General features: G+C 72.9%; 49 protein-coding genes (1 of these 49 cut by a window edge). 24 read left to right on the top strand and 25 right to left on the bottom strand.

What is annotated here, in order from left to right; all coding sequences use genetic code 11:
* The first annotated feature begins 148 nt into the window (after window positions 1-148).
* The 3 genes from ACIBO1_RS15130 to ACIBO1_RS15140 all read left to right on the top strand — a co-directional run bounded on the left by ACIBO1_RS15130 (window position 149) and on the right by ACIBO1_RS15140 (window position 5,121).
* Window positions 149-3,340 (top strand): family 43 glycosylhydrolase, encoded by a 3,192-nt coding sequence (locus ACIBO1_RS15130; RefSeq protein ID WP_396746180.1) that lies wholly within the window; start codon window positions 149-151, stop codon window positions 3,338-3,340.
* 24 nt (window positions 3,341-3,364) lie between these two features.
* The gene (locus tag ACIBO1_RS15135; RefSeq protein WP_396746183.1) at window positions 3,365-3,997 is read left to right on the top strand and encodes a hypothetical protein; all 633 of its coding nucleotides are present in this window, start codon (window positions 3,365-3,367) and stop codon (window positions 3,995-3,997) included.
* A gap of 68 nt (window positions 3,998-4,065) precedes the next feature.
* The gene (locus ACIBO1_RS15140) at window positions 4,066-5,121 is read left to right on the top strand and encodes a hypothetical protein (RefSeq protein ID WP_396746185.1); all 1,056 of its coding nucleotides are present in this window, start codon (window positions 4,066-4,068) and stop codon (window positions 5,119-5,121) included.
* Between the two features lie 153 nt (window positions 5,122-5,274).
* On the opposite strand, the gene ACIBO1_RS15145 is transcribed toward ACIBO1_RS15140, so the two are convergent.
* A complete protein-coding gene (locus ACIBO1_RS15145; protein WP_396746188.1) occupies window positions 5,275-6,465 on the bottom strand; it encodes a cytochrome P450 in 1,191 nt (396 codons plus the stop codon).
* A gap of 327 nt (window positions 6,466-6,792) precedes the next feature.
* Here ACIBO1_RS15145 and ACIBO1_RS15150 point away from each other — a divergent pair, with 327 nt between their 5' ends.
* A complete protein-coding gene (locus ACIBO1_RS15150; RefSeq protein WP_350695379.1) occupies window positions 6,793-7,821 on the top strand; it encodes a LacI family DNA-binding transcriptional regulator in 1,029 nt (342 codons plus the stop codon).
* Between the two features lie 51 nt (window positions 7,822-7,872).
* Here the strand turns inward: ACIBO1_RS15150 and ACIBO1_RS15155 are convergent, their stop codons facing one another.
* On the bottom strand, window positions 7,873-9,210 hold the full coding sequence (locus ACIBO1_RS15155) for a glycoside hydrolase family 18 protein (RefSeq protein WP_396746191.1): 1,338 nt from the start codon (window positions 9,208-9,210) through the stop codon (window positions 7,873-7,875).
* A gap of 76 nt (window positions 9,211-9,286) precedes the next feature.
* Window positions 9,287-9,802, bottom strand: a complete 516-nt coding sequence (locus ACIBO1_RS15160) for an SRPBCC family protein (protein WP_396746194.1) — start codon at window positions 9,800-9,802, stop codon at window positions 9,287-9,289.
* Window positions 9,803-10,054: 252 nt separating this feature from the next.
* Between ACIBO1_RS15160 and ACIBO1_RS15165 the strand changes: the two genes are divergently transcribed.
* From ACIBO1_RS15165 to ACIBO1_RS15195, 7 genes are all read left to right on the top strand, one after another.
* On the top strand, window positions 10,055-10,813 hold the full coding sequence (locus ACIBO1_RS15165) for a cellulose binding domain-containing protein (protein WP_396746197.1): 759 nt from the start codon (window positions 10,055-10,057) through the stop codon (window positions 10,811-10,813).
* Between the two features lie 68 nt (window positions 10,814-10,881).
* Window positions 10,882-11,778 carry a bile acid:sodium symporter family protein gene (locus ACIBO1_RS15170; protein WP_396746199.1) on the top strand — a complete coding sequence of 299 codons (897 nt, stop codon included), beginning with the start codon at window positions 10,882-10,884 and terminating at the stop codon, window positions 11,776-11,778.
* A 225-nt stretch (window positions 11,779-12,003) separates the two neighbouring features.
* Window positions 12,004-13,380 carry an FAD-dependent oxidoreductase gene (locus tag ACIBO1_RS15175; RefSeq protein ID WP_396746201.1) on the top strand — a complete coding sequence of 459 codons (1,377 nt, stop codon included), beginning with the start codon at window positions 12,004-12,006 and terminating at the stop codon, window positions 13,378-13,380.
* A gap of 109 nt (window positions 13,381-13,489) precedes the next feature.
* Window positions 13,490-14,404, top strand: a complete 915-nt coding sequence (locus ACIBO1_RS15180) for a cation diffusion facilitator family transporter (protein WP_396746203.1) — start codon at window positions 13,490-13,492, stop codon at window positions 14,402-14,404.
* A 131-nt stretch (window positions 14,405-14,535) separates the two neighbouring features.
* Entirely contained in the window at window positions 14,536-16,500 is a 1,965-nt protein-coding gene (locus ACIBO1_RS15185; protein WP_396746725.1) for a cytochrome c oxidase assembly protein, read from the top strand.
* 82 nt (window positions 16,501-16,582) lie between these two features.
* On the top strand, window positions 16,583-17,236 hold the full coding sequence (locus ACIBO1_RS15190; RefSeq protein ID WP_396746206.1) for a DsbA family protein: 654 nt from the start codon (window positions 16,583-16,585) through the stop codon (window positions 17,234-17,236).
* Window positions 17,233-17,862: a vitamin K epoxide reductase family protein gene (locus ACIBO1_RS15195; RefSeq protein ID WP_396746209.1), complete on the top strand. Its 630-nt coding sequence runs from the start codon at window positions 17,233-17,235 to the stop codon at window positions 17,860-17,862. Before ACIBO1_RS15190 ends, ACIBO1_RS15195 begins: the two co-directional genes overlap by 4 nt.
* Here the strand turns inward: ACIBO1_RS15195 and ACIBO1_RS15200 are convergent.
* Genes ACIBO1_RS15200 through ACIBO1_RS15210 form a run of 3 tightly spaced genes read right to left on the bottom strand, consistent with a single transcriptional unit; the run spans window position 17,841 to window position 21,042 of the window.
* Window positions 17,841-18,455 carry a DedA family protein gene (locus ACIBO1_RS15200; RefSeq protein ID WP_396746212.1) on the bottom strand — a complete coding sequence of 205 codons (615 nt, stop codon included), beginning with the start codon at window positions 18,453-18,455 and terminating at the stop codon, window positions 17,841-17,843. The two genes, ACIBO1_RS15195 and ACIBO1_RS15200, sit on opposite strands and share 22 nt — an antisense overlap.
* A 44-nt stretch (window positions 18,456-18,499) precedes the next feature.
* The gene (locus tag ACIBO1_RS15205) at window positions 18,500-18,880 is read right to left on the bottom strand and encodes a YccF domain-containing protein (RefSeq protein WP_350695369.1); all 381 of its coding nucleotides are present in this window, start codon (window positions 18,878-18,880) and stop codon (window positions 18,500-18,502) included.
* Between the two features lie 59 nt (window positions 18,881-18,939).
* The gene (locus tag ACIBO1_RS15210; RefSeq protein ID WP_396746215.1) at window positions 18,940-21,042 is read right to left on the bottom strand and encodes a cellulase family glycosylhydrolase; all 2,103 of its coding nucleotides are present in this window, start codon (window positions 21,040-21,042) and stop codon (window positions 18,940-18,942) included.
* A 250-nt stretch (window positions 21,043-21,292) separates the two neighbouring features.
* Between ACIBO1_RS15210 and ACIBO1_RS15215 the strand changes: the two genes are divergently transcribed.
* Window positions 21,293-22,507 carry an aromatic acid exporter family protein gene (locus ACIBO1_RS15215; protein ID WP_396746218.1) on the top strand — a complete coding sequence of 405 codons (1,215 nt, stop codon included), beginning with the start codon at window positions 21,293-21,295 and terminating at the stop codon, window positions 22,505-22,507.
* A gap of 17 nt (window positions 22,508-22,524) precedes the next feature.
* On the opposite strand, the gene ACIBO1_RS15220 is transcribed toward ACIBO1_RS15215, so the two are convergent.
* From ACIBO1_RS15220 to ACIBO1_RS15230, 3 genes are all read right to left on the bottom strand, one after another.
* On the bottom strand, window positions 22,525-23,058 hold the full coding sequence (locus ACIBO1_RS15220) for a DUF3558 family protein (RefSeq protein WP_396746221.1): 534 nt from the start codon (window positions 23,056-23,058) through the stop codon (window positions 22,525-22,527).
* A gap of 17 nt (window positions 23,059-23,075) precedes the next feature.
* Window positions 23,076-23,603, bottom strand: coding sequence for a hypothetical protein (locus ACIBO1_RS15225; RefSeq protein WP_396746223.1), 528 nt, complete (start codon window positions 23,601-23,603; stop codon window positions 23,076-23,078).
* 87 nt (window positions 23,604-23,690) lie between these two features.
* Window positions 23,691-26,459: an AAA family ATPase gene (locus ACIBO1_RS15230; protein WP_396746226.1), complete on the bottom strand. Its 2,769-nt coding sequence runs from the start codon at window positions 26,457-26,459 to the stop codon at window positions 23,691-23,693.
* 477 nt (window positions 26,460-26,936) lie between these two features.
* Between ACIBO1_RS15230 and ACIBO1_RS15235 the strand changes: the two genes are divergently transcribed.
* On the top strand, window positions 26,937-27,506 hold the full coding sequence (locus ACIBO1_RS15235; protein WP_396746229.1) for a hypothetical protein: 570 nt from the start codon (window positions 26,937-26,939) through the stop codon (window positions 27,504-27,506).
* 49 nt (window positions 27,507-27,555) lie between these two features.
* On the opposite strand, the gene ACIBO1_RS15240 is transcribed toward ACIBO1_RS15235, so the two are convergent.
* Window positions 27,556-29,439 (bottom strand): hypothetical protein, encoded by a 1,884-nt coding sequence (locus ACIBO1_RS15240; protein WP_396746232.1) that lies wholly within the window; start codon window positions 29,437-29,439, stop codon window positions 27,556-27,558.
* 290 nt (window positions 29,440-29,729) lie between these two features.
* Here ACIBO1_RS15240 and ACIBO1_RS15245 point away from each other — a divergent pair, with 290 nt between their 5' ends.
* The 4 genes from ACIBO1_RS15245 to ACIBO1_RS15260 are packed head-to-tail and all read left to right on the top strand — an operon-like array spanning window position 29,730 to window position 34,670.
* On the top strand, window positions 29,730-30,563 hold the full coding sequence (locus ACIBO1_RS15245; protein WP_396746235.1) for an ABC transporter ATP-binding protein: 834 nt from the start codon (window positions 29,730-29,732) through the stop codon (window positions 30,561-30,563).
* A gap of 41 nt (window positions 30,564-30,604) precedes the next feature.
* Window positions 30,605-31,588, top strand: coding sequence for an ABC transporter substrate-binding protein (locus ACIBO1_RS15250; protein ID WP_396746238.1), 984 nt, complete (start codon window positions 30,605-30,607; stop codon window positions 31,586-31,588).
* Window positions 31,585-33,693, top strand: coding sequence for an iron ABC transporter permease (locus tag ACIBO1_RS15255; RefSeq protein WP_396746241.1), 2,109 nt, complete (start codon window positions 31,585-31,587; stop codon window positions 33,691-33,693). The genes ACIBO1_RS15250 and ACIBO1_RS15255 overlap by 4 nt, the downstream gene beginning before the upstream one ends.
* A 38-nt stretch (window positions 33,694-33,731) precedes the next feature.
* Window positions 33,732-34,670: a siderophore-interacting protein gene (locus ACIBO1_RS15260; protein ID WP_396746244.1), complete on the top strand. Its 939-nt coding sequence runs from the start codon at window positions 33,732-33,734 to the stop codon at window positions 34,668-34,670.
* Window positions 34,671-34,688: 18 nt separating this feature from the next.
* Here the strand turns inward: ACIBO1_RS15260 and ACIBO1_RS15265 are convergent, their stop codons facing one another.
* Entirely contained in the window at window positions 34,689-35,204 is a 516-nt protein-coding gene (locus ACIBO1_RS15265) for a 2'-5' RNA ligase family protein (protein WP_396746247.1), read from the bottom strand.
* Window positions 35,205-35,229: 25 nt separating this feature from the next.
* Entirely contained in the window at window positions 35,230-36,276 is a 1,047-nt protein-coding gene (locus ACIBO1_RS15270; protein ID WP_396746250.1) for an NAD(P)-dependent alcohol dehydrogenase, read from the bottom strand.
* Between the two features lie 113 nt (window positions 36,277-36,389).
* Here ACIBO1_RS15270 and ACIBO1_RS15275 point away from each other — a divergent pair, with 113 nt between their 5' ends.
* On the top strand, window positions 36,390-37,283 hold the full coding sequence (locus ACIBO1_RS15275; RefSeq protein ID WP_396746253.1) for a DUF72 domain-containing protein: 894 nt from the start codon (window positions 36,390-36,392) through the stop codon (window positions 37,281-37,283).
* Between the two features lie 56 nt (window positions 37,284-37,339).
* Here the strand turns inward: ACIBO1_RS15275 and ACIBO1_RS15280 are convergent, their stop codons facing one another.
* From ACIBO1_RS15280 to ACIBO1_RS15295, 4 genes are all read right to left on the bottom strand, one after another.
* The gene (locus ACIBO1_RS15280) at window positions 37,340-37,714 is read right to left on the bottom strand and encodes a hypothetical protein (RefSeq protein WP_396746256.1); all 375 of its coding nucleotides are present in this window, start codon (window positions 37,712-37,714) and stop codon (window positions 37,340-37,342) included.
* 62 nt (window positions 37,715-37,776) lie between these two features.
* Window positions 37,777-38,418, bottom strand: a complete 642-nt coding sequence (locus ACIBO1_RS15285; protein ID WP_396746259.1) for a hypothetical protein — start codon at window positions 38,416-38,418, stop codon at window positions 37,777-37,779.
* Between the two features lie 141 nt (window positions 38,419-38,559).
* Window positions 38,560-39,408, bottom strand: a complete 849-nt coding sequence (locus tag ACIBO1_RS15290; RefSeq protein WP_396746728.1) for an alpha/beta fold hydrolase — start codon at window positions 39,406-39,408, stop codon at window positions 38,560-38,562.
* Between the two features lie 97 nt (window positions 39,409-39,505).
* Complete coding sequence (locus tag ACIBO1_RS15295; RefSeq protein ID WP_396746262.1) at window positions 39,506-40,762, bottom strand: hypothetical protein; 1,257 nt, start codon at window positions 40,760-40,762, stop codon at window positions 39,506-39,508.
* Window positions 40,763-41,106: 344 nt separating this feature from the next.
* On the opposite strand from ACIBO1_RS15295, the gene ACIBO1_RS15300 reads away from it, so the two are divergent.
* Complete coding sequence (locus ACIBO1_RS15300) at window positions 41,107-43,164, top strand: type IIA DNA topoisomerase subunit B (protein WP_396746731.1); 2,058 nt, start codon at window positions 41,107-41,109, stop codon at window positions 43,162-43,164.
* Window positions 43,165-43,193: 29 nt separating this feature from the next.
* The gene (locus tag ACIBO1_RS15305) at window positions 43,194-45,677 is read left to right on the top strand and encodes a DNA topoisomerase (ATP-hydrolyzing) subunit A (protein WP_396746265.1); all 2,484 of its coding nucleotides are present in this window, start codon (window positions 43,194-43,196) and stop codon (window positions 45,675-45,677) included.
* Window positions 45,678-45,704: 27 nt separating this feature from the next.
* On the opposite strand, the gene ACIBO1_RS15310 is transcribed toward ACIBO1_RS15305, so the two are convergent.
* The 8 genes from ACIBO1_RS15310 to ACIBO1_RS15345 form a co-directional block, all read right to left on the bottom strand.
* Window positions 45,705-46,340 carry an alpha-ketoglutarate-dependent dioxygenase AlkB gene (locus ACIBO1_RS15310; protein ID WP_396746268.1) on the bottom strand — a complete coding sequence of 212 codons (636 nt, stop codon included), beginning with the start codon at window positions 46,338-46,340 and terminating at the stop codon, window positions 45,705-45,707.
* A gap of 20 nt (window positions 46,341-46,360) precedes the next feature.
* A complete protein-coding gene (locus ACIBO1_RS15315) occupies window positions 46,361-47,410 on the bottom strand; it encodes a PseG/SpsG family protein (RefSeq protein ID WP_396746734.1) in 1,050 nt (349 codons plus the stop codon).
* Window positions 47,407-48,141, bottom strand: a complete 735-nt coding sequence (locus ACIBO1_RS15320) for a cytidylyltransferase domain-containing protein (RefSeq protein ID WP_396746271.1) — start codon at window positions 48,139-48,141, stop codon at window positions 47,407-47,409. The genes ACIBO1_RS15315 and ACIBO1_RS15320 overlap by 4 nt, the downstream gene beginning before the upstream one ends.
* Window positions 48,138-49,940: a class I SAM-dependent methyltransferase gene (locus ACIBO1_RS15325; RefSeq protein WP_396746274.1), complete on the bottom strand. Its 1,803-nt coding sequence runs from the start codon at window positions 49,938-49,940 to the stop codon at window positions 48,138-48,140. The genes ACIBO1_RS15320 and ACIBO1_RS15325 overlap by 4 nt, the downstream gene beginning before the upstream one ends.
* Window positions 49,937-50,770 carry a hypothetical protein gene (locus ACIBO1_RS15330; protein WP_396746277.1) on the bottom strand — a complete coding sequence of 278 codons (834 nt, stop codon included), beginning with the start codon at window positions 50,768-50,770 and terminating at the stop codon, window positions 49,937-49,939. The genes ACIBO1_RS15325 and ACIBO1_RS15330 overlap by 4 nt, the downstream gene beginning before the upstream one ends.
* 9 nt (window positions 50,771-50,779) lie before the next feature.
* Window positions 50,780-51,928 (bottom strand): DegT/DnrJ/EryC1/StrS family aminotransferase, encoded by a 1,149-nt coding sequence (locus ACIBO1_RS15335; RefSeq protein WP_396746736.1) that lies wholly within the window; start codon window positions 51,926-51,928, stop codon window positions 50,780-50,782.
* Between the two features lie 2 nt (window positions 51,929-51,930).
* Entirely contained in the window at window positions 51,931-52,923 is a 993-nt protein-coding gene (gene pseB, locus ACIBO1_RS15340; protein ID WP_396746280.1) for a UDP-N-acetylglucosamine 4,6-dehydratase (inverting), read from the bottom strand.
* Window positions 52,924-53,129: 206 nt separating this feature from the next.
* Complete coding sequence (locus ACIBO1_RS15345) at window positions 53,130-53,639, bottom strand: GNAT family N-acetyltransferase (protein ID WP_396746283.1); 510 nt, start codon at window positions 53,637-53,639, stop codon at window positions 53,130-53,132.
* Between the two features lie 79 nt (window positions 53,640-53,718).
* Here ACIBO1_RS15345 and ACIBO1_RS15350 point away from each other — a divergent pair, with 79 nt between their 5' ends.
* From ACIBO1_RS15350 to ACIBO1_RS15365, 4 genes are read left to right on the top strand one after another with little or no spacing between them, the layout of a single operon-like run.
* Complete coding sequence (locus tag ACIBO1_RS15350; protein ID WP_396746286.1) at window positions 53,719-53,970, top strand: acyl carrier protein; 252 nt, start codon at window positions 53,719-53,721, stop codon at window positions 53,968-53,970.
* 2 nt (window positions 53,971-53,972) lie between these two features.
* Window positions 53,973-55,229, top strand: a complete 1,257-nt coding sequence (locus ACIBO1_RS15355) for an AMP-binding protein (RefSeq protein ID WP_396746289.1) — start codon at window positions 53,973-53,975, stop codon at window positions 55,227-55,229.
* On the top strand, window positions 55,222-55,971 hold the full coding sequence (locus ACIBO1_RS15360; protein WP_396746292.1) for an SDR family NAD(P)-dependent oxidoreductase: 750 nt from the start codon (window positions 55,222-55,224) through the stop codon (window positions 55,969-55,971). The genes ACIBO1_RS15355 and ACIBO1_RS15360 overlap by 8 nt, the downstream gene beginning before the upstream one ends.
* A gap of 49 nt (window positions 55,972-56,020) precedes the next feature.
* Window positions 56,021-56,485, top strand: a complete 465-nt coding sequence (locus ACIBO1_RS15365) for a hypothetical protein (protein WP_396746295.1) — start codon at window positions 56,021-56,023, stop codon at window positions 56,483-56,485.
* A 349-nt stretch (window positions 56,486-56,834) separates the two neighbouring features.
* Here ACIBO1_RS15365 and pseI read toward each other — a convergent pair whose 3' ends face one another.
* A protein-coding gene (gene pseI / locus ACIBO1_RS15370) for a pseudaminic acid synthase (RefSeq protein ID WP_396746298.1) crosses the window boundary here: on the bottom strand, window positions 56,835-57,245 show its end. Its footprint extends 639 nt past the window's final position; the window shows 411 of its 1,050 coding nt (coding positions 640-1,050); its start codon lies beyond the right edge, outside the window — the gene reads right to left on this strand; it ends in the stop codon at window positions 56,835-56,837.

Consider the following 57,245-nt stretch of genomic DNA (forward strand, 5'->3'; position numbering starts at 1 on the left):
GAGCCCCCGTCGGGGGGCCGGGGGTGGGGGTGCTGGTGGTGGTGGCCGCCGTCTTGGCAGGCGGGGCTCCTCGGGGCGGCGGGGGGGGCGCCGCGCCCGCCCCCCCCCCCCCCCCCCACCCCCGCGCACGAGTGAGGAGATCGACACCGTGAACACCACCGTGGGACGCGGCGCGGCCCCACCGTCCACCCGGCCGTCGCGCCGATGGCGCAGGACGATCGCCGTGGCCGCGTCCGTCGGGCTCGTCGCCACCGGCCTGGCCGGCGTCGCCGGTCCGGCGCACGCCGCCGAGCCCCAGTCGTACACCTTCACCAACACGGTCAACCCGATCCTCGGCGACGGCAGCTACTACTCCGCCGACCCGGCCCCGATGGTCGTCCGCGCCGGTGCCCCCGGCAACGACACCGACGCCGACCAGCTCTACGTCTACACCGGCCACGACCAGGCCGGGCCGTCCACCAACGACTTCATCATGAACGAGTGGGGCGCCTTCCGGACCACCGACGTCGAGGCGGGGGAGTGGACCCACTACCCGTCGCTGATGCGCCCGGAGGCCGCCTTCGCCTGGGCCACCCCGGGCCGCGCGTACGCCGGCCAGGTGATCCAGGGCGTCGACGGACGCTACTACTGGTACGTCCCGATCCACGAACGCAACAGCACCGCGTCGGACCGGTTCGCGATCGGGGTGGCCGTGTCGGAGAGCCCGACCGGCCCGTGGACCGACCACGCGGGGGGCCCGATCATCTCCCAACGGGTGCCCACGCCGAACACCATCCATAACATCGACCCGACGATCCTGGTCGACGGCGAGGCTCCCAACCAGCGCGTCTACATCTGGTGGGGCTCCTTCAGCCAACTGCGGATGCTCGAACTCCAGCAGGACATGAAGACCCCGATCGGGGCCCCGCGCACCGTCACCGGCCTGACCGGCTTCTTCGAGGGCGCCTGGGCCTTCAAGCGCAACGGCACCTACTACATGGCGTACGCCGGCAACAACGCCGGCCCGACCTCGCAGTGCACCCCGGCGAACTACCACGCGTGCCTCGCCTACGGCACGGCCGCGTCGCCGGAGGGACCGTGGACCTACCGGGGGACCTTCCTGCGTCCGGTCTCCTCGACCACGAGCCATCCGGGCGTCCTGGAGTTCAACGGCACGTGGTACCTGGCGTACCACACCGCCGACGCCGTGGGCGGCGGTCACTTCCGGCGCTCGGTGGCGATCGACCCGGTCGAGTGGGACGACTCGCTGACCCCGCCCCGGATGAAGCTCGTCACGCCCACCCCGGCCAAGGGACGTGACCTCACCCCCCGGCCGAACATCGCCCAGGAGGCCCGGGTCACCGTCTCCAACGAGCCGGTACCGGTGCAGTACTGGGTGAAGGCGCTCAACGACGAGATCGTCCGGTCGAACCCGTTGCCGCCGGACATGTGGGGCACCTGGACCGGCAACAACCCGCCGCAGCAGTGGGTGCAGTACACCTGGGACCAGCCGATGCGGATCTCCGGTTCGCAGATTGACTTCTGGAACGACCAGCCCCAGGGCACCGGCGTCGGTGTCGCCGCGCCGGCCCGCTGGCGCATGCAGTACTGGAACCTGGACACCGGGCAGTGGGCCGACGTGCCCAACCCGAGCGGATTCCCGACCGCGACGCAGGGCTTCCAGAACACCACCTTCGACCCGGTGACCACCACGCAGGTGCGCGCGGTGTTCGACGCGTCGACCAACGGCAGCACGTACTCCGGGGTGGCGGTCGAGGAGTGGAAGGTCCTCGCCGCGCAGCCGGAGTCGGTCACCGCCCCGGCGATGACCGTGGAGGTCGGCGAGACCGACCTGCCGGACACGCTGCCGGTGTCGTTCGGCGCGCAGACGCTGCGGGTGCCGGTCTACTGGGACGAGGTGCGGCCTGCGGACGTCGCCGAGCCCCGGACGTTCACCGTCGGCGGGACCGTGCTCGGCTACGCCGCCGACCGGGTCTCCGCGCAGGTCACCGTCATCTCGCCGGACGACACCGAGGGAGACGTGACGCCGCCGACGGTGACGCTCACGCCCAGCGGCAGCGCCGGCAGTGACGGCTGGTTCCGGTCCACGGTGCGGGTGCGGGCCGCCGGTGTCGACGACCGGGGTGGCCGGATGACCATCTCCGCGCGGGTCGGCTCGGGCACGCCGGTCGAGGCCACCGACGTACGGTCGGTCGACGTCACCGTCACCGGGGACGGCCGGCACACCGTCACCGCGACCGCCACCGACCGGGCCGGCAACGTCTCCGACCCGGCCTCCCTGGAGGTACGCGTCGACGCCACGGCCCCGGTCAGCACCGCCACGGTGAACAGCACCACGCGGGCGGTCACGCTCGCCGCGACCGACGCCACCTCCGGCGTCGCCCGGATCGAGTACACCCTCGGCACCGGCGCCTGGACCACGTACGACGGCGCGATCCCGGCACCCGACGCGAACCGGCGCACGGTGTCGTACCGGGCGATCGACGTGGCGGGCAACCTGGAGACCGCCAAAACGGTCGTCATCCCGGCCGACCTGTCGGGGCCGCTCACCGGCAACATCGGGCCGATCGGCACCCCGACCGCCTCGTTCACGGCGGGCTGGAACAGCGTCACCGCGCTCAACGACGGTGCCGACCCGACCAACCCGGGCCAGGCGCAGATCTGGGGGACCTGGTCGGGCAGCCGCCCGGCCACCCAGTGGATCCAGTACGACTGGAGCCGCCCGGTCCGGATCACCGGCACCGAGCTGAAGTTCTGGCGGGACTCCAACCAGGGCACCGGAGACGGTGTCGCCCAGCCCGACGGGTGGGTGGTGCAGTACTGGGACGCCACCGCCTCGGCCTGGCGTGACGTGACCGGCGCCTCGCCGTACGGCACCAGCACCACCGCGTTCAACACCGTCTCCTTCGACCCGGTGACCACGTCGAGGCTGCGGGCCACCATCCGGGCCAACGGCAACGGCACCACCTACTCGGCGGTCGCCGTCACCGAGTGGCGGGTGTTCGCCGACGACCCGGGCGTCCGGCCCGAGGTGCCGGTGACGGTCACCGTGCAGGCGCGGTGTGTGGCCGGGAAGGCGTACGTGGCGGTGCAGGCGCGTAACGATCACGACGGTCCGGTGGACGTGGTGTTGGAGAGTGCGTACGGGCAGCGGTCGGTGTCGGCCGTGGCGTCGGGTGCGAGCGCGTTCCAGCAGTTCACCACCCGTGCCGCGTCGGTCCCGTCCGGCACCGCCACCGTGCGGGTCACCGGCTCGCTCGACGGCACGGACGTGACGACCGTCGTCACCCGGGACCATCCCGGCGCCGACTGTGCCGCAGACCCTCGTCAAGCCCAGTAACCACGAGAGACAACGGAGAATCGCATGAACACAGGGAATCGGAAGCGGTTGCTGGCGGCGGGTGCCGCCGGGGCCTTGCTGGTCGGGTCGGTGGCGATGGCTGCGCCGGTGTCGGCTGATCCGGGTGACACCGGTGACGTGACGGTCACGGTGGAGATCGAGGAGTTGGTGGAGCCGGGTGTGCTGGCGATGTCGATCGCGGGTGACTCGGTGGCGTTGACCGAGGACGGGTCGACGTTGTTGGTGCGTCAGTTCGTCGGTGGGTTGCCGACGGTGACGGTGACCGACACGCGGACGGCTGACGAGGTGCCGGAGGGTGCGGCGTGGGCGGTGCTGGGCAGCGCGACGGACTTCACCGGTGGCGCGGGTCAGGAGCCGATCGGCGCCGGGCACCTGGGGTGGAAGCCGCGGCTGGTCGACGGTGGGGACACCGGGCTGGTCAGTGAGGGTGAAGAGGTCGTGACGGTGTTGGACGAGCCGACGCAGCCGGGCAACAACGTGGGTCTGGTCGACCAGGAGCTGCTGGTCTCGACGTTCGACTCCGGAGCCGTCGCGGGTGGGGCGTACTCGGTCGACGCCGACCTGTTCCTGCGCACCCCGGCCGACGTGGCCGCCGGTGAGTACACCTCGACGTTGACCCTGTCCCTGTTCGAGTGATCCATGCGGGTGGGGGCCGCCTGCTTCGGCGACCCCCACCCGTACCCCTGCGGTGTAAAGGGCTGGTCATGAGCGTGCCGAAGGTCCCGTGGCGGCGGCGGATGGTGGCGCGGACGTCCGCCGTGCTGGCGACGCTGGCCGTGCTGGCGGCGACCGGCCTGGCCGGAGCGGTCCCCGCGTGGGCGGAGCCGACCGCGCCCACCGTCACCTGGGCGGTCCAGCCGGCGAACCCGCTCGGTCCCGACGGCCGCCGCTGGGTGGAGCGCACGCTCGACCCGGGTGAGGTGGTCACCGAGCACCTGGCGGTACGCAACTTCAGCGACGCCCCGGTGGTGTTCTCGCTCCAGGCCGCCGACGGTTACCTCACCGACAAGGGGCGGTTCAACATGCTGCCGTCGCACCAGTCCTCGGTGGACGGTGGCACCTGGATCACGGTGCGCGACACGGTGAGCGTCGGAGCGAAGTCGACGCGGGTGGTGCCGTTCACCATCGAAGCACCGGCCGACGCCAGCCCCGGCGACCATCCCGCCGGCATCGCGGCCACCGTCACCAGCACCGGCGGCACGGTGGCGGTGGAGAGCCGGGTCGGATTCCGGGTGATGCTGCGGGTCAGCGGCACCGCTGTCGCCGCGATCCGCGTCGACGACCTCACCGCCACCCACCACCGGTCGTGGAACCCCTTCTCGCCGGGCAACGTGCGGATCCGGTACACGGCCGTCAACGACGGGAACGTGGCCGTCACCGGTGCCGGTCGGGCCACCGTCGGCGACCTGTTCGGGCTGCTCGACACCGAGGGCCCGGCCGAGGTGGAGGAACTGCTGCCCGGCGGCGACCGCCCGGCCGAGGCGTACGTGCGCGGGGTGTGGGGCTGGGGACGGCTGACCGCCACCGTCACGCTGACCCCGGACATCCTGGTCGGCGACCCGACCGACTCCGAGATCCGGCCGACCACCGCCACCGTCACGGTCTGGTCGATGCCCTGGCCACAGGTGGCCCTGCTACTCGTGATCGTGGCGCTCGTACTCGCCTGGCGTGCCGTGGTGCGCGGGCGCCGCCGCCGACTCGCGCGGCTTCTCGCGCGGGCCCGCGACGAAGGCCGCCAGGAGGCCCGGACCTCGGCGTGACCCGTTCCCCGACTTGTCGGTCGCCCGGCCTGCGCGGCGGCCGGACGTGCGGGTCGGTCTGGCGTGTGGGTCGGCGTGGCGTGTGGGTCGGCGTGGCGTGTGGGGCAGCGTGGCGTGCGGCGGGGGACGGCCGGGCGTGCGGGGCGCGGGGCGTCACACAAGTAGCGGCAGTCCGTCGTGGTGCAGGCGGAACGCGTCCAGGTCGGTGGCGTCGACCGCCAGCCGCAGTCCGGGCAGGTGCCGTGCCACGCGGTCGAACAGGATCCGGCTCTCCAGCCGCGCCAGGTGCGCGCCGAGGCAGAAGTGGATGCCGTACCCGAAGGCGATGTGCCGACGGACGTCGCTGCGGGCGATGTCGAACTCGTGCGGCCGGTCGAAGACCGCCGGGTCCCGGTTGGCCCCCCAGATCGACAGCCCCACGCGGTCGAAGGCGGGGATCCGCCCACCGGCCAGCTCGACGTCCGCGAAGGCGAACCGGGGCGGCACGATCTCCACCGGCCCCCGGAACCGCAGCGTCTCCTCCACCACCGCCTCGGCCAGCGTGGGATCGTCGCGCAGCGCCTCCCACTGCACCGGATGGGTGAGCAGCAGGCGGAGTCCGTTGACGATCAGGTCGACGGTGGTCTCCTGCCCGGCGATGAGCAGCAACTGCACCAGCGCCACCAACTCGTCGCGGTCCAGCCGGTCCGCGCGGTCCTCCACCGCCACCAGCTCGGAGATCAGGTCGTCGGCGGGTTCGGCACGGCGTTGCGCCGCCAGGTCGTCGAGGTACGCCGCGAACTCCAGGGTCGCCGCCGGGCCGTCGTACCCGGCCGACACGATCGCCGCCGACCAGGCCCGGAACCGCGCCCGATCCGGTTCCGGTACGCCCACCAGCTCGGCGATGACGTTGACCGGTACCGGATCGGCGAGATCGGCCACCGCGTCCGCGTGGCCCTGCCGACGTGCCCGGTCGACCAGCCGGTCGGCGAGGTCACCGATCCACGGCTCCAACCGGGCCACCGCCCGTGCCGTGAATCCGCCGCTGACCAGCCCGCGCAGACGGGTGTGATCGGGCGGGTCGAGGCTGATGAGCTGCCGGGACTCGATCCTCGCCACCTCGGTCATCTCGTACGGGGCGGGAGTCGGGCCGTCCGGGCGGTGCCGGTGCACCTCGTGCCCGATCATCGGGTGCCGCAGTCCGTGCAGCACGTCGGCGTGACCGGCGACCACCCACAGCCGGTTGCCGGCGGGGTCGACCTGGAGCACCGGGCCGCCGCTGTCGCGTACCCGGTCGTAGAACTCGTGCGGGTTCCGGCGCACGACCGGATCCCACAACTCCGACAGGCCGAACGCGACCGCCACCTCGCCCCCTCGACAGCTGTAAGGAAGGGTCCCCTGCTAACGCCTCGTGTATAGCAGGGGACCCCTCCTTACATCTCGTGCGGCCAGCGAACGTTTCGGGGGAGTTTTCGGGAAGGGGGCACCGACGGACCTTCCTGAGCCGAGTGGGCGCCACACTTCGGTGTAGTCTTCCGCGCAGGTACGAGCGGCACTGCGAGTCAGGCAAGGACGCCGAAACAAGCCGAAAACCTTTACCAGGCTACTTCCGCCGGGAGTGCCTGCACGGGCTCCCGAGGCAACCTGTCGCCGCGTACCGCATCCGTGCCGGTCGCTGGGAGGGAGCACCGCATGACGACCGAGCCCGAGGTCCCCGCCAACCGCACGCCCACGCTCACCGACGTCGCCAAGCTGGCCGGCGTCTCGGTCGCCACCGCCTCCAAGGCCATCAACGGACGTGGCGAGGTGCGGGCGACCACCCGGGTACGCGTGCTGGAGGCCGCGGAGTTGCTCTCCTTCGCGCCGAACGCCCTGGCCCGAGGGCTGCTCAGCGGCCGGACCGGGACCGTCGGCCTGCTCACCAGCGACCTGGAGGGGCGGTTCTCGATCCCGATCCTGATGGGCGCCGAGGACGCCTTCGGGGCGGGCCAGGTGTCGGTGTTCCTGTGCGACGCACGCGGTGACGCGATCCGGGAGAAGCACCACGTCCGCGCGCTGCTGTCGCGCCGGGTGGACGGGCTGATCGTGGTCGGCTCGCGGACCGACCCCCGGCCGCCGCTGGCCGGCAACATCCCGGTGCCGGTGGTTTACGTGTACGCCCCCTCCTCGGACCCGGCCGACATCTCCATCACGGTCGACAACGTCGGGGGCGGGCGTCTCGCCATCGAGCACCTGCTGGCCTGCGGTCGGCGCAACATCGCCCACATCACCGGCGAGCCGGGTTTCCAGGCGGCCCGCGACCGTGCCGAGGGCGCGGCGGCGGCCCTCGCAGCGGCGGGACTGGGCATGGTCGGCGACCGGCCCTACTACGGGTCGTGGGACGAGTCCTGGGGGCGGGCCGCCGCGCACATGATCGTCGAGCAGCGGCCCGAGGTGGACGCGATCTTCTGCGGCAGCGACCAGATCGCCCGGGGCGTCCTGGACGCGCTGCGTGATCTCGGCCGGGATGTGCCGGGGGCGATCTCGGTGATCGGCTTCGACAACTGGGAGGCCATCTCCGCCGACTCCCGCCCTCGACTGACCAGTGTGGACATGAATCTCCAGCATCTCGGCGCGGTGGCCGGGCAGCGCCTCTTCGCGGCCATCGACGGTGCGGTGACCCACTCCGAGGAGTTCGCCAGCCGCCTGGTGATGCGCGAGTCGACGCTGCCCGTGCGCTGAGGCCGCCGCCCGCGTGCTGAGCCTGTGCCCCGTGCGTCGGGCCCGGCTGCCCTACCTGGTGGTGAGCCCGAGGCTGATCGTCTTGGTCAGCGTGGCGTTGTCGTCGTCGCCGTCAAGCGACCAGATCATCGCCCCGCCGAGTCCGGCGGCCCGGATGTAGAGCGTCTTCTGGAGCACCACCGCCGGGTCGTCGTACGTCCACAGGGTGGTGCCGTCGAACAGCCAGGCGTGCCCGGCGCGCAGGTCGCGGTGCACCGTGAAGCCCTTGCCCGGCAACGTCTTGAGCTGCTTGTAGTCCTCGTAGCCGGCCGCGTGGGTGGCCGGTGCCGGTCCGGTCGCCGGCCGGAACAGGCCGGTGCCGCCGCCGGTGACGCCGGTCCAGCCCTGGCCGTAGTACGGGATGCCCAGCACCAGCTTGCCGCGCGGCGCGCCCCGGGCGATCCAGCCGTCGATCGCCACCTGCACGGAGAAGTCGGGGTCGTCCGGCGCGCCCTTGGGCACGCGCAGCGCGGACTGCTGGTTGGTCACCGCGTCCCAACTGCCGTGGAAGTCGTACCCCTGCACGGTCGCGAAGTCCAGGTACTTGAAGATCTTGCGGCCCTCGAAGCCGGCGTCCATCGCGGCCGGGTTGGCCGGCAGGAAGGCGGTCAGCGGGTGGTGGGTGCGGGTGGTCCGGCCGTACGCGTCGAGCTGCCGGCGGAACTCGGCGAGCAGCTTGGTGAAGTTCTCCCGGTCCTCCGGGCGGATCACGTTGCCCGGCTCACCCGGCGAGCCCGGCCACTCCCAGTCCAGGTCGATGCCGTCGAAGACCCCGGCGGCCGAGCCCGGCCCGCCGCTGCCGCCGTCCAGGATCGGCAGGTTGCCCTTGAGGTAGAGGTCGATGCAGGAGGCGACGAACGCCTTGCGGGAGGCGTCGGTGCGGGCCGCGTTGGAGAAGTACGTCGACCAGCTCCAGCCGCCGAGCGAGATCATCACCTTGAGGTGCGGGTGCTTGGCCTTGAGCTTCGCCAACTGGCCGAAGTTGCCGTTGAGCGGCTCGCCCCAGGTGTCGGCGACCCCGTCGACGCTCTCCTGCGCCGGGACCGGGCGCTGGTAGTCGGCCCAGGCGTCGCCCTCACCCGGCCCACCGTCGACGAAGCAGCGACCGTCCTCGCTGACGTTGCCGAAGGCGTAGTTGATGTGGGTCAGCCGGCTCGCCGCCCCGGAGGTGTCCAGCTTCTGCACGGGGAACGCCCGGCCGTAGATGCCCCACTGGGTGAAGTAGCCGACCCGGTGGTATCCGGTACCGCGCTGCGGTGCCGCGTGGGCGGCGACCGGTGGCGCGGCGGTCACCAGCAGCGTGGTCAGCGCCACGAGGGCGGTGAGGCGGCGAGGACGGAACGGTCGCATCGGCACTCCCGGGCGGGACGGCGATCAGTAAAGACACCTGTCTGATTGACGAACGTAAGCTGATCACCGTTTCCGGTCAAGACTCGGTCCGGTTCCCGTCGTTGCGCTCGCGCAGGTCTCGTTCGGCGGCGGCGACCACGACCGGATCGGCGCATCCGGCCGCGTAACCGGCGATCCGGCGGCGGATGTCCCGGCCGAGCAGCCAGGTGCCGATTCGGTCGGCGACCGGTCGCAGCAGCGCCGGACGGCAACGGAAGTGGTACCGCCAGGTGGCGACCGAGTGGCCGGGCTCGTCCGCCGGCACGAACCGCCAGCCGCCGGCGAACATCTCGAAGAACCACGGGCCGCGCACCATCTTCATGCCGACGTTGGTCGGTGGTGCGTAGGAGACGTACTCGCTGACCATCGAGAGGCCGTGTCGGGACCGCGTGAACGTGCGGACGCCCTTGTCCGGCCGGACGGCGCCGTCCACGAAGTGCTGGCTGCGGACGAACGGATCCCACCGCCGTCGGACCGGCATGGTGGTCTGCGAGATCGCGAACGCGAGATTCGGGGGTACGGGGACGACGGCCACCGCCTCAACCACGGGCATCGCCCCATTCTCCCCCGGTGCGACCGGTTCGGCCCGGGTGGCCGGGTGCCCGTCCGGCCCCGGATGGATCGACTGGTCGTCTGTTGTATCGATGGTTCTCGAATGAAACACTCTGCGTAGTCGCGTCCGGGGCCGGCGTGCGAACCATCGTCAGGGCGTGCGGGGATGCCACCCGCGCAGGGCAGCCCGTTTCCCAGGCACCGGCTGCCGTGCTGCGCCCGGTGCTCCCACCACCCCCGGAGGAGACACCGCATGTCGAAGAAGTACGCCCTGGTGACGATCGCCGCCGCGACGCTGGCCCTGGTGGGCGCGGCCGGTATGGCGAGCAGCGCGGGCGCCGCCACGTCCCCGCCCGTCCCGCTCACCACCTCGCAGTCGCCGACGCCGACGGTGACGGCGTGCCCGCCCGCGCTGCCGCTGGCCGGCATGGTGGCCGGCACCACCACCACGACCGTCACCATCCGTTACTCGCTGACGTTCCGCCCGCCGTGCGGGTACGACCTGCCCATCACGGTGCACCTCTTCGCCACCCGGGAGGACGCCGAGATGTGGCGCAACCCGGTGGCCTCGGCGGACACCGGGCTGGAGAGCTACGGCTCGGTGGTGGTCGAGGGGCTCACCCCGGACACCGAGTACTGGTTCCGGTTCAGCGATGCGAAGGGCCGGCGGGACCCGTACGTCCTCGGCGGTCCGGCCCGTACGCAGGAGGTGCCGGTGTGCGCCGCGACGGCGACGATCGGCAGCGGCTGGGGGAGTGGCTTCGTCGCCACGGTCACCGTGCGCAACACCGGGACCGAGGTGCTCGACGGCTGGCAGGTCTGGTGGACCTGGCCCGGTGACCAGCGGATCCAGTCGCTGTGGAACGGAACGCCGACCGAGGCGGGCAGCGCGGTGACCGTCCGCGACGCCGGCTGGAACGCCCTGCTCGCCCCGGGCGGGTCGACGACGTTCGGCCTGCTGGCCACGACCACCTCGGTGCCGGAGGGCTTCACGCTCGCCTGTGGTCGTTGAGCCGGGCGGCGGACCCCGGCCGCATGGAGGATTGTGAGTGCGTTACCGGGTGGTAACGATGTCGTGTCATGGACTCTGCCCTGACCTTGATCGGACTGCCCGTCGCCCTCGGCATCATCATGCTCGGTCTGGGTCTCGGCCTGACCGTCGCGGACTTCCGGCGGGTGGCCCAGCACCCCAAGGCCGCCGTCATCGCGCTGGCCTGCCAGGTGTTGGTGCTGCCGGCGCTCTGCTTCGGCCTGGTGCTCGCCTTCGACCTGCCGCCGGAACTGGCCGTCGGGATGATGCTGCTCGCAGCGTCGCCCGGCGGCACCACGGCCAACCTCTACAGCCACCTGTTCGGCGGGCACGTGGCGCTGAACATCACCCTGACCGCGATCAACTCGGTGCTCGCCGTGCTCACCCTGCCGATCGTGGTCAACCTGTCCGCGGGCTACTTCCTGAGCGACGCGACGAGCATCGGGCTGCAGTTCGACAAGGTGGTGCAGGTGTTCGCCATCGTGCTCGTCCCGGTCGCGATCGGCATGCTGGTCCGGGCCCGGGTGCCGGGCGTGGCCGACCGGCTCGACCGGCCGGTCCGGATCATGTCCGTGGTGGTGCTGGTCGCGGTCATCCTCGGCGCGGTGCTCGGTGAGCGGGAGAACATCGCCGACTACTTCGTCGCGGTCGGTCTGGCGGTCCTGGCGTTCAACCTGCTCAGCCTCGCGGTCGGGTACGGGGTGCCCCGGCTGGCCGGGATCGCGCCGCCCGCCGCGAAGGCGGCCGGTTTCGAGATCGGCATCCACAACAGCACCCTGGCCATCACGATCGCGCTCAGCCCGGCGCTGTTGAACAACACGCAGATGGCGATTCCGGCCGCCGTCTACGGCATTGTCATGTTCTTTACCGCAGCGGCTTTCGGTTACCTCGTCAACCGCGTCGACGCGGGTCCGCCCGGCACCCACGACAGCGCCACGACGAGGTGAGAAAAGGGGTGGTGAGCAGCCGCGACGCGCGGATCACCGATGGTCGTGCCGGCACCGTCCACGTGCGGGGCCGCATCGATCCTCGGATCTGCCGTCGCGTTCCCTGGCTGTGCAACGATCGTTGAGCGTCATGCCGACCGCCCGGTCCCGCCGGCCTGCCTGTGCCTCGGTCACCGGCCGGGCCCGGCGGAACGGCGCCACACCTCGTACCCCTTGGAGAGCACGATGTCCTTCTCTCCGGCTCAGGTCTTCGCCGCGCTGAACGCGGTGCGACCGCCCGACCAGCCGTCTCCGGTGCTCGGTACGGCCGTGGTGGTCGGCGGCAGCGTCGCCGGCCTGCTGGCCGCCCGGGTGCTGTCCGACCACGCGGCGAGCGTCGTCGTGATCGACCGCGACGACCTGCACGTGCCGGGCGGACGGCCGGGTGTGCCACAGGGGACACAGTTGCACGCGCTGCTGCCCGGCGGTTTCCTGCAACTGGAGCGTCTCTTCCCCGGGTTCCGTGAGCAGGCCCTGGCCCAGGGGGCGGTCGAGGCGCCACCGGCCGCCCGGCGCAACTACCTCGACGGCCGCCCCAAGGTGGTGGTGCCCGACGACGCGGACAGCCTGGCCGGGAGTCGCCCGCTGCTGGAGGGGCTGATCCGTCAGCAGGTCCTGCGGCTGCCCAACGTCAAGACGGTGACCGCCCGCGCCACCGGCCTGGTGCTCGACGGCTCGTCGGTGGCCGGGGTCCGGTGCGACGTCAACGCCGCGCCCGGCGTGGAGAACGCCGATCTGGTGGTCGACGCCATGGGCCGGTCCAGCCGCCTCTCCGACTGGCTGGCGGAGGCCGGCTGGGAGCGACCCGCCCTGCGGCGCATGCCGGTGCACCTCAACTACGCCACGGCCCTGTTCCGTCGCCGCGAGGCGCACCCGGAGCACACCGTGGTGATGGCCCTCAACAGCGTCGCGTCCTCCTCGGACGTCGCCGGGGCGGCGTTCTTCGCCATCGAGGACGGTCGGTGGATGGCGATGATGGCCGGCTACGGCGACAACCGCCCCGGCCGCACCGCCGAGGACTTCGTACGCCGGCTGCGCGAGCAGTTCCCGCCCGAATTCACCGAGGTCGCCGAGAGCGAGATGCTCGGCGAGGTGCAGACCTACCGCCACGCCGACAGTCGGCGGCGGGACTACCACGCGCTGCGGCGGCTGCCGGGCGGTCTGGTCAGCGTCGGTGACGCGGTCGCCTCGTTCAACCCGGTCTACGGCCAGGGGATCACGGCCGCGGCGCTGCACGCGGCCTGTCTGTCGGCGTACCTGCGCTCCGGGCCGGACCTCCGCTTCCCGGCCCGCCGCTTCTTCGAGTTGCAACGGGTCGTGGTCGACGCCGCCTGGTCGATGTCGACCTCCGCCGACCTGGCGCTGCCGCACGTCGACGGTCCCTACCCGCGCGGGTACCGGCTCACGAGCTGGGTGAGCGGCCAGATCGTCCGGGCGACCATGACCGACGTGGCCACGGCCCGCCGTTTCAACGACGTCGTCTCGATGCGCGAGCACCCCCGCGCGCTGGCCCGGCCCGGCATGGTGCTGGGCGCGCTGTGGGCGAACTGGCGGGCGCGCTGACCTAAGGCGCAATTTCGTCGCTCTTGTCTGATTCGGCGACTCCGGCGCCACACTTGCACTTATTGCAATGTCCGCATATGTTGCTCGTGGCGAGCGGAAGGAGTGCCGGATGGGTGCCGGGCACGATCACGGGCAGCAGGTCCTGCGCGCGGGGGAGAAGCACCGGGGGCGGCTCTGGGTGGCTTTCGCCCTGCTGGCCGTCTTCATGGTGGTGGAGGCGATCGGCGCCTGGGTGACCGGTTCGCTGGCGCTGCTGTCGGACGCCGGGCACATGTTCACCGACGTGCTCGGCATCGGCATGGCGCTGGCCGCGATCACGGCGGCGAGTCGGGCCTCCCGGGACGGGCAGCGCACCTTCGGGCTCTATCGGATGGAGGTCCTGGCGGCGCTCGCCAACGCGGTGCTGCTCTTCGGGGTGGCGCTCTTCGTGCTGGTCGAGGCGGTACGCCGGCTCGGCGAACCGCCGGAGGTGATGGCCGGGCCGATGCTGGCGGTGGCGGTGGCCGGGCTGCTCGCCAACATCGTGGCGTTCCTGCTGCTGCGCTCCGGCGCCAAGGAGAGCCTCAACGTGCGGGGCGCCTACCTGGAGGTCTTCGGCGACCTGCTCGCCTCGATCGGGGTGATCGTCGCGGCCGGGGTGATCGCGTTGACCGGCTGGTGGTACGCCGACCCGATCGTGGCCGTGGCGGTCGGCTTCTTCATCCTGCCCCGCACCTACCGGCTGGGGCGGGCCGCGTTGCGGGTCCTCGTCCAGGCCGCGCCGCCGCACTTGGACGTCGCCGAGGTCCGCGACGCGCTGCGCGATGTCGAGGGCGTGGCCGACGTGCACGACCTGCACGTCTGGACGCTGACCTCGGGCATGGAGGTGGCCTCGGCGCACCTGACCCTGGCCGGCGGGGCGGACCTGGCCCGGGTGCTGGCCGCCGCACGCCGGCTCCTGCACGACCGCTTCGAGATCGAGCACGCCACGTTGCAGGTGGAGCCCGAGGACGCCGAGGGCGTCTGCCACGGCGCCCACTGGTGAGGGCCGGGAACCCGAAGCCCCGCCGCGCCGACTACCTGGGAAACCACCCGCACCAGGAGCCGTCGTTGAACCGCCCGCACCAGCTCGTCCCGCCCCTGATCCTGCGCCGTCCGGTGCTGGTGCCCGCCGCCATGGTCCTGGTCGCCGCCGGTGTCGCGGCCGTGCTGTTGTGGTGGGGCGGCGGCAGCGTACCGCCGACTCCGCCGGGGCTGCCCGAACCGGACCGGACCGCGGCCTGGCTGCTGCCGGCCGCCCGGCTCGGCATGCAGGTCGGCGCGGTGGCCACCGTGGGGCTGTTGGTGGCGGTCACCGTGCTGTCGCCGCGCGACGACGGCGGCCGGCTCTCCGCACTGGGCTATCGCCGACTGCGGGCCGCCGCCTGGACCGCCGCCGCCTGGGCAGTGTCCGCCGGTGTCGCGGTCTGCTACACGCTCGTCGACCTGTTCGGGCTGCCCGCCGCGCAGGTGCTGTCGGTCCGCGCGGTGCTGAACTTCGTCCGCACCGTGCCGCTGGGCCAGTCCCTCGCGCTCAGCGGAGCCCTGGCGCTGGTCGCGGCCGTCGTCGCGGCCCGCAGCCTGCGTCCCTCCGGGGCGGTGGTGGCGCTGCTCGCCGCCCTGGCCGCGGTGGTGCCGCCGGTCTTCACCGGGCACGCCGCGTCGGCCAGCAACCACCAGTTGGCCGTCTCGGGCCTGCTGCTGCACGTGGTGCCGGTCACCGTCTGGGCCGGTGGCCTGCTCGCCCTGGCGGTCACCGGCCGGGGCGGCGCCGCCGACCTCGCGGTCGCGGTGCGCCGGTTCTCCCCGCTGGCGCTGGTCTGCCTGGTCGCGGTCGGTGTGTCCGGTCTGCTGTCGGCGAGCGTACGACTCACCGGCCCGGCCGACCTGACCGGCACTGGGTACGGGCGGCTGGTGCTGGTCAAGACCGCCCTGCTGGCCGTGATCGCGGTGCTCGGGCAGTGGCACCGGCGGTCCACGATGCCGGCACTGGTCGCCGGTCGGCGACGCCCGTTCGTGCGGGTCGCGGTCGTGGAGACGCTGCTGTTCGGGGCCGCCGTCGGTGCCGCGGTGGCCCTGTCGCGTACCCCGGTGCCGGCCGTCGGCGCCGACGAGGACGTGGCGACCGCCCTGCTCGGCTTCCCGATGCCGCCGCCGTTGAGCGTGACCACGGTGGCCCGGCTCTGGCTGCCGGAGCCGCTGGTCATCGCCACCACCCTGGGCGCGGCCGGGCTCTACCTCGCCGGGGTGTGGCGGCTACGGCGGCGCGGTGACGCCTGGCCCGCCGCGCGTACCGCGTTCTGGCTGCTCGGCTGCGTGGTGATCGTCGTCGCCACCTCCAGCGGCCTGGCCCGGTACGGCCCGGTGCTGTTCGCCGTGCACATGGTGCAGCACCTGCTGCTGATGATGGTCGCGCCGATCCTGCTGGTCCTGGCCGGGCCGGTCACCCTCGGGCTGCGGGCGCTGCGACCGGCCACCGACCCGCGCTGGCCGGGTCCCCGCGAGTGGCTCCAGGCGGGCCTGCACTCCCGGGCCTCCCGCGTGCTGACCCACCCGGTGGTGGCGCTCGTCGTCTACGTGGCCAGCCTCTACGTGCTCTACTTCACCGGCCTGTACGAGCTGGCGGTGCGCTCGCACGCCGCCCACCTGGCGATGGTCGGGCACTTCCTCGCCGTCGGATACCTCTTCTTCTGGGCGGTCATCGGGGTCGACCCGGCACCACGCCGGGTGCCGTACCCGCTGAAGATGGTCCTGGTGCTGATCAGCATGGTGCTGCACGCCTTCCTCGGTGTCGCGCTCATGCAGTCCTCGACCGTGCTGGCCGCCGACTGGTGGATTGTGCTGGACCGGCCGTGGGGTCCGACACCGCTTGACGACCAGCAGGCCGCCGGAGGTATCGCCTGGTCCTTCGGCGAGCTGCCCACGGTGATCGTGATGGGTGCGCTGATGTACCAGTGGATCCAGGCCGACCGGCGCGAGGCCCGTCGCCGCGACCGGGCCGCCGACCGCGCCGAGGCCGAGGGCCGCGAGGACCCGGAGCTCGCCGCCTACAACCGGATGCTCGCCGAGCTGGCCGAACGCGACCGCCGGGTACGTCGATGAGTTTCCGTCCAGCCTGCTCTCAGCAACCTGCCAGCCGACCGGTGCAGCATTGGCTGCTCCCACAGAGAAGGTTGACGCCCGCATGACGAGGAACCTGCGACTGACGTTGGCGATGATCCTGGTGGTGATCCTCGTCATGATCGGCCTGACTGCGATCAACCGGAACGCCGGCTCGCGGGCCAGCGGCGAACCGGTCGACCCGGCCGTGCTGGTACGCGACGACAGCCACCGGCTCTCCACCGCCACCGACGGCAAGGTCACCCTGGTCGAGTTCCTCGACTTCGAGTGCGAGGCGTGCGGCGCGGTCTACCCGGCGGTCAGCGAACTCCTGGACACCTACCAGGACCGGATCACCTTCGTGGTGCGGTACTTCCCGATCCCCAGCCACCCCAACGCCGAGTTGGCCGCCCGGGCCGCCGAGTCCGCCGCCCACCAGGGGCGGTTCGCCGAGATGTACACCGTGCTGTTCGAGAACCAGGAGACGTGGGGGCACCAGCGGACCCCGCAGACCGAGGCGTTCGTCGGGTACGCGCGCACCCTCGGTCTGGACGTCGAGGCGTTCCAGCGTGACCTCGACGACCCGGCCACCGCCGAGCGGGTGGCCCGGGACCGGGCCGACGGCGAGACCGCCGGGGTGCAGGGCACTCCGACGTTCTTCCTCAACGGCCGGCAGTTGACGAACGTGCGTACCCAGGCGGACATGATTGCCGCCATCGACGCCGCGCTCGCCGGATGAGCGCCGGCCCGGCCCGCCGGCCGGCGGACACCGACGGACCGGAGGCGGGGTTCCTCGCCCGGGTCACCGCGTGGGTGCTCACCGTCGGCGGTGCCGTGGGTCTGCTCGCGGCGGCCACCCTCACCGTCGAGAAGATCAACCTGCTGAGCGATCCGGACTACGTGCCGACGTGCAGCATCAACCCGATCCTGTCCTGCGGCTCGGTGATGACCACCCCGCAGGCCGCCGCCTTCGGCTTCCCGAACCCGCTGCTCGGCATCGCCGGCTTCGCGGTGGTCACCACCCTCGGCGTCGTGCTGCTCGCCGGGGTGCGGCTGCCCGGCTGGATCTGGGCCGGCCTCCAGGCCGGGGCCACCTTCGGCGTGATCTTCGTGCACTGGCTGATCTATCAGAGCCTGTACGTCATCGGCGCGCTCTGCCCGTACTGCATGGTGGTCTGGGTGGTGATGATCGCGATCTTCGTCTATACCACGCTGTGCAACCTGCGCCGGGTGTCGCCGTCGTCGCCGCCGGCCCGGCTGGCCGGACTCGCCGGTTATCACAGCTTCATCCTGGTCGCCTGGTACACGGTGATCCTGCTGGCGGTGCTGGTCCGCTTCTGGGACTACTGGTCGACCCTGCTCTGACGCCGCCTGCGCCACACCGCGAGCAGCCCGCCGATCACGACCACGCCCAGCAGCGCGTAGGTGCCGATGCCCAGTTCCCGTTCCAGATAGCGGTAGGACGCCGCGCCGAGGTACCCCAGCACGGACACCGCCGCCGCCCAGAGCAGCCCGCCGGTCACGTTGGCCCACCCGAACGTCGTACGGCGCATGCCGCTGGCCCCGGCCGCCAGCGGCACCACCACCCGCAGCACCGCCACCCACCGACCGATCACCACCGCCACCGCACCACGGCCGGCCACCAGACGACGTGCCCGCTCCAGGTCGAGGTGACGCCGCGCCACGGCGGGTGCGTGGGTGAGCACCGTCGGCCCGTATCGCCGACCCAGCAGGAAGCCGACCTGGTCGCCGAGGCAGGCACCGGCCGCGGCGGCGGCGACCACCGCCCACAGCGGCAGGCCACCCTCGTGCGCGACCACCCCGCCGAGCAGTACGGCGGTCTCACCCGGCACCACCAGTCCGAGCAGCGTCGAGGACTCCAACGCGGGCAGGACGAAAACCAGGAGCAGGACGACCACCGGGGGAAGTGCGGTGATCACCGCCAGCACCCGTTCCACGCCTTGATTGTGGCCGTCCTGCCCCGGCGTCGAGCAGGGAATCGTTACGGCGCGGGGACGACCTCCTGCCCGAGCGGCCAGATCGCCGCCGGCACCAGCTTGAAGTTGGCCACCCCGAAGGGGATCCCGATGATGGTCAGGCAGAGACTCACCCCGGCGACGATGTGCGACAGCGCGAGCCACCAGCCGGCCAGGACGACCCAGATCACGTTGGCGACGCCGGAGGCCACCCCGACACCCGGCTTGGGCACCAGGGTCCGGCCGAACGGCCACAGCGAGTACGACGCCAATCGCAGCGACGCGACGCCGAACGGGATGGTGACGACGAGCACGAAGCAGATCAGGGCCGCGATGCCGTATCCGATCGCCAGCACGATCCCGCCGCCGAAGATGAGCCACAACACGTTCAGCACGAATCGGATCATGATCCCATCATGACCGGTGGGTGCCACCGGCCGCGAAGGGCGGCCGGTGGCACCGTTGCTCAGCCGATGACGCCGGTCACCGCCGTGCCGGACTTGGTGACGCGGTAGGTCGCCCGGGCACCGCTCCAGAAGTGGAAGGTGAGGGTGACCGGGGCGCCGTCGCGGACGTCACCGAAGAAGGTGGAGGTCAGCGCGATCCGGTTGGCGGCGTAGTCGGGCGCGAAGGCGACGTCGAACTCCTTGTACGACGTCCAGTCGTGCGGTCCGGCGTTGCTGCCGTCGGCGTACTTCGCCTCCATGGTCGCGAGCTGGTCGCCACGGAACTGGGTGGGGATGGTGAACGCGCTGGTCGTCCCGGTGGCGTTCGACAGCACCGGCGGGTCGTACGTGACGATGTCGATCCGCCAGGGCACGCCGGTGGAGAACCGGGCGTGCAGCGTGGCGTTGACGCCGTACGCTCGGCTGCCGACCAGCCGGGTCAGCGCGCTCGCGGTCAGCGTGAGCTGGTTGCCGGAGACGGTGTAGTCGGTGCCCTGCGTCAGGTTGGTGGTGCCCTGCCGCAGGCCGGAGAAGGTGGTGCCGTTCAGGTTCAACGTCAGCGACTTGGCGGTGACCGAGCCGGTACGCGGCACGTACACCTGGTCGGCGGAGGCGGTGCCGGATCGGGTCGTCCAGCTCGACTTGATCTGGGCGAACAGCTCGGCGTCCTTCCACCGGAAGGCGACCCGGTCGAAGTGCTGGCCGTTGTCCCAGAGCTGGGTGGTGAGTCGCTTGGTGCGGGCGTAGTGCCCGAGGAACTCGAAGAACTTGAGCTTCTCGCCCTGCTGCACGGTGCCGGTGTGCCGGTCGAAGCCGAGCAGCCCGTACTCGCCGATGACGACCGGGATGTTCCGGGCGACGAAGGCGTTGTGCACCCGGTCGAACCGGTCGACGAGGTCCTGCTGGGTGACCGCGTCGAACCGGGTGCCGCCGGCGACGTTCACGCTGAACGGCCAGTAGCCGTAGAAGTGCACGGTGGCGATCAGGTTGCGGTCGCCCAGTTGGGTGAAGGTGCTCACCAGCTCGTCGATGCGGGGCTGGTCGGAGGAGGTGTGCAGGGTCGGCAGCACCAGCATCCGGGTGGCGTTGTTGCCGCCGGAGGCGCGCACGATCCGGTGGAACGAGGTGTTCAGCTCGTGCAGGAGCTGGGCGTTCTGGGCGTCGCCGGAGCTGTTGGCGAACTGCGGCTCGTTGACGCTCTCGAAGTGCAGTTTCGGCGAGGCGTCCCGGAACGCGGCGGCGATCTGGGTCCAGAGCGCGTTGTAACGGTTGAGGACGGTGGTGCGGTTGGTGGGCATCTCGTGGATCCACTGCCACGAGTCGTGGTGAATGTTGATCATTACGTAGAAGCCGTCGTCCAGGGCCCAGCCGACGACCTCCTTGATCCGGTTCAGCCAGGCGGCGTCGATCGTGTACGAGGGCGCGGCACCGTGCCGGTTGCTCCAGGTCACCGGGATGCGGATGCTGTTGAAGCCCTGGGCCCGGATGGCGTCGAGCTGCGCCGGGGTGACCCGGGGGTTGCCCCAGGCGGTCTCGTCGGCGCCGACCGAGTCGAAGGTGTTGCCGAGGTTCCAGCCCGGCTGCATCGCGTCCACGTACGCCATCGCGTCACCGGCCGGCGGCGGCGTGGTCGGCGGCGGCGTGGTGGGGGGAGGGGTGGTCGGCGGCGGGGTGGTCGGGCCGACGCTCCCGGTGCAGGTGACCCCGTTGAGGGCGAACGAGGTCGGCGCGGTGTTGCTGGTGCCGGTGTAGGTGCCGTTGAAGCCGAAGGAGACGCTCTGGTTGGTGCCGAGCGCGGCGTTGTAGCCGACGTTGGTCGCCGTCACGTCGTTGCCGGCGGAGGTGACGGTCGCGTTCCACGCCTGCGTCACCCGCTGGCCGGAGGGGAACGTCCAGGTCAGCCGCCAGCCGTTGACCGGGTCGCCGAGGTTGGTCAGGTCGACGTTGGCGGTGAAGCCGCCGGGCCACTGGCTGGGGGCGGAGTAGACCACCCGGCAGCCAGCGGCGGCGTGCGCGGCGCCCGCGTTGACCAGGCCGACGCCGGCCAGTAACACCGCTATCCCGCTGGTGACCAGGCCGAACCGCCATCGTGTCCTGCGTAGTGTGCCTCTCAGCCCGGCCATGACGCTCCTCGGTGTGGTGATGGTGTCGACGGGTGCTGGCCGAGCGCCGCCGGGACCACCGGAAACGTCCGGCCGGCTCGCACCATAAGTTGGGATCAACAACTTTGTCAATCGACCGAGACTGATATTGACTGCTTCTGTGCAGCTAGGGGCGTTGTGTCAGGGTGGATTCGCCTCAGGCGGTCGTACCGCGTGGGGTGGATGGATGCGTACCGGCGAATGAGCTGAGCCCGGGCGGGTAGTCGGCGGCGTGACGGCGACGGACGAACGGGACAGCGGATGGCTGCGGGGTGCCGTCGGGAGTGCGGTCGGGGTGGTCGCCCGCGCGGTCGGCGGGATCAGCGCGCAGATCGGCTGGCGGGAACGGCGCCGAACGCTGGAGTTGTACGCCATTCTCGCGGTGCAGGCCGGGGTGGCCGCCGCCGTCGCCTGGACGGTGGCGCACCAGGTGCTCGGTCATCCGTCACCGGTCTTCGCGCCCAGCGCGGCGGTCGGCACGATCGCCGCCGCGATCGGTCGGCGGACCCGACGCACCGTGGAACTGCTGATCGGCGTCCTGGCCGGGATCGTGGTCGGCGACGCGCTGATCTGGGTCATCGGCACCGGGCCCTGGCAGATCGGCACCGTCGTCACGCTGGCCATCCTGCTCGCCCTCACGCTGAGCCGGGGCGGTCAGGTGGTGACCCAGGCCGGGGGTACGGCTGTCCTGATCGCCACGCTCGCGCCGGTGCAACGCGGGCTGGAGGTGCCCAGGATCATCGACGCCACGATCGGTGGACTGGCCGCCGTGCTGGTGGTGGCGGTGCTGCCGGTGAACCCGGTCCGGCTCGTCCAGCGGGCGGCCCGTCCGCTGTTCACGGTGCTGATGGAGCAACTGCACAAGGGCGCCGACGGCATGTCGGCCGGCGACGCCGAGGCGGTGGCCCGCGCCCGGGACGCCCTCACCGCCCTCGATCCGCAGGTCAAACTCATCAAAGACGCCGTGGCCGGAGCCCAGGAGGCAGTGGCGATCTCACCGGCCCGGTGGCACCGCCGGACCGACTTCGAGCACTACGAACGCGGCGTCCGTTACCTCGACCTGGCCGTGCGGGGGTGCCAGGAACTGCTGCGCCGGGCCGCGACGGCGGTCCGGGACGACGAACCGGTGCCGGCCGGTCTGCCCGCAGCGGTGCACTACTTCGGCGACGCCCTCGCGCTCATGCAGATCACGGCGGAGAGCGGGCAGCATACCGGCCGCACCGAAGGGCTGATCCTCAAAGCGGTGGACCGGGCCGGCGACGCGTACCACGAGGGGGTCGACTTCTCCGGCAGCGTGGTGGTGGCGCAGATCCGGACCGTCGCCACCGACCTGCTGCGTACCCTCGGCTGCCCGGAGGCGCAGGCCAGCGAGTCGGTCCGGCAGCGATTCGGGCGGCGACAGGAGGAGGGCCCCCGGCCGCCCGACGCGCAGCCCGATCGCGCCTGACCGGGGCCGCGTACGCGTCACAGCCGCCCGGCCACCGTCCGGGCCACGTCGGTGAGGCGCGGGGCGTACCCGGCCGGGTCGTCCAGCCGGACCAGCCGGACGGCCACCCAGGTCCCGGAGACGCTGACGAAGACCGCACCCTCCTCCAGGTACGCCTCGTCCCCGATCCCGGTGAGCGTCTCGAACTCGTGATCGAGGTTCCGGTCGACGTCGAGGATCTTCTTCGCCCCGTCACCGACGAAGACCTCCACCTGGGCCAACGGCCCCGAGACCGGCCCGGTGTACGTGCAGGTGTCCCGCACCGGCACCGGGTCCTCCAACGGCGTACCGGCCAACGTCTCGGCCTCCGCCTTGGTCACCAGCGCGCAGGCGTCGACCTCGGGCGCGTCCGGCGGCGCGGGCGTCTCGCTCGGCGGCTCCGGCTCCGGTGCCCCGGTCGGCGCCGGTGGTGGCGGTGCCGCGGCCGGCTCGACGGCCCCGCCGCACGCGGCGAGCACGGCCGTCACGACCGCCGTCACGGTGAGCCGGGCGGCGGTGGACAGGTGCCTCATCGTCGTCTCCCTCCGCGTCACCGGGGCAGGGCGTCGAGCAGCCGACGCAGCGCCTGCTCGTATCCGTCGGGCCGGGCACCGAGGCGGGCGAAGCTGCTCAGCGTCACGGTGTAACTGCCTCCGTCGCCGACCACCACCGCCTCGGCGCCGATGTCCTTCACCGCCAGGTAGCCCTTCGCGCCGTCGCCGATCTCCGTCACCGTGGTGTAGATCTGCCCGGCCTGCTGGCGTTGGTAGTCGTAGGTGCTCTCGCCGGCCAACCGGGAGGCGGTGGTCACGGTGAGCTGGGCGACGCCCTTGCCGTCGCCGAAGCTGCAGGTGCCCTGGTCCACCATGGGCTCACCGACGAACTCGGTGATCTGCGCCGCGTCGAACGGGCAGGGCGGGCGTACCGTGTCGGCCTCGTCGACGGGCAGGTCGAGGTCGGTGTCCACGTCCGCGCCGGCCGCCGTGTCCGGCGCCGATGGAGCCTCGGTGCCGCCGCCGCTGCATCCGGTGAACGCGAGCACCGCCACGCAGAGCGCCGGCAGGATCTTTCGCCGCACGTGTCCTGCTCCCTTCGTCGGCCGATCGTCGGGTGACGTCTCGACGCTACGGTCGGCGGGCCGGGAAGGAATCCGGTGTTTCCCTAGCTATCGACGCCCGCCGCCGACCCCCGGGGTGCCGGTCGTGGTCCGCGCGAGTGCGGCGCCGAGCTCGGCGCGGCGAGAGATGCCCAGCTTGCGATAGACCCGGGAGAGGTTCGTCTCGACCGTCTTCGGGCTGACGAACAGCTCGTCGGCGATGGCCCGGCTGGTCCGCCCCGAGGCGGCGAGCCGGGCCACGCGTTCCTCGGTCGCGGTGAGGTCCGACGGTGCGGGCGGGCGGCCACCGAGCCGGGCGGCCTCGGCCCGGGCCCGCTGCGCGAACGCCGCCGCCCCGAGCGCGTCGAACTCGGCCGCCGCGGCCTGCAACGCCTCCCGGGCCTGCCGCTTGCGGCGCGACCGGCGGTGCACCACCCCGGCGACCAGCAGACACCGGGCGCGGTCCAGCGGCAGGACGTCGGGCGGCACCGCGACCCGCGCGGCGTCGATCTCCGCCAGCGCGGCCGACGGGTCGACTCCGTCGGCACTGTCCACCAGGGCCCGGCTGCGCGCCAACCCGAGCAGCGTCCAGGGGCGCGGCAGCCGCTGGTGCCGCTGCGCCAGCCGCGCCAACGTCGCCCGCGCGGTGACCAGGTCACCGACCCCGACGCACGCCTCGATCCAGTCCGGCTCGAAGCGTTGGGCCAGCGGCTCGGCCAGGCCCATCCGGTCGAACATCGCGGCGAGCCGCCGATAACCGGCGGCGGCGTCGGACATCCGTCCGGCACTGAGCGCGACGAACGCGTCCAGGTGCAGGTGGATCCGGCGGCACCAGTCGTCGTCGAGTTCATCGCCCAGCCGGGTACCCGCCTGCGCCGTCCGGGCCGCCGCGTCGAGCCGGCCGCGCAGCGCGTCGAGCAGCGCGGCCAGCCAGGTCTCGGCGGTGAGTTCGGTGCCCAGCAACTCGCCGAGCTCACGGGCCGCCGCGATGTGCCGCTCGGCCGCCGCCCAGCGACCGGCCAGCAGTTCGGTCTCGCCGAGGTGCTTGAGCAACTCGTACTGGGACGGCTCGTCACCGCGTGCGGTGGCCCGGTCCAGCAGTCCGGTCAGGCGCTCCCGGGCCCGGTCCAGGTCGTCGATGCCCTTCCACCAGACCGCCGGGATCGTGCCGGCCAGCCAGGACGGCTCCGCGCCCTCCATGGCCAGCGCCCGGTCGAGCAGGTCGGTGCGGGGCGGTGCTCCGGCGCGTACCTCGTTGAAGAAGAGGTTCATCAGTGCGGCGGCCAGCAGCGCAGGGTCGCCGCCGGGCCCGGTGAGCAGCCCGACCGCCGCCTCGGCGTGCGTCCGGGCCGGATCGGGCAGGTCGACGAAGAGCGCCAGGTGGGCGTGGATCCGGCCGGCCAGGGGAGTGTCGGGCCGGGTCGCGGTGAGCGCCCGCGCGGCGGCCTCGACGGCGGTGCCGCCCGGCTCGTCGGCGCTCCACGCCACCACGGCCCGCAGCAGCAGCGCCTCGGCACGCACGTCGCCGGTGAACCCGTCGGCCACCGCCTCGGCGGCGAGCCGGGCGCCCGGATGGTCGCCGCAGTCGAACCGGCACCGGGCCGCCGCGAGTCGCCGTCGGCCCTGGCTGTCCGGGTCGTCCGCCGGGGTGAGCCGCGCGGAGGACTCGTAGAGGGTCGCGGCGGCCTCCGGCGCCCCGCGCGTGTGCTGCCGCGCCGCAGCCGCCGCCAGGGCGTCGGCCACCACCGGATCCGCCGTGGTGGTGCACAGCGCCAGGTGCCGGACCCGCTCGTCCGGGTCGGTCACCACCTCGGCCAGCCGGCGGTGCAGGGCACGCCGTACCCCGGGCGGGATGCCGGCGCGGACCGCCGCCGCGTACACCGGGTGGCCGAACTCGACCCGCTGCGGCGTCACCACCAGCAGCCCCGCCTCCTCGGCGGCGTCGAACGCGCCGGGACCGACCCCGGTCGCGGCCAGATCCCCGAGCAGCGGTACGCCGAGCAGGGCGGCCAACCGCACCGCGTCGCGGCAGCGGGGCGGCAGCCCGGCCAGGACCTCGTCGAGGAGGTGGTGCATGGAGGCGGTCACGGGCAGGTCCTGCCCCGGCTCCGGAGGCTGCGGCAGGCGCTGGACCGCGCGGGCCACCTCGATGGCGACCAGCGGGTTTCCGGCGGCCTCGCGGGCGATCCGGGCGAGCAGCGGGCGGCTCAGCGGGGCACCGATCCGGTCCCGCAGCACGTGGTGCAGCGCGGCCACGTCGAGCGGGGTCAGGGTCAGCCGGGTCAACCGGTGGGGACCGCTGTCGAGCCCGAGCGGCGCCGGTCGGGGCGCCGGCCCGGCCGGGGTGCGGCAGCTCACCAGCGTGGCCGGCACCGGGTCGAGCCGGCGCAGCGCGAACCGCAGCGCCCGTTCGCTCGGCCGGTCCAACCAGGGCGCGTCGTCGACCGCGACCAGCAGCGGTCGGCCGGCGGCGAGCGCCGCCTCCAGCAGCGTCCGGGTCGCGGCGCCGACCACCCGTTCGTCGAACGTCTCGTCGCTGTCGCCGGTGAGCAGCACCACCTCGGCGGCGACCCGCTGGGGACGGGGCAGGCCCACCACCAGGTCCGCCAGCGGGCGGAGCAGGTCGGCGAGAGCGGCGAACGGCAGGTCGGTCTCGCACTCGGTCGGCGCGCAGGCGAGTACCGACCAGCCGGCCCGGGTCGCCTCGGCGACGAGGGCCCGGAGCAGGGTCGTCTTGCCGATCCCGGCCGGGCCTTCCAACAGCACCGGGCCGGGCTCGCCCAGCGCGCGCCAGGCCAGGTCGAACAGGGCGTCCCGGCCGACGAGCGAACGCGGCATGTGGCGATTCTGGCACCGGCCGGAGTCGATGGGCATCAGGCGGTCGGCGCGCCGTGGTGGTCGGTCGGCCGGAACGCGCTCAGGCGTGCAGCGTCCGGCTCGGGGCTGCGCGGTAGGCGGCGTGGTACCGGCGTGGACGGCACTTCCGAAGGGCAGGAATCCCGCCTACGAAATCCACATAGGAAGAAATCCCGCAGATTCTTCCTCGTGTATGCGTCGCGTCGGCCGGGCGTCGATCGTTGCCGAAGACGGGGGTTGCGCACCCGACCGGCGCTCTCGTGCGTCTCGGCGTGCGGTGGACCAGGCCGGAGAGCGCACACCACCATGATCATGATGGGTGTCCGAAGGAGAGGTAGCTGCTCGACGTACGGATGAGAGGGGTGGGTGTTGGAGGGTAGGGATCCGACTGACATCGTCCGTCGGGCGACGGCTGAAGCGCTTCGGCGGATCGCCGGGGAGGCGATCCTGACCAGCATCGTGGGCAGCCGACTGGGGGCACTGGGGGACGGCCTACGGGACGTACTGCGCGCGGCGCTGGTGACGCAGCGGGTGGCGGCGCCGCGGCGACTGATCGGGCTGTGTCGGGAACTCGACCTCGGGCCCGACGCGTTCGACCTGCTGGGACACCATCTGCTGGGGGCGCTGGTCGGGCACCGGCCCGGCCCGGACGCACTGGTACGCACCGGCGGCGCGCTGGGGTTGGCGCGGCGGGAACTGTTCGCCCCCCGCCGTTCGGAGCCGGACGATCCGGCCCGGGTGGTCCGTCCGCACACCGGGCGCGGCAACAGCGCGAGTGCCCGCTACCGCTCGACGAAACCGCCGGAGCACCTGCCCTCGCCGCCGGCCTGGACCTGCACTGGATGCGGCCAGGAATGGCCGTGCGCGGTCAAGCAGAGCCAGTTGCTGGCGGAGTTCGGGACAGCGCGGGCCGCGCTCGCGGTCTATCTGGGGTCGTGTCTGCTCGCCGCCACCCGGGATCTGCCCGGGTTACCGCTGGCCCATGCCCGGAACCGGTTTCTCGGCTGGTTGCCGCGCCGGCCGTTCTGAGTCCGGTCACCGGTGCGGGGACATTCCCGCACCGGCTCGACCGGGTCTCTCAGCGCGCGGTGGGCTCGGGCGCGGTGCCGTTGGCCGCGGCGACCGGATGTCCGGCTTCGTCCTCGGTGGCCGGCGGGCCGGCGAACCAGTCGATGCCGGCCTTCCCGCCGGCCGCGACGACCGCCGCCGCCCGCGCCACCGGATCCGTCAGCGACGCCGGGTCGGTCAGCGACGCCGGGTCGGTCAACGCCGCCGAAGCGGACTGCGCCGGCCCGTGGCCGGAGCGGCCGGCGTCCGGACCACCCCCGGAGGCGACGCCCCCGGAGCCCGCCGGGGAAACAGCGCCGTCCGGGCCACGGGAGGTACCCGTCGCGCCACCGCTGCCCTCCGCGTCGCCGGAAGCGGTTCCCGCCGCGCCGTTCTCGGCACGGGCACCGTCCGAACCCGGTCCGGAACGAAGGGCGTCCGCGCCGGAACGGAGTGCGTCCGGGCTCGAGGCGGCGCCGTTGACCACCGTCCGCTCCGGACCGCCGCGCTCGGCACCGGCCACCTCGGCGCGCGCGTCGCCGTCGGCCGTGGGCTGGTGCGCGCCGGTCGTCGGGGTCGGCTCGCCGTTGACCCGGGCGGCCGGGCGTGCGCCCACCATCGGGTACTCGGCGGTCTCGGTGCCGCCGGCCGCCGCAGCCATCACCGCCGCCGCCGCCAGGTCGGCGACCCGCTTGGCCTCCCGCTGCACCCGGGCCCGGGTCTCCTTGGCGTGCCGCTCGGCCGCCTCGACGGCCCGGCGCACCTCGTCCAGCCGCTGACTCTCCGCCGCGAGGTCGCGGCCGGTCTCCTCCAACTGCCGGCGTAGCCGGGTCAGCTCGGCGTCGGTGGCGTCCTTGTCCCGCCGGGTCTCGTCGAGCTGCCGGCGGGCGCCGTCCAACTCCTCCTGCAGCCGGGCCAGCGCCTCCTGCTGCTCACCGACCTGGAGCTGGACGGTGTGCAACTGCTCCTCGGCGGCGGCGGCCTGCTCGTCGCTGAACTTACGGGTCTCGGCCGCCTGCTCGTCGGCACGCTTGCGGATCTCGGCGGAGTACTGCTGCGCGTCCGCGATCATCGAGCTGACCCGCTGCTCGGCGGCGGAACGCTGGGCGGCCAACTCGCGCTCGACCGCCGCCCGCTGCTCGGCCAGGTCCTCCTCGGCATTGGACCGCCGCTCCGCGAGCTCCTCCTCCACCGTGGTCCGCCACTGGGTCAGTTCCTGCTGACTCTTGGTCCGGGCCGCCTGGATCTCCTGGTGGATCTGGGTACGCGCGGACGTGGTCAGCGCCTCGGCCGCCGCGCGGGTCTGCTCGACCTGCTGGCGGCACTGCTCGCCGATGCGCTGCGCCTCCTGCTGGGCGCGCTCGTGTGCGGCCTCACCCTCGGCCCGCAGCTTCTCGGCGCGTTCGCGGATCTCGGCCAGCTCCGCCTCGGCGGTGGTGCGCTTCTCCTCGTACGTCTTCTCGTGCTCGGCCCGTCGGCCGGCCAGCTCCTCGTCGAGGTCGGCCAGCGCCTTGACGGTCCGCTCGCGCGCGTTGGCGAGCGTCTTCTCGGCCTCCGCCTGGAGCTTGGTGGCCCGCTGGGTGTGGGTGTCCACGATGGCCGTCGCCTGCTTCTCGGCCAGGTCCAGGATCTGGTCGACCATCGGACCCAGCTCACGGAAGGACGCCCGGTCCATCTGGGTCGGCCGCTGGCGCAGCTCGGTCACCTCGACCTGGAACGCCTGGAGCTTGCCGGTGAGGTCCCGTACGTGTGACGTGGCCCGGTCCCGGTCGGCGGCGACTGCGGCGATGCGGGCGTCGGCCTGTTCGACGTAGCGGTCGACCTGCCGTTTGTCGTACCCCCGCAGGGTGACCTCGAAGTTCGGCCGCGAGGCCAGGTCGTCGCGGGCTGCGAACGGTTCCTCGCCGATGGACATGCCCCATCCTCCGTACGATCGCGAGCGCCACACCGGCCGCCCGGCTGCGATGACGCGCAACGCTACCGCTGCTCGCGTTCGTCTGTCCTCCCACCCCGGTACCGATTCCGCACCGGCTGACGGGGTGACCACGGTGCCCGCCCGCGCGGGCGGTCGACGGGGCGTCCGAGTGGCCTGTTCCGGCGGTACCCCACCCGCGTTCCATCGAGTCGCGTCGACTCGGTCCGTAGCGTCGACCGATGTCGGGGACCCCATCTTGACAGCGAGTTAGGTTAGGTTAGCCTAACCGCATGTCGAGCGTACTGGCGTCGGACGGCGTCGAGCAGAGCCTGCGTGGAGCCGACCTCCACCTGGGCTACCACGGCACGCCGGTGGTGCACGGTGCCGGGATCACGCTCCGCCCCGGTGCGGTTACGGCCCTGGTCGGGCCGAACGGCAGTGGTAAGTCCACCCTGTTGCGGGCGTTGGCCCGACTGCACCCGATCGACAGTGGCACGGTGCTCTTCGCCGACGGTTGCGCCGCCGCCGGCCTGCCCGCCAAGGAGTACGCCCGCCGGGTGACCCTGCTCGCGCAGAGCCGGCCGGTCCCCAATGGGATCACTGTCCGTGACGTGGTCGGCTACGGTCGGCACCCGTACCGGGGGCGCTGGCGCGCCGACGACCCGGACGGCCCCGCCGCGATCGGCCGTGCGATGGAGGTCACCGGGGTCACCGCGATGGCCGACCGGCCGGTCGACGAGCTGTCCGGCGGCGAGTTGCAGCGGGTCTGGCTGGCCACCTGCCTGGCCCAGGACACCCCGGTGCTGCTGCTCGACGAGCCGACCACCTTCCTCGACCTGCGCTACCAGGTCGAGATCCTCGACCTGGTGCGTGACCTCGCCGACGACCACGGTGTCGCGGTCGGCGTGGTGCTGCACGACCTCAACCAGGCCGCCGCGGTGGCCGACGAGGTGGTGCTGCTGCACAGCGGCCGGGTCCGGGCCACCGGCACCCCGGCCGAGGTCTTCACCGAGCACGACCTGACCGAGACCTACGGGATCCGGATCGAGGTCGTCGTCGACCCGCTCAGCGGTCTGGTCACCACCCGCCCGGTGGGCCGCCACCTCACCCGTATCCCGGTCTGATCCCGGACCGGCCCGGACCACCCATCCCGAGAAAGAACATCATGTCCCGTACCCGTGTCACGGCCCTGGTGGCCGCCGCCACCGCTCTGGTGCTGGCCGCCTGCGGCACCACCGAGAACGCCTCCGCACCCGACTCCAGCCCCTCCGCCGCCGGCGGACCGGTCACCCTGACCGACAGCCGGGGCAAGGAGATCAAGCTCGACAAGCCCGCCACCAAGGTCGTCGGCCTGGAGTGGGGCGAGGTCGAGATGCTCGTCAGCCTCGGTGTCATGCCGGTCGGTGTCGCCGACCCCAAGGGCTACGCCACCTGGGTCACCGCCGCCAAGCTGGACGGCGACGTCAAGGACGTCGGCACCCGGGGCGAACCGAGTGTCGACTCCATCGTCGCGCTGGAGCCGGACCTCGTGGTGATGACGGACGACCGCGGCGCCGGCACGATCGCGCAGCTGGAGAAGTACGTCCCGGTCGTCGTCACCAAGGGCAGCGACGCCACGGACAACATCGGCCGGATGCGCGCCGACGTGAACATGATCGCCGCAGCGGTCGGCAAGACCGCCGAGGCGGAGAAGCTGCTCGCCGACTTCGACACCGCGATCGCCGACGGCAAGAAGAAGATCGCCGACGCCGGAGCCGCCGGTAAGCCGTTCGCCATCGCCGACGGCTGGAAGGAAGGCAGCACGGTCAGCATCCGGATGTTCGGCCAGGGGGCGCTCGTCTCCCAGATCGGCATCCAACTCGGCCTCACCAACGCCTGGCAGGGCGAGGTCGACGAGGCGTGGGGCCTGGGCCAGACCGACGTCGAGGGCATGACCGTGCTCAAGAGCCCGGACCTGCACTTCTTCTACAACGCCTCGGACGGCAGCGACGTCTTCGCCGACGGCCTCGCCGACAACGCCATCTGGAAGGCGCTGCCCTTCGTCCAGCAGGGCAACCTGCACCGGATGCCGGACGGCATCTGGACCTTCGGCGGGCCGCTCTCCGGCAAGCAGTACATCGACCAGTTCGTCAACACGTACGCGGTGTGACCACGCTGTCCGCACCCCCGCGTTCGGAGCCGGCCCTCGGGCCGGCTCCGGCCGGGCGCGTCTCGGCCCCACGCGTCGTCGGGGCCTTCCTCGCCGCCATCGCCCTGCTGCTGGTGGTCGCCGGTGTCCACCTCACCCAGGGCACCTCCGCCGTCGGCGCGCTCGACCTGCTGCGGCTGCTCACCGGCGGCGACGACGAGACGGTCCGGGTCCTGGTCGCCTCCCGGGTGCCCCGGCTGCTCGCGGGGCTGGCCATCGGTGTCGCCCTCGGTTTCGCCGGAGCGGCCCTCCAGTCGATCGCCCGCAACCCGCTGGCCTCGCCCGACACGCTCGCCGTCAACGCGGGCGCCCACCTGGCCATCGTCTCGGTCTCCGCGTTCGGCATCGCGCTGCCCGCGCTACCCGCTGGTGGCCTCGCCTTCTGCGGCGGGCTCGCCGCGGCCGGCCTGGTGATGGCGATGTCCTCCGGTGGGCAGGCCGGCACCACCCGGCTGATCCTCGCCGGTTCGGCCACCGCCATGGCGCTCAGCTCGGTGACCATGCTGCTGCTCCTGCTCTTCGAGCAGGCCACCATCGGTCTGTTCGCCTGGGGCAACGGCTCCCTGGTGCAGAGCGACCTGAACGCGCTCACCCAGCTCGCCCCGGTGCTCGGCATAGCCGTCGTGGCACTGATGCTGCTCGGGCACCGTCTCGACATCCTCGCCCTCGGCGACGACACCGCCACCGTGCTCGGCCTCGACGTACGCCGTACCCGGCTGATCGTCACGGTGCTGGCCGTCCTGCTCGCCGCCTCGGCGGTGACCCTCACCGGGCCGGTCGGCTTCGTCGGCCTCTGCGCGCCGGTGATCGTCCGGCTGCTCGGCTCGGTGGTGCCCGGCGTGCACCGGCACCGGGTGCTGCTGCCGCTCTCCGGCATCGCCGGAGTGATCATCGTGCTCGGCTCCGACGTGCTGCTGCGGGCCGTCATGGGCGGTCAGGCCGGGGTGGACATCCCCACCGGCGTGGTGACCACCCTGCTCGGCGCGGCCGTGCTGATCTGGCTGGCCCGACGGCACCGCGACGCCGGCCCGACCCGTCGCCCGCCGGGCGGTCACGCGGCCGTACGCTCCGCCGGCTTCCACCGCACGGTGGTCGTCGTGGCGGCCACCGTCACCGCAGCCGCGGTGCTGCTCGGCATGCTCGCCGGGGACACCTGGGTGCTCTTCGGCGACATCGTCAACTGGATCAACGGCAACACCGGTCCGGGGTACACGTTCGTGTTGGACCAGCGCTGGCCCCGGGTCGCCGCGGCGATGCTGGCCGGTGCGGCACTGGCCGTGGCCGGCACCACCGTGCAGGCGGTCTGTCGCAACCCGCTGGCCGAGCCCGGCATCCTCGGCATCACCGCCGGCGCCGGGCTGGGCGCGGTCTCGCTGCTCACCTTCGTGCCGCTGGCCGGGGTGTGGGCCGTCTCCGGGGTGGCCGGGCTGGGCGCGATGCTCGCCTTCGCCCTGGTCTACGGTGCGGCGTGGCGCGGCGGGCTCAGCTCCGACCGGCTGGTCCTGATCGGATTCGGGGCCTGGCAGGGCGGCATGGCGCTGATCACCTTCATGATCGTGGCCTTCGACCCGTGGAACACCGGCAAGGCGCTCACCTGGCTCTCCGGCTCCACCTACGGGCGTACCGCCACGCAGGTGCTGCCGGTGGTGATCGCGCTGCTGGTACTCACCCCGGCGGTGGTCGCCGCCCGCCGCGAGCTGGACCTGATGACGTTGGACGACGACACCCCCCGGGTGCTCGGCGTCCGGCTGGAACGCACCCGGCTGATCGCGCTCGGCGCGGCGGCGCTGCTCACCTCGACCGCCGTCTCGGCCGTCGGTGTGATCGGCTTCGTCGGCCTGGTCGCCCCGCACGCGGCCCGCGCGCTCGTCGGCGGCCGGCACAGCCGGGTGCTCCCGGTCGCCGCGCTGCTCGGCGCGGCTCTGGTCAGCCTCGCCGACACCCTCGGCCGCACGGTGATCGCCCCGGCACAGATCCCCGCCGGCCTGGTCACCGCCATGATCGGTACCCCGTACTTCGTCTGGCTGTTGTGGCGTTCCCGCGCCGCCGCGCCCCGATCCCGGTGACGCGTCGCCGCGCCACCGGTCCGCACCAGAGAGGCACCATGACCAACACCCTGCCGATCACGCCCTGGCGGCTGTTCGCCGTCGAAGTCCGGGCGGTACGCCGGCTCAGCCCCTCCTTCGTCCGGGTCACCTTCACCGGCCCGGACCTGGACCGCTTCGCCGACAACGGCTACGACCAGCGGATCAAGCTGGCGTTGCCGCTGCCCGGCCAGCGTGGGGCGGACCTGCCGCAGGGACCGGACTGGTACGTGCAGTGGCGGGCTCTGCCGGAGCACCTGCGCAACCCGATCCGCACCTACACCGCGCGGGCGGTCCGGCCTCACCTCAACGAGGTGGACGTCGACCTGGTGCTGCACGGCGACTCCGGCCCGGCGACCCGGTGGGCGCGGCGGGTACGCCCCGGCGACGAGATCGCCATCGCCGGCCCGGACGCCGGATTCGACGGCGACCCGGGTGGACGGGAGTTCCGGCCGCCGTCGACGGGTCGTCTGCTGCTCGCCGGGGACGAGACGGCGGTGCCGGCGATCGGCGGGATCTGCGAGCGGCTGCCGTCCGACGCCCGGGGCCGGGTGCTGCTGGAGGTGCCGTCGGCGGCGGACGTGCTGCCGTTGGTGGCGCCGCCCGGTGTCGAGGTGACCTGGCTGTCGCGCGACGGTGCGTCGCACGGTGCCCGGCTGGTCCCCGCCGTGGCCGCCGCCGCCGAGGAACTGCTGGCCCGGGCGTTGCCGGTCGGGGCGGGCGTGTCGGGGGCGTACGCGTCGGGCGGTCAGTTCGTCGACGACGTGGACGTGGACCGCGCGATCCTCTGGGAGGTGCCCGACGCCCTGCCGTCCGCGCCGCTGTACGCGTGGCTGGCGGGGGAGGCGGGTGTCATCCGTACCCTGCGCCGGCACCTGGTCGTCGAGTGCGGCCTGGACCGGCGGGCGGTGGCCTTCATGGGCTACTGGCGGCACGGCCGCGCAGACCCTTCGAGCTGAGCCCCGGCCGCGCGACGGTCAGGGCAGCGGGTGCGAGATGCCGCGGGCGTGGTCGGTCAGCGCCGCACCGACCACGGTGGCCTCCAGCGGCAGGATCTCCAGGCAGCGGCGGACCGCGATCGCCATCAGCGTGTTCGGCACCCGCATGGACAGCGTGCAGTGCGGCACCCAGTGGCCCGGTCGGTAGTGCTCGACCAGCTCGACCCCGGCGGCGGTCAGCCGGTCGTGCACCAGCCGGTGGTGCGTCAGCAGCTCGGTGGTGGGTGCCGGGCCCAGCCAGAGCACCCGGCCGACGAACTGGCCGGCGTGCTGAAACGTCAGCCGCAGCGGTGCCGCCACGGTGGTGCCGGCCAGCGCCGCCGCCACCTGCTCCGGATCGAGGCGCGGCGCGACCGCCAGCGAGACGTGCGGTCGGTGTCGCTGCTCCAGCAGGGACCGCAGGCTCTGCACCCCCTCGGCCTCCAGGGCGTCCCAGAGCACCCGGATCCGGCGGGTGGCGACGGTGTCCAGATAGAGTTCCAGCGCGGCGACCACATGATCACTGTAGGCGGGTCGCCCCTCACGGCACGATGACCGCCCGGCCCTCCAGCGTGCCGTCCTGCATCCGGCGGTACGCGTCCATCGCGTCGTCCAGGCCGAACGTGGTGATCTTCGGGCGGACCAGCCCCCGTGCCCCCAGGTCGAGCACCTCGATCAGTTCCGGCCGGCTGCCCCAGTACGTGGTCTGCACGCTGGCCTCGTAGGGGACGGTGAAATAGCTCATCGTCAGCGAGCCGCCGCCGATACCCACGATGGTCAGGTCGCCGACCGTCCGCACCACCGAGACGGCGAGCTTCAGGGTGGGGTCCGCGCCGACGAAGTCGAGCACCACGTCGGCACCCCGGCCGCCGGTGAGCGTCCGGATCTCGTCGGCGGTCCCCGCGCCGGACCGCAGCGTCAGGTCCGCGCCGCACTCCTGTGCGAGCCGCAACGCCTCGTCCCGGGTGTCCACCGCGACGACCCGGGTGGCGGTGGTGGCCTTGAGGATCTGCACCCCCACGTGCCCCAGACCGCCGACGCCGATCACCACCGCCGTACTACCCGGCACCAGCTTCGGCCAGGACCGGCGGATCGCGTGGTACGGCGTCAGCCCCGCGTCGGTCAGCGGTGCCGCCTGCACCGGGTCCAGCCCGTCCGGCAGCGGCACCACGTGCCGGGCGGCCGGCACCAGCTCGTACTCGGCCATGCCGCCGTCCAGGCCCAGACCACCGCCGCCACCGGGCACCGGCGCGGCGGCCGGGTTCTCGCAGTAGTTGTCGGCGCCGACCCGGCAGCGGGCACACACGCCGCAGCCCCACGGCCCGTACACGGCGACCGGTTGGCCGACCTCCAACCCGCTCACCCCGGCACCGAGGGCGTGCACCCAGCCGGCGTTCTCGTGCCCCAGCACGAACGGCGGCCCCCACGGCAGCGTGCCCGAGTCGAAATCGTGCATCAGGTGCAGGTCGGAGTGGCAGGCCCCGGCACCACCGATCTTCACGACCACCTGGCCGGGGCCGGGCGTCGGCTCGTCGATCTCGACCAGCTCCGGGTCGCTCTTCCAGGCGGGCAGTCGTAGCGCGCGCATGTGTCGCCTCCTTCGTCCACCGGCTGCCTCCCCGCCGGATGCCGGGACAAACCCGACCGGACCGTCCCGCCCACCGGTTGCCGATCCGCCCCGGCGGCGGTGCACTGAACTACATGAGTGTCATCAAGGTGGGCACGTCCTCCTGGGCCGACCGGACGCTGGTGCGCTCCGGGTGGTACCCCCGCGAGGTCAACACCCCCGCCGGCCGGTTGGGTCACTACGCCGAGCGGTTCGCACTGGTCGAGGTGGACACGTCGTACTACGCCATCCCGGCGCCGGAGACCGTGCACGGCTGGGTCGACGCCACCCCCGACGGCTTCACCTTCGACGTCAAGGCGTTCAGCCTCTTCACCGGCCACCCGACCCCGGTCGGCACCCTCCCGGCCGACCTGCGACCGGCGGGCGGACCGGCCCAGGTCCGTCGACGCGACCTGCCGACCGAGGCGTACGACGAGCTGTGGCACCGGTTCCGCACGGCGCTGACACCGCTCGTGGCGGCCGACCGGCTCGGTGCCGTGCTGTTGCAGTTCCCGCCGTGGCTGACCCGGGGCGACGCGGCCCGCCGCCGGATCGCCGAGCTGGCGTCCCGGTGCCGGCCCTGGCGGGTCGCCGTCGAACTCCGGCACGGGTCCTGGTTCGACGGTACGGCGGCGCTGGAGACGCTGGCCTTCCTCCGCGAGCACGACCTGACCCACTGCGCCGTCGACATGCCGCAGGGCCATCCCAGCTCGGTGCCGCCGATCCCGCTGGCCACCGCCGGACTGGCGATGATCCGGTTCCACGGGCACAGCACCGCCTGGGACGGCGGCGACAAGGAGGAACGCTTCCGCTACGCCTACGGCGACGAGGAGCTGCGCCGCTGGTCCGAGGTGCTGGTCGACCTCGCCGACCAGGCCGACGAACTGCACGTGCTGTTCAACAACTGCTGTGCCGGCCAGGCCCAGCGCGACGCGGAACGGATGGCCGGGCTGCTCGGCGTACCGGCGGCCCGGTCCGTGCCGTCCTGACCGGACGCTCCGGTGCCCGCCGCGTCGGCGGCGGGCACCGGGACGCGGTGCGGTCCTCAGCCGTGCCAGGACCCTTCGGTGTGCATGCCGGTTGCCTCCTCCAGCGCGTTGTCCGGCAGGTCCTCGCCGGCCACGTCGTCCGGGAACGGTCGCCTCGGCGGCGCCGGGTCCGGAGGCGCGCCCGGTCCGGCCTCGGGCGTACGGGTCGGCTCCACCGACCCGAACCCGTGCCGACCGTCGGGCCACTGCCGTGATCCGTCCGCCGCCCGCCGTTCGCCCCGCCGTCCCTCGGGCACCGCGGTCTCCTCGCTGCCCTCGTCCATCGGCGAGTGCTCGCCGGCACCCCACGGCGGATCGGCGTCGAAGCCGTCCGTGGTGCCCCAGGGTGCGACGCTCCCCGGTCCCCGGTCCTGCCTGTCCCTGTCGCTCATGGCCACCTCGCCTGTCGGTACGCCCGGCGGTCGCGGTCGGTGCGCGTCGTGCCGGTCGGCCGTCAGCGGCCGTTCATGGCCATGTGCCGCCGGACCGCGTGCATCGCCGCCATCCCGCCGGCACCCTTGCCCATCCGGCCCGGCGCATGGGCCAGACCGTTCGCCCGGCCGAAGATCCCGCGCAGCACCTGCCCGGGCTTCTGCTGCTCACCCATGTACGCGGTGACCACGATCAGCGCCCCGGTCAGCGCCGGGATGGCCCACTGGAGCATCTTCAACTGGCGCTGGCTGGCGGCCACGTGCGCCGGGGTCTGCCCGTTGGGTTCGGTCACGCCCTGCACCGACGGCGTGCCGGCCTTGGCCAGACGCATGCCGAGCAGCCTGCTGTAGCCGGTCACCGCGAGCGCGCCGACGGTCAGCGCGGTCTTCACCGTGCTGGCCCGGCCGACGCCCCGCTGGGCGGCCATCCGCGGGCTCTCGGTGACCAGCTCACCGACCGCGCCGGCCAGGTGCGCGCCGATCGCGGCCGCGTTGACCGGCGTCCACCGGGTCCAGCCGGTCGAGGCCGTCGGAAGTCGTTTGGTCGAGTCGTCGATGCGGGCCGCGGCGCCGTTGACGCCGAACGCTCCCATCAGGGAGCCGCCGAACCAGGCCGCCAGGCCCAGGTCGTGCATCGAACGCAGTGCGGTGTGGCTGTCAGACATCAGGTCCCCCTCCGCCGTGTCGGGCGCAGCGGCTTACCCCGGTCCGCACCGGCTAATCGCCGCAGACCCGACCCCGCCCGGCCACCGACAGTCAGCGGCGGTGCGGCCGGTCGGCAGAGTGGTGCGGCAGGGCGGCGACGGTCAGTGGCGGGGCGGCAGAGTGGCGGCGAAGTCGGCCACCCGCGTGGCCAGTGGCCCGGCGGCGCGTACCCAGGTGAAGTGGTCCAGGCGGGCGTCCGGCACCCGGTAGCGCTCGCGGGTGACCGGGGCCGCGGTGAGCTTGGCGCAGAGACGGTCCACGGTCGGGTGCGGGGTGTACTGGTCACCCTCGACGCTGACCGCCAGCACCGGCGTGCGGATCCGGCCCACGGCCGCCTCGGTGTCCATCCCGTCGAGGTCGGGGAACCGGCCGGTGCGGGCGGTGTGCGCCCAGTCCCGGATCACGCCCCGGGCCTGCCGGCCGCCGAACCCCCAGCCGGGCCAGACGCCGAGCAGCCGGGCGGTGACGCCGATGCCCTGGGTGTACGGCAGCACGCCGTAGCGACGCGGCCCGGCGAAGTCCCGCCAGTACGGGATGCCGACGGCCACCAGCGCCAGCCCGTCCACCTCCTGCTCGCCGTGCAGGGCCAGATGCAGCACGGCGGCCTGGCCGCCCAGGGAGTGCCCGAGCAGCAGCGTGCGCCGCCCGTCCAGCCGCTCCTTGAGCGCGTCCCGTACCGCGCCGATGTCGGCGGCCAGCTCGGGGTAGCCGTAGCGGCACGCGCGACTCGGTCGGGGCGTGCTCTCGCCGGTGCCGCGCAGGTCGGCCACGACGACGGCCAGCCCGGCGTCACGCAGCGCGGCGGCGAACGGCCGGTAGTACCGGGCCCGGACGCCCATCGCCGGGGCGATCAGCACCACCGGTGCGCCGGTCACGCCCACCGGCTCCGGATAGACCTGGATGCCGAGGCGGGCCCCGTCGACCTGGACGTACTCCTGGAGGTATTCCACCGTCGCGCTCACCACGCCAGGCTACCGGCGAGTAGCCAACGGGGCGGGGCCGCCCCGACGCGCGGGTGGTCGCGTCGGGACGGCCCCTGGTGGTGACTCAGGAGACGCTGATCGTGCCGTTCGAGGCGCGTACGCAGGCCACCGAGCGGACGGCGGTGGCGGCCGCACCGGTCAGGCACTGGCCGAGCACCTGGTGTCCGGCGGCGTTCGGGTGCCACGACTCCTGGCAGGTCTGGAAGTAGGTCACGCAGGTGTTGGCGATCCGCTGGATGGCGATCTTGTCCTTGCCGGAGAGGCTGGTGACGAAGGTGCCGTTGGGCGGGTTGTCCTGCAACCGGATAGGAGTGGCCAGAGTGCCGGTCGGGCTGTTGGTCCGCTCGCAGAGCCGGGCGCCGTCGAAGGCCCGCTGCACGTTGAGGTAGACCAGGTCCGCGCCGGGGAACTCGGCGGCCAGCGTGCTCCGGGTGGAGCTGACGATGGTGCCGAGGCCCTGCGAGAACCGGTGCCCGGGAGCCAGGCTGGCGCGGTGGATCGGGCAGCCGGCCGCGTACCGCTCGGCACCCAGGGCCCGGAACTTGTCCCGGGTGTCGTCCCGGCTGTCCTCGGAGTGGTATCCGGCCTCCAACTCCAGCGGCAGCGGGTTGGTGTAGTCCTGCAACACCACCCGGTGCTGGCCGTCGGCGTCCACCTCGCGCAGCGTGGTCAGGATCTGCCGCACGGCCGCCGTGGTCTCCGCCGTGGCGGCGCTGAGCTGTGCCGGGGTCGCCAGGTCGGCGTCGGTGCACGGCTTCTGCTCCACCGGCCCGTTCAGGTACGCCCAGAACTCCCACCAGCCCGTCCACGCATCCGCGATGAACCGGTTGGCGCACTTCTCGGCGACCCCGCCGAAGGTGAAGGAGCTGTTGTTGGAGCCGAGGCCGATCAGCACCAGGTCGATGTCGTGGGTCTGGGCCACCGTCCGGAGCTGGTCGAGCTGCGCGGCGACCTGACGCCCGCTGGCGCGGGCCGACGAGGCGACGGCGATGTCGTGCGGCTGGCCGCCGGAGCAGGCCAGGTTGAACCGGGCCTGGATGCCGGGCAGCGACGCCTGGTGCAGCGAGGCGTTGCCGGACCGGTGGCAGAAGAAAGCGTCGCTGTTGGGCGCTGTCCACCCCGGGAAGGCCCGCGCGACGCCGGTCGAGTCGACCACCGGCTGGTAGGCCCCGGCGCCTTCGCCGCTGATGAAGCTGTCGCCGAGGGCGACCGCCGCGGTGGGTAGTGCCGCCGCGGCGGGGGCAGACGCGGCGACGGAGGTGGTGACGGCCGCTGTGGCGATGGCCAGGGCCAACGCGGCGGTACGACGCAACCCGGACATGGCTTCCCCATCCGTTCATGGAAATATGAAAGATCCTCTAGAACGGTGATGACATCACGCGGGTGTGACGCACGTCAACCATGGGAAACATGAGTGGCACCGGGACGCCAGGGACGCCGGAGGAGCACCCCCCGCACCACCTGACGCCGACGGCCGGGCATAACCGTGGAGACCCGGACGTTGACCGCGGCAAGGTCCACCAGCAGCGCCGCCACGCGGCGTGCCGCGTGGGTGTCCGCTCGGCTTGTCGGAGCGTGCGGCTACGCTCGCTGCGGCGTGCCCGCGCCGGGCCGACCGCCGACGGTGCGGTGCAGCACATCGCCGAGACCGGGGAGTACGACCAGTTGACCGCAGAGCCTGAGACCCTGTACGGGGCCGACGACCTCACCCACCTCGAGGGGCTGGACGCCGTCCGCAAGCGTCCCGGCATGTACATCGGGTCCACCGACAGTCGTGGCGTGGGCCACCTCGTCAACGAGATCCTCGACAACTCCACCGACGAGGGCGTGGCCGGTCACGCCACGAAGATCGAGGTGATCCTGCACGCCGACGGCTCGGTGCAGGTCGACGACGACGGGCGCGGGATCCCCACCGACGTGCACGCCCGCTCCGGCATCTCCGGCGTCGAACTGGTCCTCACCCGGCTGCACGCCGGCGGCAAGTTCGGCGGCTCCGGCTACAAGACCTCCGGCGGCCTGCACGGCGTCGGCGCCTCGGCGGTCAACGCGCTGTCCCGCCGCTTCGACGTCACCGTCCGCCGGGGCGGCAAGGTGCACACCATGTCGTTCCGGCACGGCGTGCCGGGCATCTTCGACGGCGACGGCCCGGACGCCTCCTTCACCCCCGGCCCGGGGCTCCAGGTCGCCGGCGCGGTCAAGCGCGGCCAGCGCACCGGCACCTCGATCCGCTACTGGTACGACCCGCGCTACTTCGAGACCGGCGCCGCCCTCGACCACGACGCGGTCCGGGCCAAGCTGCGCCACACCGCGTTCCTGGTCCCCGGAGTCAGCTACACCCTGCGCGACCACACCGGCGAGCAGTCGACCGAGGAGCGGTTCCACTACCCGAACGGGCTCACCGACATGGTGGAGTTCCTCGCCCCGGCCGGTGACCGGCCGGTCTCCGGCACCCTGCTGGTCAACGGCGAGGGGACCTATCGGGAGAACGCCGCCGACGCCAACGGCGTGATGCAGTCCAACGTGCAGCGGCGCGCCGAGATCGAGGTGGCCTTCCGCTGGGGCACCGGATACGAGCGCACCGTCGAGTGCTTCACCAACACCATCCGCAACGCGCACGGCGGCACGCACCGTAAGGGCTTCGAGCGGGCGCTGGCGCGTACGCTCGCCGACGCCGTCCGCAACACCCGGGGCCTGCTCAAGGCCAAGGAGGACGCGCCCACGCTGGACGACGTCCTGGAGGGCATGACCGCGGTGGTGCACGTGCGGGTGCCCGAGCCGCAGTTCACCTCGCAGACCAAGGACGAGCTCTCCACCGCCGGTGTGGTCAAGGTGGTGCAGGGCCTGATCGAGCAGCACGTCAAGTCCTGGCTGGACGACCGTAAGACCAAGACCGAGGCCCGGACGGTCCTGCAGAAGATCGTCGACGCGGCCCGGGTGCGGCTGACCCAGAAGCAGCAGAAGGATGCCGCCCGGCGCAAGACCGCCCTGGAGGGCGCGTCCATGCCGCCCAAACTGGTCGACTGCCGCGCCGCAGGTATTGACAGAAGTGAGCTGTTCATTGTAGAAGGCGACAGCGCATTGGGCACGGGGCGACTTGCCCGTTCTGCGGAGTATCAGGCGCTTCTGCCGATCCGGGGCAAGATCCTGAACGTGCAGAAGGCCAACCTCCAGCAGGTGCTGGACAACGCCGAGTGCGCGGCGATCGTGCAGGTCCTCGGCGCGGGGTCGGGGCGTACCTTCGACCTGTCCTCGCTGCGCTACGGCCGGGTGCTCATCATGGCCGACGCGGACGTCGACGGTGCCCACATCCGGACGCTGCTGATCACCCTCTTCGCCCGCTACATGCGACCGTTGATCGAGTCGGGCCGGCTCTACGCCGCGATGCCGCCCCTGCACAAGATCACCACCAAGGGGCGCAACCCCGAGACCATCTACACCTACACGCAGACGGAGATGGAGGCGACGGTCCGCAAGCTCGCCTCGGCCGGCAAGCAGATCGTCACCCCGGTGCCGCGCTTCAAGGGTCTTGGTGAGATGGACGCCGACGAGTTGTGGGAGACCACGATGAACCCGGCCACCCGATCGGTACGCCGGATCACCATCGACGACGTCGACGCCGCCGAGCGGATCCTCGACCTGCTGATGGGGGAGAAGGTCGAACCGCGCCGCAACTGGTTGATCGACTCCGCCGACCGCGTCGACCGCGACGCCATCGACGCCTGACCACCGGGTTCTGGAAGGAAAGCTGAGCCATGGCACGCCGCAAGGACACCAAGGTCGACCACTCCGCGTTCGACCGGGCCGGCGCGCGGATCGTCGACAACCCGCTGGTCACCGAGGTCTCCGACTCCTACCTGGAGTACGCCTTCTCGGTCATCCACTCGCGCGCCCTGCCGGACGCGCGGGACGGCCTCAAGCCGGTGCACCGGCGCATCCTCTGGTCGATGTACGAGCAGGGCTACCGGCCGGACCGGGCGCACGTGAAGTCGGCCCGCATCGTCGGTGACACGATGGGTAAATACCATCCGCACGGCGACGGTGCCATCTACGACGCGATGGTGCGGTTGGCGCAGGACTTCTCGCTGAACACGCCACTCATCGACGGGCATGGAAATTTTGGGAGCCCAGACGACGGACCGGCAGCTTCGCGTTATACCGAGGCTCGGATGTCGCGGGAGGCGATGCTGCTCGTCGGGGAGCTGGGTGAGGAGACCGTCGACGTCGAGCCCAACTACGACGGCTCGCTGACCCAGCCCACCGTGCTGCCGGCCGCCTTCCCCAACCTGCTGGTCAACGGCGCGTCCGGGATCGCGGTCGGGATGGCGACGAACATGATCCCGCACAACCTCGGCGAGGTCGTCTCGGCGGCCCGTTGGCTGATCCGGCACCCGAACGCCACCCTCGACAAGCTGATGGAGTTCGTGCCCGGTCCCGACCTGCCCACCGGTGGTCTGCTGCTCGGCCTCGACGAGGTGCGCCGGGCGTACGAGACCGGGCGGGGCGTGGTGCGGATGCGCGGCAAGGTGGAGATCGGCCCGCTGGAGGGCAGCCGGGGACGGCAGGCGATCACCGTGGTCGAGTTGCCGTACGGGGTGGGCGCGGAGAAGGTGATCGCGGCGATCACCAACGAGGTGAACAAGACCAAGCGGCTCACCGGGATCGCCGACGTCAAGGACCTGACCGACCGGGAGAACGGCACCCGCCTGGTGGTGGAGTGCAAGGTCGGGGTCAACCCGCAGGCGCTGCTCGCCGACCTCTACCGTCTCACCCCGTTGGAGCAGTCCTTCGGCGTGAACAACCTGGTGCTGGTCGACGGCCAGCCGCGCACCCTGGGGCTCAAGGAGCTGCTGGAGGTGTTCCTGGCGCACCGCTACGAGGTGGTGACCCGGCGCAGCGCCTACCGCAAGCGCAAGCGGGAGGAGCGGCTGCACCTGGTCGACGGCCTGCTGATCGCGCTGCTCGACATCGACAAGGTGGTCAAGCTGATCCGGGCCAGCGAGGACGCCGCGGCGGCCAAGAGCGGCCTGATGCGGCAGTTCAAGCTCTCCGAGATCCAGGCGACCTACATCCTGGACACTCCGCTGCGTCGGTTGACCAAGTACGACCGGCTGGAGCTGGAGGCCGAGCAGGAGAAGCTGCGCGGGGAGATCGCCGAGCTGTCCACCATCCTGGACGACGAGAACGTGCTCAAGAAGGTCGTCTCCGACGAGCTGGCGGCGGTGGTGAAGCAGTTCGCCGCACCGCGCCGGACGACCCTGGTCGACGGTGACCTCAAGGAGGTGCTGGCGGCGTCCGTGCCGGCCGGGCCGCTGGAGGTGGCCGACGACCCGTGTCAGGTGATCCTGTCCGCCACCGGGCTGGTGGCGCGGACCGCCGCGGAGTCGGAGGAGGCCGCCGAGGGGCGGCGTCGGCACGGCCGGGTCAAGCACGACGCGGTACGCGCGGTGGTGCACTCCACCGCCCGGGGCCGGGTGCTGCTGGTGACCAGTGCGGGGCGGGCGTTCAAGGTCGACGTGCTGCCGCTGCCGGTGCTGCCGGAGCAGGCCGGCACGGTGTCGTTGCGCGGCGGGATGTCCGCGGCCGAGCTGGTGCCGCTGGAGCCGGGGGAGACGGTGGTGGGGCTGGCGCCGCTCGGTGCGACCGCCGAGGGCTCGCCCGGTCTGGCGTTGGGCACCCGGCAGGGTGTGGTCAAGGTCTGTGCCCCCGACTGGCCGGTGCGTGCCGACGAGTTCGAGGTGATCGGGCTGCGTGCGGGTGACGAGGTGGTCGGGGCGACCTGGCTGACCGACGGTGCCGAGACGTTGGCGTTCCTGACCAGCGCGGCGTCGTTGTTGCGCTTCCCGGCGGGCACGGTGCGTCCGCAGGGGCTCAAGGGTGGCGGCATGGCGGGGATCGCGCTGCCGGGTGACGCTCAGGTGGTGTACTTCGGTGCGGTGCGCACCGACGATCCGGAGCACGGCGAGCCGATGGTGGTCACCTCCACCGGGGGGACGGTGAAGGTGACGCCGTTCGCGGCGTACCCGGTGAAGGGGCGGGCGACCGGCGGGGTGCGGGCGCAGCGGTTCCTCAAGGGGGAGACCGACGTGGTCGTCGCCTGGATCGGTCCGCGTCCGGTGGGCTCCACCGCGAACGGTGAGCCGGTCGAGTTGCCGGCCGCCGATCCGCGCCGGGACGGCTCCGGTTTCGCCGTGATGCTCGGCCCGACGGTGGTCGGTCACCAGATCGACCGCGACTGACCTGGCTCCGGCCCGGTCAGGTGTCGCTCAGGCGACGCCGGCCGGGCGGAACTGGACGCTGACCCGGGGGCCGACCGGGCGGGCGGTCTTCGGCACGGCGTGTTCCCAGGTGCGTTGGCAGGAGCCGCCCATCACCACCAGGTCACCGTGCCCGAGCGGGAAGCGCAGGGCGGTGCCGCCGCCGCGTGGGCGCAGCAGGAGTTGGCGGGGCGAGCCGAACGAGACGATGGCGACCAGGGTGTCGGTGTGCGCGGAGCGGCCCAGGGTGTCGCCGTGCCAGGCCACGCTGTCGCGGCCGTCGCGGTAGAGGCACATGCCGGCGGTGACGAAGGGCTCGCCCAGCGCGTCGGCGTAGTGCCGGGTCAGCGTCTCCCGGGCGGTGGTCAGCACCGGGTGCGGCAGTGCCCGGCCGGCGGCGTACCAGCAGAGCAGGCGGGGCACGTCGACCTCGGTGTCGTACATGGTGCGGCGTTCGGCCCGCCACGGCACGTCCCGCAGGAGCACGTCGAGGACCTGGTCGGAGCCGTGCACCCAGCCGGGCTGGTGGTCGACCCAGGCGCCGTGGCTCAGCGGGTGCCGGCGCATCTGGCCGGCCAGTGGCCCGAGTGTCGGGGGCGCGTCGGTGACGTCGAGCATCGACGGTTGGTACACGGCCTGCGACATGAGGCCACCCTAGCAGGGATTTAGTACACCTGTGCGATCCATTGGTGGTCGAGGGCGTCGAGCATCGCGTCGACCACCCGGCCCCGCCCGCGTCCGTCCACCGCCGCGTGCGCCCGGGTGGAGAGGGCGGCCCGGCGTACGCCGCTTTCGAGCAGCTCGTCCAGGAGCCGGACGGCGGCGGCCCGGGCGGTGTCGTCGGCGATGAGGTCCGGCAGCTCGCCGAGTCCGGCGGCCAGTCCGGCGGCGGCCACCCGGTGGTACGACTCGCGTTGGTTGTCCACCACGCAGACCAGCGCCGACGGCGCACCCAGGCAGCAGAGTTCCCAGGTCGAGGTGCCGGCCGCGCTGACCACCAGGTCGGCGGCGGCGATCAGGTCGGGCAGGGCGCCGGTGGGCGGCACCGGCCGCAGCGACTGACCTGGTCCACTGGTCAGTGCGGTGAGTCGCCCGGCGACCTCGGGCCGCCCCACGACGACGGTGAGCGTCATCGGCCGCCCGGTGGCCAGCAGCAGTTCGGCCAGCACCGGTGCCGCTCCGGCCGCGTCGGTGCCGCCGAAGAAGGCCAGCACCGAGGGCCGGTCCACCTGCGCCACCGGGCGCGGCGTCGCCGGCCGGGCGGCCAGCACCGAGTCGCGCAGCAGGGCGTACGCGCTGCCGGCCAGCAACCGGCCGGAGGTCACCATGTCGGCGCCGAAGTTCTGGTCCAGGAACAGGTCGGCGTCCTGTCCCCGGGTGTCGCCGTCGACGACTGCCAGGGTCAGCACCCCGGACTCCCGCAGCGCGCCGGCACCGGCCGGATCGAGGTCGTACGAGTCGAGCACCAGCACGTCCAGGTCGTGCCGACGGGCCGCGCGGACCAGCCCGTCCGGGGTGTCCGGGCCGGGACGCAGCGGGATGCCCTGGGCGGTGAGGTGACCGACCGCCCAGTCGACGCCGGTCACCGTGCCGAACACCTCGACGGTGGCGCCCCGGGACAGCAACTCCTCGCCGAGGGCCAGGCAACGGACCAGGTGCCCGACGCCGCGTTGCGGGTCCGCGTCGCAGCGCAGACCGACCCGTACCGTGCTCAGCATTCCTCCAACCGCTTCTGCCGCACCTCGGCGTTGAGCGCCCGCACCTCCGGTCGCCCGTCGAGCCAGTCGGCGAGCGTGGCCAGCGGCACGGCGACGTCGCCGAAGTGCGCGGCCACGGCGTCGACCAGCTGCCAGTCCGGCTCGGTGTCGAGGGTGAGCCGCAGCCGGGACCGGTCCGGCGTGAGGGTGACCCCGAGCACCCGGAAGCGCTCCGGGTGAGCGTACGCGTACGAGGTGACGTGCACCCGGTCGTGGCCGGTGGCGAGCTTGTCCACGGTCCGCAGCGCCTCTGCGCGGATGATCTCCACGTCCAGGCCGCGCGGCAGCGTACGGGTGATCGACGTGCTGGCGTAGTCCAGTCCGGGCACCGCCCGGTACACCGAGGCGACCAGCGCGACGATCTCCGGGTCCAGCAGCGGGCAGTCGGCGGTGAACCGCATCACCGCGTCGCCCGGGTGGGCGTCGAGCGCGCCGACGAATCGGGTCAGCACGTCGTCGACCGGTCCCCGGTGCCAGGCCACCCCGAGCCGCCGGCACTCGGCGACCACCGCGTCGTCGCCGGGGTCGGTGCTGGTGGCCACCACCAGGTCGGTGAGGACGCCGCTGTCCTGCGCGGCGCGTACCACCCGGCCCAGCACGCTGCGTCCGGCCAGTGGGCGCAGCACCTTGCCGGGCAGCCGCGAGGAGCCCATCCGGGCCTGCACCACACCCACGATCCGTTCGGTCACGACCGCTCCGTCCGCTTCGGGTCCGGCTGTCTGGGCGTGAGCGCGGCGCGGGCCCGGCGCTTGGCGGCCCGTGCGCCCCGGCGGGCCAGCCGGGCCGGGGTGACGGCGAGCCGACCGACCTTGTAGCTGAGCGAGCCGCTGAGCAGGTTGATCGTCGCCTCGGCCCGGCGCAGCGCGCGTTCCCGCGAGGTGAGCAGTTCCTCGGTCCAGGTCAGCAGCGCCGCCATCCGGGTGTTCTCCTCGCGTTGGCGTCGCCACGCCTCGTGGAGCTGCTGGTAGCTGCGGGGGCCGGACGGCGGGTCGGTCGGGGTGACCGCGTGCAGGTGGGCGTCGAGGTCGGCGCGTCCGGCGGCGTCCAGCCCCCGTTGCGCGGCGCCGACGGCGGCCTCGGTCTCCACCGCCGCGTCCACCACCGCGCGGTCGAAGTCCCGCCCGGCCACCCCACCGAGCACCACGGTCAGCCCCGCCACGTCCAACGTGGACGTCCACGGGTGGGCGTACCCGCCGGTGACCAGGTCGGTGGCGAAGCGCCACAGCGTCCGGGCGAGCACCACGTCGACCGGCAACGGGTCGCCGGCCCGCCAGCTCGGATCGAGCACCGCGAAGCGGTCACTGGCGACGACCAGGTTCTCCGCCCCGGCCAGCGCCGCCGCCCCGCCGAGCCGACCCTGCTCGGCCTGCCCGGAGAGCCAGTCGGCGTACCCGCGCAGCAGGCGGCGCAGCAGGGCGGTGTCGCGGCGCAGGCAGCCGTCGAGCAGCAGGGTGCGCAGCAGCCGCCCGTCCGGGACCGGCCAGTCCGGTGCCGCCGGGTCGCGGTGGGCGGCCTGCCGGCTCGCGTACGGCGCGGTGGCGGGCGTGGTCGGTCCGGTCGGTGCCGTGCCGCGCCACCGCCAGCCCTGCGGACCGTCGACCACCTCCAGGACCGGACCGTCGGTGCCGTCGGAGCGGACCAGCGCCACCGGCAGCCCGTCGAAGACCGGGCCGGGTGTGTCGGTGCCCCGCTGGGCGAGCACCAGCCAGCACGGGGCCAGCTCGGTCGCCTTGCCGGCGTGCAGCGCGTCCACGGCCAGCCGGGCCGGATCGGCCAGCACGAACCGGCCGTCGAACCCCTCGGCGCAGCTGCGCTGCACCAGCGCGTCGAACAGCCCGGAGTCGGTGTGCCGGGTGAGCCGGTCCGTCGCCAGCAGCGCGGTGGTCAGGTCCGGCCGGGGATATCCGGCGTAGCAGCCGCCCGCCCGCAGCCCGGCGTCGGTCAGCCGGACGTGGAGCTGGTCCAGACTGGCCGGGCGGTCCGCGTCGAGCGCCCCGCCGACGCTCCACGCCGCGTCGGCGCGGTCGGCGTACCAGGGGGAGTCGGCCACCAACCGGTGTACGCCGAGCGGGTTGTCCAGCCGCAGCAGTAGCGTCCCGCCGGGGCGTACGGCCGCCGCCAGCCGTCGCAGCCGGGCGTCCCACCCGAGCCGGGGGCCCTCGACCGACTCCATCGCGTCCAGCCCGGCGGCGGCGAGCACCAGGTCGTACTCCTCGTCGGCGGGCAGCCCCGCCACACCGGCCACCACCACCCGGTCGACCTGACCGGCGAGCGCCGCCGCGTCGGGGTAGCCGCGCAGGAGCGCGGTGATTCGGGTGTGCGTCAACGCCTTCCGTACCGCCGGGTCGTGCGGCCCGGCCAGCAGCACCCGGGCGCCGTCGGGCACCAGCCGGGCCACCAGCGTGGCGAGCGGGCCGGCGTCGGCCGCCTCGTCGGACCAGGCCGGCATCTCGCCGCCGGGCAGCGTCACGGCCGTCTCGGTCGTCACGTCGTCTCCTCGTCCGGGTTCGCCCAGCCCAGCAGTTCGCGTAGGGCGGCGGGCGGGTAGCGGTGGTCGGTGCCCAGTTCGGCGCGGGTGATCTCCTCGGCGGTGGCCAGGTGCACCCGTTCGCCGTGCAGCTCCGGCCACTGGCGGCGGATCCGGGCGGTGCCGCCGAAGGTGGGGTCCTCGTCGGACAGCGTCATCGGGTCGCCGTACACGGCCGGTTCGCACCCGGCCGCGACGCCGTAGAAGATGGCGCTGGTCAGCCGGTTCGACGCCACGCGCCGGTGGCGGCGCAGCTCGTCGAGCTGCCGGTCCAGGAACAGCGGGTCGGTGTCTTTCCACCAGTGCCCCCGGTAGCCGTGGCAGACGACCCGGAACCCGGCGTTCTCGTAGAGCCGGCGGACCCGACGCATCCGGTGCTCGTGCCAGTAGAGGCAGATGGTGACCGGGCCGGGCTCGGTGTCCCGGATCCGGGCGATCAGTTCCCGGTGGTCACCGGTGACGTGCTGCCCCTCCCACCCGTGGAACGGGTACCAGATGGTGCCCTCCCGCTCGGGCGCGGGCTCGGCGGCCCGCATCGCCAGCAGGTACGCGAAGGGCGCCCCGATCACGGTGACGTTGCGCCGTCCCACCGACCAGGCCCGTCGCCGGGTCTGCTCCGACCAGAGCAGGCTGGGAGCGCGGTCCGCGTACGGGTGGCCGGGCGCCAGCCCGTCGCCGATGTTCCAGCCGTGCTGGACGTACCCGTCGATCCGGGGTGGATGCCCGTCGCCCAGCCCGGCGTAGCGGGCCAGCACGTGTGCGTGCCCGTAGAAGTGGTTCGCGTGGTGCATCGGGTCCTCTCAGGCGGCCGACCGGACCCGCGTGCCGCGCAGTGCCGTGGCGAGCGCCTCCACGACCCGGTCCTGGTCGACGTCGCGCAGGCCGGGATAGAGCGGCAGCGACAGTTGCTGGGCGTAGAACGCCTCCGCGACCGGGTGGGCGCCGCGCCGGTGGCCGAGGTCGGCGAAGAGCGGGTGCCAGTGCACCGGGATGTAGTTGACCTGCACGCCGATGCCGGCGGCGCGCATCCGCTCGTACACCTGTCGACGGCGGCCGTCGCGCACCCGGATCGGGTACAGGTGCCAGGCCGGTGCGGCCCAGTCCCGCCGACCCGGGGTCAGCACGCCGGGCAGGTCGGCCAGGGCCTCGTCGTAGCGGGCGACCATCTCGGCCCGGCGGGCCAGGAACGCGTCGAGGCGGCGCAGTTGGCTGCGGCCGAGCGCGCAGAGCACGTCGGGCAGCCGGTAGTTCAGCCCGTACGAGTGGACCTCCTGGTGCCAGCCGCCCTCGTCCGGCCACCGCTGCTCGTCGGGTTCCCGGACCAGTCCGATGTTGCGGAACCGGCGGGCCCGGGTGAGCAGCTCCGGATTGTCGGTGACGATCGCGCCGCCCTCGGCGGTGGTCATGTTCTTGGTGGGGAAGAACGAGAACGTGGTCAGGTCGGCGAGCGTGCCGACCGGCCGACCCCGGTAGGTGGCCCCGATCGAGTGCGCCGCGTCGGCGAGCAGCGTGGCGCCCGTACCGTCGATCGCGGCGCGCAGCGCGTCGTAGTCGGCCGGGTGCCCGGCGTAGTCCACGGCGGCGACGACCTTGGTCCGCTCGGTGACGGCGGCGGCCACCGCGGCCGGGTCCAGCGTGTACGTCTCCTCCTCGACGTCGGCGAAGACGATCCGCGCGCCCAGCGCCAGCGCGCTGCTCGCGGTCGCCACGAACGTCGTCGGCGGCACGATCACCTCGTCACCGGGACCGACACCGGCCGCCGCGTACGCCACGTGCAGCGCCGCCGTGCCGTTGGAGACCGTCGCCACCCCGGCGCCACCGGCCCACCGGGACAGCTCCGCCTCGAACGCGGCGACCTCGGGGCCGGTGGTCAGCCAGTCGCTGCGCAGCGCGGCGACCACGGCGGCCACGTCCTCCTCGGTCACCGACTGCCGACCGTACGGCAGCATGCTCATGCGGCGAGGGCGGTGAGGCCGAGCATGGCGCGCAACTGCGGGACGGTGAGCCACTCGTCGTTGGTGTCCGACTGGTACGCGAAGCCGTCCGACACCGGCTCGCAGTCGACCGGCGGCTGGTAGCCCCAGGTGGCGATGGTCGGCTGCACGATGAACCGGTCCTTGGCGATCAGCGTCCGGCGGCTGTCGTCCGGCGCGATCATCTCCTCGTGCAGCTTCTCGCCCGGACGGATGCCGATCTCGTGCGTGGTGGCGTCCGGGGCGACCGCCTCGACCAGGTCGAGGATGCGCATGCTGGGGATGCGCGGCACGAACAACTCGCCGCCCTGCATCTGGTCGAACGAGTCCAGGACGAACTGCACCGCCTGGTCCAGCGTGATCCAGAACCGGGTCATCCGCTTGTCGGTGATCGGCAGGCTGCGGCCCTCGGCGGCGAGGCGGCGGAACAGCGGCACCACCGAGCCCCGGCTGCCGACCACGTTGCCGTAGCGCACCACCGAGAAGCGGGTGGGGTGCTGGGCCGCGTAGTGGTTGGCGGAGACGAACAGCTTGTCGCCGACCAGCTTGGTCGCGCCGTACAGGTTGATCGGGCTGGACGCCTTGTCGGTGGAGAGCGCGATGACCTTGCGTACGCCGGCCTCGATCGCCGCGTCGACGACGTGCTGCGACCCGGTGATGTTGGTGGCGATGAACTCCGAGGGGTTGTACTCGGCGGTGTCGACCTGCTTGAGCGCGGCGGCGTGCACGACGTGGTCCACCCCGTGCATGGCCCGGGTCAGCCGGTGCCGGTCCCGGATGTCGCCGATGAACCAGCGCAGTCGCGGGTCGTCGCCGAGTTGCTGGCGCAGCTCGTACTGCTTCAGTTCGTCACGGGAGAAGACCACCACCCGGGCCGGGTCGACCTCGTGCAGGAGGTGCCGGAGGAAGGTCCGGCCGAAGGAACCCGTGCCCCCCGTGACGAGGATGGACGATCCGTTCAGCTCGCTCAATGTGGTGCTCCCGTGGTCGTCGGTGAGCCGGCGACGCCACAGCCGGCCGGGTGGGAACGCTAAGGGCGGTGGGTTAACGCGCTCACGCCCTGCGGTTAACCTGGGCCGCTGGGGCCGTGAATGACCGGCACCGTCGGGCACGATTCCGGCGGTGCCGGAAACAATTTACGAACGTTGCGTGAACGCGACGTGGACGGCTCGCCCCGTCAGTTCTGACGACGATTGTCGCGCTCCAGCGAAATGGGGACGACGGTGATTTCCCGGCCGTCGTGGACCTCGGTACGACCGACGCCCTCGACGAAGCGGAAACGACGGTTCATCTGACGTACCACGGTGTTGTCGGCGAGCACCTCGCCGTCGAGGCGGTCCAGCGTCAGCACGTCGAAGGCGTACCCGACCGCCGCCCGCATCACGGCCAGCCAGACAGGCAGCGTCTCACCCCGCGCGGCCAGCCCCTCGGCGTCCAGATAGAACCCCCACGACCCGGTACGCGGACCGTCGAACCGCAGGTCGAAGAAGGTGACCGCGCCGCAGGGCACCCCGTCGTGCAGGTAGGTCAGCACCCGACGGGTGGGGTCGCTGCGGACCGCGTCCCACCACCGTCGGTGCTCCTCCGGACCGATCAGGTGGCTGGTCTTGCTGACCTGTCGATTGACGTCCTGATTACGCCAGGACAACATCAGGTTAACGTCGTCCCCGGTGGCGTCCCGCAGCACGTACCGCTCACTTTCTGTTCGTATTTTCAGGGTCTTCGGGCACCCTAATCGCGATTCCTGTGGCTGTACACTCCGCGGCATGACGGAATTGAGTCGCGCGCAGATTCGCGACCTCATGGGGCAGGTGCTGGCCAACCAGGGCAAGGCGCTGCCGGACGACGACGCGGCGGATCTGCGGGAGATCGGTTTCCGGTCACTGGACTTCTCCGAGCTGGCCCTGCGGGTCGAGGACGTCACGGGTGAGGAGCTGAACTTCGACGCCCCCGGGTTGCGGCGCATCGCCACCGTCGGCGACGTCCTCGACTTCCTCGCCGACCTCCAGCGGCAGTGAGCGTGCGGACCGCCGCGCGCCTCGGGGCGTACCCGGCCGGTGTGGACAACCGCGTCGTGGTCGGCGGCAGCGTGCTGACCTGGCGGGACCTGCCCGAGCCGGCCCTGCCGGACCCGGTGGCGGTGCTCGCGTACTCCGCCCGCGACGCGCTCGCCGCCGCTCGGCACCACGCCGTGCACGGCACCGAGCTGCTGCTCGCCAGCGCCGCCCGGGTCGACGCCGGGCTGCGGGACGAACTGCGGGCCGCCGGCTTCACCCTGACCGCCGCCGACCCGACCGTCGCCCTCGCTCCGACCTGGCCCCGACCGGCCGAGCCCGGTCGACTCTGGTTGTTGACCTCCGGCACCACCGGACGTCCGAAGCGCGTCGGGCACACGCTGGAGTCGCTGACCACCGTCCGCGGCGCGCAACCGGGCCGCACCTGGCTCTGCCCGTACGCCCCCGGCACGTACGCCTGGTGGCAGGTGGTGACGCTGGCGTTGACCCAGCCGGGGCAGCACCTCGTGGTGGTGGAGCCGGAGCAGCTCGACGACTGGCCGGCGCTGGCCGCCGCACACGGTGTCGACGCCGCCTCCGGTACGCCCACCTTCTGGCGTCGGGCGCTGCACCGCGATCCGGAGGCGTTGGCGCGGGTGCCGCTGCGGCAGCTCACCCTCGGCGGGGAGCCGGTCGACCAGGCGGTCCTGGACCGGCTGCGGGAGGTCTTCCCGGCCGCCCGGATCTCCTGGATCTACGCCTCCTCCGAGGTCGGCGCGGCGATCGTGGTGCACGACGGGCGGGCCGGGTTCCCGGTCGAGTGGCTGGACCGCACCGTCCCCGGACGCCCCACGATCGGCCTGCGGGACTCCGAACTCGTGGTCACCTCGCCGTACCACGGGGTCGGTCTGGCCGGCCCGGTCCGCACCGGGGACCGGGCGCAGGTCGTCGACGGACGGGTGCTGATCACCGGGCGGCTCGACGCCGACGAGATCAACGTGGGCGGCAGCAAGGTCTCCGCCGGCCTGGTCCGCGACGTGCTCACCGCGCACCCCCGGGTGGCCTGGGCCCGGGTCACCGGCCGCCGCGCCCCGCTGCTCGGGCACATGGTCGTCGCCGAGGTGGTGCCCGCCCCACCGGTGTCCGGCGCGACCGGACCGGACCTCGACGAGGCGGCGTTGGTGCGCTGGTGCACCGACCGGCTGCCCGAGTACGCCGTGCCCCGCCGGATCCGGCTGCGCGCCGAGATCCCCGTCAAGGAGACGTTGAAGAGCGATGTCTGACACCCCCGTTCCCGTCCCACCGTCCACCGTGGTGCTCGTCTCCGGCGGCTCCCGGGGCCTGGGCCTCGCCATCGTCACCGACCTGCTCGACGCGGGGCTGAAGGTGGCCGCCTTCGCGCGTGCCGTCACCCCGGAGTTGGCGAAGCTCGCCGAGACCCATCCGGACCGGGTTCACGTCGACGCGGTCGACGTCACCGACCGGGCCGCCACGCAGGCGTTCGTACGGGCGGTGGAGGACCGGCTCGGTCCGGTCGACGGTGTGGTGAACAACGCGGCGGTCGGACAGGACTCGCTGCACGTACACACCGCCGACGCCGACATCGCCCGGATCGTCGAGACCAACCTGACCGCGCCGTTGCAGCTCACCCGGCTCACCGTGCGGCGGATGCTGGCGCAGGGACGGCGCGGGCGGATCGTCAACGTCACCTCGATCTGCGCCCAGCGCGGCTTCCCCGGCCTGGTCGCGTACTCCGCCACCAAGGGCGGGATGGACGCCGCCACCCGCTCGCTGGCCCGGGAACTGGGCGGCCGGGTCCTGGTCAACGCCGTCGCGCCGGGCTTCTTCGCCTCGGAGATGTCGGCGGTGCTCGGGCCGACCCAACTGGACCAGATCGTGCGCCGCACCCCGACCGGCCACCTGACCGAGCCGCACGAGGTGGTGCCGGTGGTGCGGATGCTGCTCCGCGACCAGACCAACATCAACGGCCAGGTCATCGTGGTCGACGGTGCGGCCTCGATCTGACCCGGGCACCGTGTCCTCCCGCGTCGCCGTCGGCACGCCAGGACCGTCGGTGGCCGCGCTCCTCGCCGCCGCGCCGCGACACCTGCGCGTCGCGTCGGCCACCGAGTCGGGCGACGCCGTCACCCGCAGCCACCTGGCCGACGGACGCTGCGTCGGGTGGTACGCGCCGTCGATCCCGGGCTGGCGAGTCGCGATCGACGCCGAGTACGCCGCTGCCCAGGTGCCACCGATGCTGGCGCACCGCTTCGGCACCGCGAACTTCTGGGCCCGGTGGACCCGGACCGAGTGCGTGGCCAAGCTCGCCGACGTGCCGATGGTCGCCCTGTGGCGACAGCACGGCCTGAGTGCGCCGACCGGCACCGTCCGGCTGTGGCGCACCCTGATCCTCAGCCCTTCGGGCCGTGCGGGAGAGGTCGGCCCGGTGGACCGGGCCGGGCTCTCCGACCTGGTGGTCACCGTCGCCTTCGCCCCGGGCCTCGCCGCTCCCGACCCGGGCCTCGCATCTCCCGACTAGGACCTTGCGGCTCGCGGCTCGGACCTTGGACCTTCCGGCTCGGACCTCGGACCTCCCGGTCGGGGCCCTTTCGAGCTGAACCGTCTGTGCTGTCGTGTCACCGACCGCTCGGCCCCACCTGATCGAGGCCAGGGCGGACTGCCGGGCTTCGGGCGCTGTCGGAAACCCCTCAGCGGCACCCCGGGCCTTGGCCCGATAGCTGTCGGCCAACACCACGCCACCCCCGACGAGCACCGCGCGGTCGACCCGGATGCCGAACGGTCGCGGCAACAGCGCCGGGCCGTAGCCCTCGGCGAGGATGTCGGCGGGTCGGCGGCCAGGTCGCTGTGGGAGACGCCAGGCCCAACGGTCAGATCAGGTCCCAGCTCAGCGGGGTACCCCGGGCGACGTCGGTGGTGAAGCGACGGCCGAGGACCCGGTCGATCTCCACCGGGTGCAGCCCGCCGGCGGGCCGGATCGAGCGCACGGTGGCGGCGGTGACCTCGTCCCCGGCCCGCACGTCCGCCACCACATAGAGCGAACGGCGGAAACGTAGGCCCTCCCGCTCGGCGGGGGTGGGGCCGACGGCGGTGCCGCCGAGCGCCGCGTACGCCCGCTCCGACTCGACCACCAGCGCGGCCAGCTCGGACGGGTCCAGCGAGAAGTCGGAGTCCACGCCGCCGTCGGCGCGGTCCAGCGTGACGTGCTTCTCGATGAAACAGGCCCCGAGGGCCACCGACGCGACCGGCACGCCGATGCCGGGCGTGTGGTCGGAGAGGCC

Origin of the sequence: Micromonospora sp. NPDC049903, assembly GCF_044460945.1 — a bacterium.
In the GTDB taxonomy this organism is placed as follows: domain Bacteria; phylum Actinomycetota; class Actinomycetes; order Mycobacteriales; family Micromonosporaceae; genus Micromonospora.

Bases quoted from the DNA above. Each gene is read 5' to 3' on its own strand.
- ACIBO1_RS15135 (WP_396746183.1), top strand. From the start codon at position 3,365: ATGAACACAGGGAATCGGAAGCGGTTGCTGGCGGCGGGTGCCGCCGGG.
- ACIBO1_RS15140 (WP_396746185.1), top strand. From the start codon at position 4,066: ATGAGCGTGCCGAAGGTCCCGTGGCGGCGGCGGATGGTGGCGCGGACG.
- ACIBO1_RS15150 (WP_350695379.1), top strand. From the start codon at position 6,793: ATGACGACCGAGCCCGAGGTCCCCGCCAACCGCACGCCCACGCTCACC.
- ACIBO1_RS15155 (WP_396746191.1), bottom strand. From the start codon at position 9,210: ATGCGACCGTTCCGTCCTCGCCGCCTCACCGCCCTCGTGGCGCTGACC.
- ACIBO1_RS15160 (WP_396746194.1), bottom strand. From the start codon at position 9,802: ATGCCCGTGGTTGAGGCGGTGGCCGTCGTCCCCGTACCCCCGAATCTC.
- ACIBO1_RS15165 (WP_396746197.1), top strand. From the start codon at position 10,055: ATGTCGAAGAAGTACGCCCTGGTGACGATCGCCGCCGCGACGCTGGCC.
- ACIBO1_RS15170 (WP_396746199.1), top strand. From the start codon at position 10,882: ATGGACTCTGCCCTGACCTTGATCGGACTGCCCGTCGCCCTCGGCATC.
- ACIBO1_RS15175 (WP_396746201.1), top strand. From the start codon at position 12,004: ATGTCCTTCTCTCCGGCTCAGGTCTTCGCCGCGCTGAACGCGGTGCGA.
- ACIBO1_RS15180 (WP_396746203.1), top strand. From the start codon at position 13,490: ATGGGTGCCGGGCACGATCACGGGCAGCAGGTCCTGCGCGCGGGGGAG.
- ACIBO1_RS15185 (WP_396746725.1), top strand. From the start codon at position 14,536: ATGGTCCTGGTCGCCGCCGGTGTCGCGGCCGTGCTGTTGTGGTGGGGC.
- ACIBO1_RS15190 (WP_396746206.1), top strand. From the start codon at position 16,583: ATGACGAGGAACCTGCGACTGACGTTGGCGATGATCCTGGTGGTGATC.
- ACIBO1_RS15195 (WP_396746209.1), top strand. From the start codon at position 17,233: ATGAGCGCCGGCCCGGCCCGCCGGCCGGCGGACACCGACGGACCGGAG.
- ACIBO1_RS15205 (WP_350695369.1), bottom strand. From the start codon at position 18,880: ATGATCCGATTCGTGCTGAACGTGTTGTGGCTCATCTTCGGCGGCGGG.
- ACIBO1_RS15210 (WP_396746215.1), bottom strand. From the start codon at position 21,042: ATGGCCGGGCTGAGAGGCACACTACGCAGGACACGATGGCGGTTCGGC.
- ACIBO1_RS15220 (WP_396746221.1), bottom strand. From the start codon at position 23,058: ATGAGGCACCTGTCCACCGCCGCCCGGCTCACCGTGACGGCGGTCGTG.
- ACIBO1_RS15230 (WP_396746226.1), bottom strand. From the start codon at position 26,459: ATGCCGCGTTCGCTCGTCGGCCGGGACGCCCTGTTCGACCTGGCCTGG.
- ACIBO1_RS15240 (WP_396746232.1), bottom strand. From the start codon at position 29,439: ATGTCCATCGGCGAGGAACCGTTCGCAGCCCGCGACGACCTGGCCTCG.
- ACIBO1_RS15245 (WP_396746235.1), top strand. From the start codon at position 29,730: ATGTCGAGCGTACTGGCGTCGGACGGCGTCGAGCAGAGCCTGCGTGGA.
- ACIBO1_RS15250 (WP_396746238.1), top strand. From the start codon at position 30,605: ATGTCCCGTACCCGTGTCACGGCCCTGGTGGCCGCCGCCACCGCTCTG.
- ACIBO1_RS15260 (WP_396746244.1), top strand. From the start codon at position 33,732: ATGACCAACACCCTGCCGATCACGCCCTGGCGGCTGTTCGCCGTCGAA.
- ACIBO1_RS15270 (WP_396746250.1), bottom strand. From the start codon at position 36,276: ATGCGCGCGCTACGACTGCCCGCCTGGAAGAGCGACCCGGAGCTGGTC.
- ACIBO1_RS15275 (WP_396746253.1), top strand. From the start codon at position 36,390: ATGAGTGTCATCAAGGTGGGCACGTCCTCCTGGGCCGACCGGACGCTG.
- ACIBO1_RS15280 (WP_396746256.1), bottom strand. From the start codon at position 37,714: ATGAGCGACAGGGACAGGCAGGACCGGGGACCGGGGAGCGTCGCACCC.
- ACIBO1_RS15285 (WP_396746259.1), bottom strand. From the start codon at position 38,418: ATGTCTGACAGCCACACCGCACTGCGTTCGATGCACGACCTGGGCCTG.
- ACIBO1_RS15295 (WP_396746262.1), bottom strand. From the start codon at position 40,762: ATGTCCGGGTTGCGTCGTACCGCCGCGTTGGCCCTGGCCATCGCCACA.
- ACIBO1_RS15305 (WP_396746265.1), top strand. From the start codon at position 43,194: ATGGCACGCCGCAAGGACACCAAGGTCGACCACTCCGCGTTCGACCGG.
- ACIBO1_RS15310 (WP_396746268.1), bottom strand. From the start codon at position 46,340: ATGTCGCAGGCCGTGTACCAACCGTCGATGCTCGACGTCACCGACGCG.
- ACIBO1_RS15330 (WP_396746277.1), bottom strand. From the start codon at position 50,770: ATGCACCACGCGAACCACTTCTACGGGCACGCACACGTGCTGGCCCGC.
- ACIBO1_RS15335 (WP_396746736.1), bottom strand. From the start codon at position 51,928: ATGCTGCCGTACGGTCGGCAGTCGGTGACCGAGGAGGACGTGGCCGCC.
- ACIBO1_RS15350 (WP_396746286.1), top strand. From the start codon at position 53,719: ATGACGGAATTGAGTCGCGCGCAGATTCGCGACCTCATGGGGCAGGTG.
- ACIBO1_RS15360 (WP_396746292.1), top strand. From the start codon at position 55,222: ATGTCTGACACCCCCGTTCCCGTCCCACCGTCCACCGTGGTGCTCGTC.